At 63.9% G+C, this 47,408-nt stretch carries 47 protein-coding genes, 4 tRNA genes and 1 pseudogene; 20 read left to right on the top strand and 32 right to left on the bottom strand.

Translation table 11 applies throughout. The annotated features are described in order from the left end of the window. Positions 1-12: 12 nt before the first annotated feature. From rplA to GORHZ_RS05210, 11 genes are all read right to left on the bottom strand, one after another. Positions 13-729 carry a 50S ribosomal protein L1 gene (gene rplA / locus GORHZ_RS05260; protein WP_006331041.1) on the bottom strand — a complete coding sequence of 239 codons (717 nt, stop codon included), beginning with the start codon at positions 727-729 and terminating at the stop codon, positions 13-15. Positions 730-974: 245 nt separating this feature from the next. Next, positions 975-1,409, bottom strand: coding sequence for a 50S ribosomal protein L11 (rplK, locus tag GORHZ_RS05255; RefSeq protein WP_006331040.1), 435 nt, complete (start codon positions 1,407-1,409; stop codon positions 975-977). Between the two features lie 107 nt (positions 1,410-1,516). Then, complete coding sequence (gene nusG, locus GORHZ_RS05250) at positions 1,517-2,443, bottom strand: transcription termination/antitermination protein NusG (protein WP_006331039.1); 927 nt, start codon at positions 2,441-2,443, stop codon at positions 1,517-1,519. A 71-nt stretch (positions 2,444-2,514) separates the two neighbouring features. Continuing rightward, positions 2,515-2,961 carry a preprotein translocase subunit SecE gene (gene secE / locus GORHZ_RS05245; protein ID WP_006331038.1) on the bottom strand — a complete coding sequence of 149 codons (447 nt, stop codon included), beginning with the start codon at positions 2,959-2,961 and terminating at the stop codon, positions 2,515-2,517. A 39-nt stretch (positions 2,962-3,000) separates the two neighbouring features. After that, positions 3,001-3,073: transfer RNA gene (locus GORHZ_RS05240), tRNA-Trp, on the bottom strand. A 367-nt stretch (positions 3,074-3,440) separates the two neighbouring features. Next, on the bottom strand, positions 3,441-4,526 hold the full coding sequence (locus tag GORHZ_RS05235) for a fused (3R)-hydroxyacyl-ACP dehydratase subunits HadA/HadB (RefSeq protein ID WP_006331037.1): 1,086 nt from the start codon (positions 4,524-4,526) through the stop codon (positions 3,441-3,443). Between the two features lie 155 nt (positions 4,527-4,681). Continuing rightward, positions 4,682-4,849 carry a 50S ribosomal protein L33 gene (rpmG, locus tag GORHZ_RS05230; protein ID WP_003929651.1) on the bottom strand — a complete coding sequence of 56 codons (168 nt, stop codon included), beginning with the start codon at positions 4,847-4,849 and terminating at the stop codon, positions 4,682-4,684. A gap of 81 nt (positions 4,850-4,930) precedes the next feature. Then, positions 4,931-5,004: transfer RNA gene (locus tag GORHZ_RS05225), tRNA-Met, on the bottom strand. Positions 5,005-5,024: 20 nt separating this feature from the next. Beyond that, positions 5,025-5,097 (bottom strand) — tRNA-Thr (locus GORHZ_RS05220). Positions 5,098-5,229: 132 nt separating this feature from the next. Continuing rightward, positions 5,230-5,310, bottom strand: a tRNA-Tyr gene (locus GORHZ_RS05215). 86 nt (positions 5,311-5,396) lie between these two features. Next, positions 5,397-6,116: a hypothetical protein gene (locus GORHZ_RS05210; protein WP_006331036.1), complete on the bottom strand. Its 720-nt coding sequence runs from the start codon at positions 6,114-6,116 to the stop codon at positions 5,397-5,399. 202 nt (positions 6,117-6,318) lie between these two features. Here GORHZ_RS05210 and GORHZ_RS05205 point away from each other — a divergent pair, with 202 nt between their 5' ends. Further along, positions 6,319-6,810, top strand: coding sequence for a YajQ family cyclic di-GMP-binding protein (locus tag GORHZ_RS05205; RefSeq protein WP_006331035.1), 492 nt, complete (start codon positions 6,319-6,321; stop codon positions 6,808-6,810). A gap of 138 nt (positions 6,811-6,948) precedes the next feature. Here GORHZ_RS05205 and GORHZ_RS05200 read toward each other — a convergent pair whose 3' ends face one another. The 4 genes from GORHZ_RS05200 to GORHZ_RS05185 all read right to left on the bottom strand — a co-directional run bounded on the left by GORHZ_RS05200 (position 6,949) and on the right by GORHZ_RS05185 (position 10,361). Continuing rightward, positions 6,949-7,176: a hypothetical protein gene (locus GORHZ_RS05200; protein ID WP_006331034.1), complete on the bottom strand. Its 228-nt coding sequence runs from the start codon at positions 7,174-7,176 to the stop codon at positions 6,949-6,951. 50 nt (positions 7,177-7,226) lie between these two features. Then, the gene (gene htpX, locus GORHZ_RS05195) at positions 7,227-8,084 is read right to left on the bottom strand and encodes a zinc metalloprotease HtpX (protein ID WP_006331033.1); all 858 of its coding nucleotides are present in this window, start codon (positions 8,082-8,084) and stop codon (positions 7,227-7,229) included. 149 nt (positions 8,085-8,233) lie between these two features. Next, a complete protein-coding gene (locus GORHZ_RS05190) occupies positions 8,234-9,160 on the bottom strand; it encodes a type IV toxin-antitoxin system AbiEi family antitoxin domain-containing protein (RefSeq protein ID WP_006331032.1) in 927 nt (308 codons plus the stop codon). A gap of 181 nt (positions 9,161-9,341) precedes the next feature. Then, positions 9,342-10,361, bottom strand: coding sequence for a polyprenyl synthetase family protein (locus GORHZ_RS05185; protein ID WP_006331031.1), 1,020 nt, complete (start codon positions 10,359-10,361; stop codon positions 9,342-9,344). Positions 10,362-10,463: 102 nt separating this feature from the next. Here GORHZ_RS05185 and GORHZ_RS05180 point away from each other — a divergent pair, with 102 nt between their 5' ends. Together GORHZ_RS05180 and GORHZ_RS05175 are read left to right on the top strand one after the other, a co-directional pair. Further along, positions 10,464-11,726 carry a geranylgeranyl reductase family protein gene (locus tag GORHZ_RS05180; protein WP_006331030.1) on the top strand — a complete coding sequence of 421 codons (1,263 nt, stop codon included), beginning with the start codon at positions 10,464-10,466 and terminating at the stop codon, positions 11,724-11,726. 27 nt (positions 11,727-11,753) lie between these two features. Further along, positions 11,754-12,737, top strand: coding sequence for an oxygenase MpaB family protein (locus GORHZ_RS05175; protein WP_006331029.1), 984 nt, complete (start codon positions 11,754-11,756; stop codon positions 12,735-12,737). 9 nt (positions 12,738-12,746) lie between these two features. On the opposite strand, the gene GORHZ_RS05170 is transcribed toward GORHZ_RS05175, so the two are convergent. After that, complete coding sequence (locus GORHZ_RS05170; protein WP_040530263.1) at positions 12,747-13,445, bottom strand: demethylmenaquinone methyltransferase; 699 nt, start codon at positions 13,443-13,445, stop codon at positions 12,747-12,749. 69 nt (positions 13,446-13,514) lie between these two features. Beyond that, the gene (locus GORHZ_RS05165; RefSeq protein WP_006331027.1) at positions 13,515-14,657 is read right to left on the bottom strand and encodes a glycosyltransferase family 4 protein; all 1,143 of its coding nucleotides are present in this window, start codon (positions 14,655-14,657) and stop codon (positions 13,515-13,517) included. A gap of 91 nt (positions 14,658-14,748) precedes the next feature. Here GORHZ_RS05165 and GORHZ_RS05160 point away from each other — a divergent pair, with 91 nt between their 5' ends. Then, positions 14,749-15,363 (top strand): Type 1 glutamine amidotransferase-like domain-containing protein, encoded by a 615-nt coding sequence (locus GORHZ_RS05160; RefSeq protein ID WP_006331026.1) that lies wholly within the window; start codon positions 14,749-14,751, stop codon positions 15,361-15,363. Here GORHZ_RS05160 and GORHZ_RS05155 read toward each other — a convergent pair. The 3 genes from GORHZ_RS05155 to menD all read right to left on the bottom strand — a co-directional run bounded on the left by GORHZ_RS05155 (position 15,315) and on the right by menD (position 18,493). Then, positions 15,315-15,839, bottom strand: coding sequence for a DUF3592 domain-containing protein (locus tag GORHZ_RS05155; RefSeq protein WP_006331025.1), 525 nt, complete (start codon positions 15,837-15,839; stop codon positions 15,315-15,317). The genes GORHZ_RS05160 and GORHZ_RS05155 overlap by 49 nt on opposite strands. Positions 15,840-15,875: 36 nt before the next feature. Beyond that, positions 15,876-16,697 carry a methyltransferase gene (locus GORHZ_RS05150; RefSeq protein ID WP_006331023.1) on the bottom strand — a complete coding sequence of 274 codons (822 nt, stop codon included), beginning with the start codon at positions 16,695-16,697 and terminating at the stop codon, positions 15,876-15,878. A gap of 131 nt (positions 16,698-16,828) precedes the next feature. Next, complete coding sequence (gene menD / locus GORHZ_RS05145; RefSeq protein WP_006331022.1) at positions 16,829-18,493, bottom strand: 2-succinyl-5-enolpyruvyl-6-hydroxy-3-cyclohexene-1-carboxylic-acid synthase; 1,665 nt, start codon at positions 18,491-18,493, stop codon at positions 16,829-16,831. A gap of 88 nt (positions 18,494-18,581) precedes the next feature. Between menD and GORHZ_RS05140 the strand changes: the two genes are divergently transcribed. The 4 genes from GORHZ_RS05140 (at position 18,582) to GORHZ_RS05125 (ending at position 22,444) form a co-directional block, all read left to right on the top strand. Further along, a complete protein-coding gene (locus GORHZ_RS05140) occupies positions 18,582-19,199 on the top strand; it encodes a class I SAM-dependent methyltransferase (RefSeq protein ID WP_006331021.1) in 618 nt (205 codons plus the stop codon). Positions 19,200-19,260: 61 nt separating this feature from the next. Continuing rightward, positions 19,261-19,878: a class I SAM-dependent methyltransferase gene (locus tag GORHZ_RS05135; RefSeq protein ID WP_040530270.1), complete on the top strand. Its 618-nt coding sequence runs from the start codon at positions 19,261-19,263 to the stop codon at positions 19,876-19,878. Positions 19,879-19,935: 57 nt separating this feature from the next. Beyond that, positions 19,936-21,027 (top strand): AbrB family transcriptional regulator, encoded by a 1,092-nt coding sequence (locus tag GORHZ_RS05130; protein ID WP_006331019.1) that lies wholly within the window; start codon positions 19,936-19,938, stop codon positions 21,025-21,027. A gap of 145 nt (positions 21,028-21,172) precedes the next feature. Continuing rightward, a complete protein-coding gene (locus GORHZ_RS05125; protein ID WP_006331018.1) occupies positions 21,173-22,444 on the top strand; it encodes a saccharopine dehydrogenase family protein in 1,272 nt (423 codons plus the stop codon). Between the two features lie 212 nt (positions 22,445-22,656). On the opposite strand, the gene GORHZ_RS05120 is transcribed toward GORHZ_RS05125, so the two are convergent. From GORHZ_RS05120 to GORHZ_RS30745, 3 genes are all read right to left on the bottom strand, one after another. After that, the gene (locus GORHZ_RS05120; RefSeq protein ID WP_157205075.1) at positions 22,657-24,432 is read right to left on the bottom strand and encodes a hypothetical protein; all 1,776 of its coding nucleotides are present in this window, start codon (positions 24,430-24,432) and stop codon (positions 22,657-22,659) included. An 82-nt stretch (positions 24,433-24,514) separates the two neighbouring features. Beyond that, positions 24,515-25,165, bottom strand: coding sequence for a PaaI family thioesterase (locus GORHZ_RS05115; RefSeq protein WP_006331015.1), 651 nt, complete (start codon positions 25,163-25,165; stop codon positions 24,515-24,517). A gap of 72 nt (positions 25,166-25,237) precedes the next feature. Next, on the bottom strand, positions 25,238-25,390 hold the full coding sequence (locus tag GORHZ_RS30745) for a hypothetical protein (protein ID WP_157205074.1): 153 nt from the start codon (positions 25,388-25,390) through the stop codon (positions 25,238-25,240). Between the two features lie 123 nt (positions 25,391-25,513). On the opposite strand from GORHZ_RS30745, the gene GORHZ_RS05110 reads away from it, so the two are divergent. The 8 genes and pseudogenes from GORHZ_RS05110 (at position 25,514) to GORHZ_RS05085 (ending at position 32,705) form a co-directional block, all read left to right on the top strand. After that, complete coding sequence (locus GORHZ_RS05110) at positions 25,514-26,464, top strand: 1,4-dihydroxy-2-naphthoyl-CoA synthase (RefSeq protein WP_006331014.1); 951 nt, start codon at positions 25,514-25,516, stop codon at positions 26,462-26,464. Between the two features lie 127 nt (positions 26,465-26,591). Next, positions 26,592-27,656 carry a Gfo/Idh/MocA family protein gene (locus tag GORHZ_RS05105; protein WP_006331013.1) on the top strand — a complete coding sequence of 355 codons (1,065 nt, stop codon included), beginning with the start codon at positions 26,592-26,594 and terminating at the stop codon, positions 27,654-27,656. Beyond that, a complete protein-coding gene (locus tag GORHZ_RS05100; protein ID WP_006331012.1) occupies positions 27,653-28,648 on the top strand; it encodes an NAD-dependent epimerase/dehydratase family protein in 996 nt (331 codons plus the stop codon). The genes GORHZ_RS05105 and GORHZ_RS05100 overlap by 4 nt, the downstream gene beginning before the upstream one ends. Before the next feature lie 338 nt (positions 28,649-28,986). Beyond that, a pseudogene (locus GORHZ_RS32175) lies at positions 28,987-29,307 on the top strand (MBL fold metallo-hydrolase); the annotation flags it as partial. Between the two features lie 141 nt (positions 29,308-29,448). Continuing rightward, positions 29,449-30,630, top strand: coding sequence for a Rieske (2Fe-2S) protein (locus GORHZ_RS05095; RefSeq protein ID WP_245551352.1), 1,182 nt, complete (start codon positions 29,449-29,451; stop codon positions 30,628-30,630). Positions 30,631-30,772: 142 nt separating this feature from the next. After that, positions 30,773-30,943 carry a hypothetical protein gene (locus GORHZ_RS30740; protein WP_006331006.1) on the top strand — a complete coding sequence of 57 codons (171 nt, stop codon included), beginning with the start codon at positions 30,773-30,775 and terminating at the stop codon, positions 30,941-30,943. A 14-nt stretch (positions 30,944-30,957) separates the two neighbouring features. Then, positions 30,958-32,073: a DegT/DnrJ/EryC1/StrS family aminotransferase gene (locus GORHZ_RS05090; RefSeq protein WP_245551351.1), complete on the top strand. Its 1,116-nt coding sequence runs from the start codon at positions 30,958-30,960 to the stop codon at positions 32,071-32,073. Continuing rightward, a complete protein-coding gene (locus GORHZ_RS05085) occupies positions 32,070-32,705 on the top strand; it encodes a NeuD/PglB/VioB family sugar acetyltransferase (RefSeq protein WP_006331004.1) in 636 nt (211 codons plus the stop codon). Before GORHZ_RS05090 ends, GORHZ_RS05085 begins: the two co-directional genes overlap by 4 nt. A gap of 49 nt (positions 32,706-32,754) precedes the next feature. Here the strand turns inward: GORHZ_RS05085 and GORHZ_RS05080 are convergent, their stop codons facing one another. The 3 genes from GORHZ_RS05080 to GORHZ_RS05070 are packed head-to-tail and all read right to left on the bottom strand — an operon-like array spanning position 32,755 to position 36,565. Further along, positions 32,755-33,996 (bottom strand): glycosyltransferase family 4 protein, encoded by a 1,242-nt coding sequence (locus GORHZ_RS05080; protein ID WP_006331003.1) that lies wholly within the window; start codon positions 33,994-33,996, stop codon positions 32,755-32,757. Beyond that, positions 33,993-35,444 carry an oligosaccharide flippase family protein gene (locus GORHZ_RS05075; RefSeq protein ID WP_006331001.1) on the bottom strand — a complete coding sequence of 484 codons (1,452 nt, stop codon included), beginning with the start codon at positions 35,442-35,444 and terminating at the stop codon, positions 33,993-33,995. Before GORHZ_RS05075 ends, GORHZ_RS05080 begins: the two co-directional genes overlap by 4 nt. Then, positions 35,444-36,565, bottom strand: a complete 1,122-nt coding sequence (locus GORHZ_RS05070; protein ID WP_006331000.1) for a DegT/DnrJ/EryC1/StrS family aminotransferase — start codon at positions 36,563-36,565, stop codon at positions 35,444-35,446. Before GORHZ_RS05070 ends, GORHZ_RS05075 begins: the two co-directional genes overlap by 1 nt. Positions 36,566-36,813: 248 nt before the next feature. On the opposite strand from GORHZ_RS05070, the gene GORHZ_RS05065 reads away from it, so the two are divergent. After that, on the top strand, positions 36,814-37,395 hold the full coding sequence (locus tag GORHZ_RS05065; protein ID WP_006330999.1) for an acyltransferase: 582 nt from the start codon (positions 36,814-36,816) through the stop codon (positions 37,393-37,395). Between the two features lie 709 nt (positions 37,396-38,104). Continuing rightward, on the top strand, positions 38,105-38,941 hold the full coding sequence (locus tag GORHZ_RS29880) for a glycosyltransferase (protein ID WP_157205073.1): 837 nt from the start codon (positions 38,105-38,107) through the stop codon (positions 38,939-38,941). Here the strand turns inward: GORHZ_RS29880 and GORHZ_RS05055 are convergent. The 3 genes from GORHZ_RS05055 to GORHZ_RS30730 are packed head-to-tail and all read right to left on the bottom strand — an operon-like array spanning position 38,930 to position 42,589. After that, entirely contained in the window at positions 38,930-39,796 is an 867-nt protein-coding gene (locus tag GORHZ_RS05055) for a glycosyltransferase family 2 protein (protein WP_006330997.1), read from the bottom strand. The genes GORHZ_RS29880 and GORHZ_RS05055 overlap by 12 nt on opposite strands. A 25-nt stretch (positions 39,797-39,821) precedes the next feature. Next, positions 39,822-41,591, bottom strand: a complete 1,770-nt coding sequence (locus GORHZ_RS30735) for an asparagine synthase-related protein (RefSeq protein WP_169330659.1) — start codon at positions 41,589-41,591, stop codon at positions 39,822-39,824. Positions 41,592-41,629: 38 nt separating this feature from the next. Then, positions 41,630-42,589, bottom strand: a complete 960-nt coding sequence (locus tag GORHZ_RS30730) for a hypothetical protein (RefSeq protein WP_157205072.1) — start codon at positions 42,587-42,589, stop codon at positions 41,630-41,632. 128 nt (positions 42,590-42,717) lie between these two features. Here GORHZ_RS30730 and GORHZ_RS30725 point away from each other — a divergent pair, with 128 nt between their 5' ends. Beyond that, positions 42,718-42,870: a hypothetical protein gene (locus GORHZ_RS30725; RefSeq protein WP_157205071.1), complete on the top strand. Its 153-nt coding sequence runs from the start codon at positions 42,718-42,720 to the stop codon at positions 42,868-42,870. Between the two features lie 85 nt (positions 42,871-42,955). Here the strand turns inward: GORHZ_RS30725 and GORHZ_RS05040 are convergent, their stop codons facing one another. After that, on the bottom strand, positions 42,956-44,164 hold the full coding sequence (locus GORHZ_RS05040) for a glycosyltransferase (RefSeq protein ID WP_006330988.1): 1,209 nt from the start codon (positions 44,162-44,164) through the stop codon (positions 42,956-42,958). A gap of 133 nt (positions 44,165-44,297) precedes the next feature. Here GORHZ_RS05040 and GORHZ_RS05035 point away from each other — a divergent pair, with 133 nt between their 5' ends. Further along, entirely contained in the window at positions 44,298-45,194 is an 897-nt protein-coding gene (locus GORHZ_RS05035; RefSeq protein WP_006330986.1) for a glycosyltransferase family 2 protein, read from the top strand. Here GORHZ_RS05035 and GORHZ_RS29875 read toward each other — a convergent pair. Together GORHZ_RS29875 and GORHZ_RS30720 are read right to left on the bottom strand one after the other, a co-directional pair. Further along, positions 45,187-46,278 (bottom strand): O-antigen ligase family protein, encoded by a 1,092-nt coding sequence (locus tag GORHZ_RS29875; protein ID WP_157205070.1) that lies wholly within the window; start codon positions 46,276-46,278, stop codon positions 45,187-45,189. The genes GORHZ_RS05035 and GORHZ_RS29875 overlap by 8 nt on opposite strands. Positions 46,279-46,535: 257 nt before the next feature. Further along, positions 46,536-47,408: hypothetical protein (locus GORHZ_RS30720; RefSeq protein ID WP_006330984.1), on the bottom strand; the 873-nt coding region annotated here is incomplete at its 5' end.

The raw sequence follows: 47,408 nt of genomic DNA, 5'->3' as shown, positions 1-47,408 counted from the left end.
CGAGGTTCACGATCAGTCGGTCGCGGCCTCCGCGAAGTTGCGGGTGACCTGCGGGTCGACCGGGATGCCCGGGCCCGTGGTGGTCGTGACGGTCACCTTCTTGATGTAGCGACCCTTCGCCGCGGACGGCTTGGCGCGCATGATCTCGTCGAAGGCCGCGCCGTAGTTCTCCGCCAGCTTGGTGGCGTCGAACGATGCCTTGCCGATGACGAAGTGCAGGTTGGCGGCCTTGTCGACGCGGAAGTTGATCTTGCCGCCCTTGATGTCGTTGATGGCCTTGGTGACGTCCGGGGTCACGGTGCCGGTCTTCGGGTTCGGCATGAGGCCACGCGGGCCCAGCACACGCGCGATGCGACCGACCTTGGCCATCTGGTCCGGGGTGGCGATCGCGGCGTCGAACTCGAGCCAGCCACCCTGGATCTTCTCGATCAGGTCCTCGGCGCCCACCTCGTCGGCGCCCGCGGCGACGGCCTCGGCGGCCTTGTCACCGACGGCGAACACGATCACGCGGGCGGTCTTACCCGTGCCGTGGGGCAGGTTGACGGTGCCTCGAACCATCTGGTCTGCCTTACGGGGGTCGACGCCCAGCCGGATCGCGACCTCGACGGTCGCGTCGGTGTTCTTCGACGACGTTTCCTTGGCCAGCTCAGCAGCCTCCAGCGGGCTGTAGAGCTTGGACTTGTCGACCTTCTCGGCCGCGGCGGCGTATGCCTTGCTCTTCTTGCTCATTGCTCTGTTCTTTCTCCGTGTATGTCTTCGGGTTAGTGGTTAGTGGGCCGAGCCGGCCCTCCCACGGTGTTTCTGCCGATCGAGCTGTGTGCTCCACTGATCGAGTCGCGATCATTCCGCTGATCGAGTCGCGACCATCTCGCTGATCGAGTCGCGACCATTTTGCTGATCGAGTAGCTGCGAGCCGCCAGGCGAGCAGCGTATCGAGATCACTCCCCCGACCCCGACCAGCCAGATCGACGAGATCAGCCCTCGACGGTGATCCCCATCGACCGAGCGGTACCGGCGATGATCTTCGCGGCCTGGTCGATATCGGTGGCGTTGAGGTCCTCGGCCTTGGTCTTGGCGATCTCACGGACCTGGTCCATCGAGACCTTGCCGACCTTCTTGACGTGCGGCTCGCCGGAGCCCTTCTGCAGGCCGGCGGCCTTGAGGAGCAGCTTCGCAGCCGGCGGGGTCTTCAACTTGAAGTCGAAGGAGCGATCTTCGTACACGAAGATCTCGACCGGGATGACGTTGCCACGCTGCGACTCGGTCGCGGCGTTGTACGCCTTGCAGAACTCCATGATGTTCACGCCGTGCTGACCAAGCGCCGGACCCACGGGCGGTGCCGGGTTGGCCGCACCTGCCTGGATCTGGAGCTTGATGATGCCGGCGAGCTTCTTCTTCTTGGGAGGCATCCTTGTTCCTTGTTTGTTTCCTACAAATTCACGCCCGCTGGAGACGTGAAAGTCTTTGTTTCAGTGCTCTGCGCACGCTCTCGGAGGAGCGTGCTTCACGAGAGGTCCTAGATCTTCTCGACCTGGTTGAACCCGAGCTCCACAGGTGTCTCGCGACCAAAGATCGACACGAGCACCTTGACCTTGCGCTGTTCGGCGTTGACCTCGCTAATCGACGCGGGCAGCGTCGCGAACGGGCCGTCCATGACGGTGACCGACTCGCCGACCTCGAAGTCCACCTCGATGACCGAGGTGACCGCGGCGGCGGCCGCCTCGACACCCTCGGCGCCGGCCTTCGCGGCGGCGGGCTTCTTGGGCTCCACGCGCGGCGCGAGGAACTTCATCACCTCGTCGAGCGACAGCGGCGACGGATGCGACGTCAGGCCGACGAAACCGGTGACACCCGGGGTGTTACGCACCGCGCCCCACGACTCGTCGTTGAGGTCCATGCGCACGAGGATGTAGCCCGGCAGCACCTTGCGGTTGACCTTCTTGGGCTGACCGTTCTTGATTTCGGTGACCTCTTCGGTCGGCACTTCGACCTGGAAGATGTAGTCGCCGACATCGAGGTTCTGGACGCGGGTCTCGAGGTTGGCCTTCACCTTGTTCTCGTAGCCGGCGTAGCTGTGGATGACGTACCACTCGCCCGGCGCGCGACGCAGCTGCTTGCGCAGCGCCTCGACGGGGTCGGTCTCCTCGGCGGGTGCCTCAGCGACTTCGGCTTCCTCGACAGCGGTGTCGTCAGCGTTTTCGGTCGCGTCCTCGACGTCCGCGCTGTCCTCGGCGGCGACGATGTCCTCGTCCTCGTCGGCCTCGACGGCGACATCTTCGCCATCGAGGGCCTCAACCGCGGCCTCGCCACCGTCGACCGCTGCGGCATCATCCTCGGCGGCCTCGACCTGCGCCTCGACACCGAGATCCTCGGTCTCGTCGACAGCATCCATCACCGACGTGTCCACGTCGGTCGATTCGATCTCGTTCTCCGGGGTGCTCACTGCAGCCCACGCTCCTCTTTCGGTTTCGGTCCGACCGTGATGGCCTCACCGTCGCCCGCTGAACGGCCTCGTCAGCCGAAGACCAACAGGACGAGCTTGGCGAAGCCCAGGTCGATACCGGAGATGAAGGCCGTCATCACGATGACGAAGATCAGCACGACGATCGTGTACGTGATCATTTCCGACCGGGTCGGCCAGATGACCTTCTTCAGTTCTGCGACCACCTGCTTCAGGAACAGCCAGATCCGAACCAGCGGATTACGGCTCTCCGACGCAGGCTTCTTCTTGCGTTCCTTGACTGCGACCGCGGATCCGCCTTCGGAATCCGAGTCGCCGTCGGTGACCGGGGCAGACGTGGACGAACGGCGGCCTCGCGCCGAGCGCTTGCCCGACGGACGGAGTTCAGTCGACTCCTCGTCGGAGCTCGTGGCGTCCTCGCGACCTTCGAGCTCCTCCGCGGATTCCGTGGAGATGTCCTCCGCGGCGTCCTTGTCGCGGGCTCGATCTCGCTTGCTCACCTTCGAGGTTCCTCTCGTCTACGTATGCCCTCAGCGGGGCAGGGGCGACAGGACTTGAACCTGCAACCTGCGGTTTTGGAGACCGCTGCTCTGCCAGTTGAGCTACGCCCCTTTGCGGTCCCGGAGGACCGCGTATCCGATTGTTCCAGACAAAACCAACGCGCCACCCTAGTGGGTAGCGCGCAAGTCAAGAGTCAACCAGACAACTCAGTGTAGAACATCGTGGACGCCTAACCCAAAACGGCTCCCCACCGGCCCCTCGGTCCGACAGAGGTTGCTGTCCGCTGCGCGGATCGCAGCACACTGCAATGCCGCGCCTGGCGCCCGCATTCGGCGCGCCGGTGCAGCGACGACGGGCCAACGCCTGGCCACCCTCGTGTCCGGCGCACGGTCGGAGACCGAACGGTCCCCCGCATGCGTTGCTGATTGACACGCAGTGCGCAGCAAACCGCAACCCCCACGACGAGGGTCGGCGAAGGTCAGTTGAACTGCACGTGCGCCAGAGCGCGCCCGAAGATCTTGCGGTCCCCCTGCTTGGCGACCATCGCGATGACACCGCGACGGGTCTCGGGGTCCAGCGACTTGATCTTGCCGGTGAAGTCGACCTGCGCGTAGCTGTCCGGCGGCACGTAGACCGGGCTGGTGAAGCGAACGTTGTACTCGAAGATCGCCGCCGGATCGCCGACGAAGCTCGAGATGAAGCTCGCACCCAAGCCCATCGTCTGCATACCGTGCGCAACGGCGGTCTCCATACCGATGACGCGCGCCACCTCGTCGGAGAAGTGGATCGGGTTCGGATCACCGGCGACGCCCGCGTAGTTGACCAGGTTGCCTCGGGTCAGCGTCTTGGTGACCGGGGGCAGTTCCTGGCCGACGGTGAGGTCGTCGAAGTTGATCGCCGAGTACGGCTTGGGGTCGACGACCGGGTCCGGGTCGTCGTAGCGGGCGAACGGTCCGTGCACGGTGTGCGGGAGGTCGGGCTCACGGTCGACCTTCATCATCACGTGCTCGAGCTCGTCGAGGACGGCGGGGTCGGCCTCCACGGCCGGACGGGCGACAAGGCTGGTCCAGGTGGTCATGACCGGCTCGTCGTGCTGGTTCCAGATGATGTTCTTGGTCACCATCACGTCGGTGCCGGCCATCTGGCGGAAGGAGTCCAGCGAGACGTCGCAGATGAGGCGGTCGCCGACCTTGATCGGGCGATGGAACACGAGCCGCTGGTCGGTCTGCATGATCTGCCACAGGTCATAGCCGGTGACGACGTCCTCGAAGAGGCGACGCTGGGCGATGATGCCGAGCACCGAGACGAACGTGGGCGCCCCGATCAGGGTGTCGTGACCCATCTCGGCGGCGGCGGCCTCGTTCCAGTGGACCGGGTGGTCGTCCTGCACGGCACGCGCGTGCTTACGGACCTCCTCGCGACCGACCTCGTAGTAGTCGTCGACGGTGTACTTGAAACCCACCAACGCCTTGGTGTGCTCCGCGATCTCCTCGGGAGTGAGTTTCTCACCGTTCTTGAGGCCGTTGATCCGTTCCTGGATCTCTGCTTCGGTCGTCTGCGTCATGGATGCCGCTCCTCACTGACCATCTCGGGCGGAATGCCGTGGTGTCCGTTTCTGTGTGCCGCTGGCCGCAACGGGCCATCTACGACGAATGCGGGCCGCCTCCACGAGGCGGCCCGCTCTACGTCATTGTGCCGGAATCGCCGACAAAGCTCGTGTCAGCGCGATTCCTTGTGCGCCTGATGCTTGCCGCAGTTCGGGCAGAACTTCTTGATCTCGAGGCGGTCGGGATCGTTGCGGCGGTTCTTCTTGGTGATGTAGTTACGGTGCTTGCACACCTCGCACGCCAAGGTGATCTTGGGGCGAACATCTGTTGAGGAGGCCACTTCGTTGCCTTCTTTCGGTGGTACGTGGCGGGCTCGGCTGCCCTTTGCGTGTTCGGGTCCGAGCTGGTCGGCACCGATGTGTAGCGGTGGAGGGACTCGATCCCTCGACCTCACGATTATGAGTCGTGCGCTCTAACCAGCTGAGCTACACCGCCATGTGGACTGGGGTCCAGCGAGCCCCCTGACGGAATCGAACCGTCGACCTTTTCCTTACCATGGAAACGCTCTGCCGACTGAGCTAAGGGGGCGTGCCCCGAGGTCGTCTGGCGTGGTGCCGGACTGCTCGAGGGCCTTAACGAGATTACACACCACTCGGGGCGCTCACCAAATCGCCTGGACGACCGGTGGCGAGCGCCTGTGAGCAGCGATTCACCTCGTTGTGGCAGGTACAGGATTCGAACCTGTGTAGCTTTCGCGACGGATTTACAGTCCGCTCCCATTGGCCGCTCGGGCAACCTGCCGTGCGTTCCCTCGGCCGGGGTTCCGACCGCAAGAACAACGCCGTGAAGAATACAACGAACCATCCAGGTCCGCGCAAACCCGCTGGTCAGAGGACAGTCTTCGTGGCTTCGGCGACGCTCGGACGCGCCGGGGCATGCGCGGTCAACCGCCGCAGATTCCGGAACTGCCGCCGCTGCATGATCCAGTGGGCAGGTTCGAACACCACCGGTTCGAAGATCCGCGCCAGCCACCGCGGCCCGTACGTCGCGTAGCCGCTCACCACCAGACGCGTCTTCCCGCCGGGGAAGGGAGTCAGCTGGAAGCACCAGGTGGAGTCGGTGAAGTACCGGGGCCGTGGAACATCGTCGGGATCGAACTCCCTGCCGGCGCGCAGATCGAGCGAGGCGCGTAGGGCCAGAAAGCGCTTCGGTTCGATCGCGGCGACGACGAAGGCGGTCGATCCGTCGGTTGAGGTCGACAGCCTGCTCCCGACCTCGAGTTGCTGCCATTCGGGATGGATCTCCTCGGCGCTGACGTGACCCCAGTTGTCGAGGTGATCCCAGCTGTACCACCCGCCCCGGCCCAGTCCCATCTGCACCAGCCACGGCCACACTTGCTCCGGCGGGGCGTCGAGAGTGGTCGCCATCGTCGATATCCGGCGCCCGCCGGGCACGATGTCGCGGCCCGGGTAGTCGGCGGCCACCTCTTCCTCGAACGCACCCCAGCGCAGGATTCGGGGACGGACCAACGTCGCGTAGGCCGCGATCGCCCCTGCCACGACGACGAGGCGCCGAAAACTCCGGTGTTGTTTCGCTGTGGTCTTCATGTCGGATTCTCCTGGTCAGCTCGTCGGTGGATGGTGCTCCCGGGAGGGCGGGACGAGAGATCAAACTCACGCGCCAGAGGTCCGGTGACATTCACAACGAGGAGTCGCCCGATTCGTCCGCCTCAACAGAATTCTCGCGCCGCCGCGCCGAACCCGACAGAGCCCAACGACCCGCACTGTCGTCGGAGATAGGCTGTCGGTCATGGCTGATTCATCGTTCGACGTGGTGAGCAAGGTTGACCGCCAGGAGGTCGACAACGCCCTCAACCAGGCGGCCAAGGAGCTGTCCCAGCGCTACGACTTCCGTGGCACCAACACCGGTATCGAGTGGTCCGGTGAGGAGAACATCGTGATCACCTCCGATGCCGAGGAACGGGCCCAGGCCGGCCTCGAGGTGTTCAAGGAGAAGCTGATCCGCCGCGACATCTCGCTGAAGGCGTTCGACGCCGGGGAGCCGACCTCCTCGGGAAAGACCTTCAGGATCTCCGGCAGCCTCGTCCAGGGCATCGACTCCGAGCACGCCAAGAAGATCTCCAAGAAGATCCGGGACGAGGGCCCCAAGGGCGTCAAGGCGCAGATCCAGGGTGACGAGCTGCGCGTCTCGAGTAAGAAGCGCGACGACCTGCAGGCGGTCATCGCGCTGCTCAAGGGCGAGGACTTCGGGATCGCTCTGCAGTTCGTGAACTACCGCTGAGTTCCTGGGTCTGGCCTCGGTACCCCAAACCGCTGATCGAGTAGCGTCGGAGGCGCCAGCCGAGGCCGCATATCGAGATCACTCGCGAACGCCCTACTCGTATCGGCCCAACGGCAATCTGGCGAAGCGACCTTGAGATCACCGCCCGCAGAGAGCTTCGGCCACCATGTCGTCGGTCACCACGTGACCTGGCGACGATGGCAACAGCACCAGTCCGTTGGTGTCGGTGGTGACGGGACTTGTCGTGGCCAGGCCCGCGATGGCGAGCTCCGAGACCGCCTCGCCGATGCTTTTGTTCCGACCATCGTTGACCCGTGCTCGCGCGGCCGCGAGCACGCGCGGATCGATGTCCAGCGTAGTCCTCATGAGCTCGATGATCGCGCATCGCCGATCAATGCGCTAGCCGGATCAGCGCCCTACCGGAGCGGCCCCCGACGCGCCATCTCGTGCAGGCGTGCGATGCGGTCGGCGGTCGGCGGGTGGGTGGAGAAGAGCTTCGACATACCGCCACCGCGGAACGGGCTCTCGATCATCAGGTGCGACTGCGCCTCGATCCGCGGCTCCGGCGCGAGCGGGGCACGGTCGATCCCGCCGCTGATCTTGGCCAGCGCCGACGCCAACGCCAGCGGGTCACCGGTCAGCTGCGCACCAGACTCGTCGGCCTGATACTCCCGCGACCGGGACACCGACATCTTGATCACCGTCGCGGCCAGCGGACCCAGCAGGCTGATCAGCAGCACCCCGAGCAGGCCCGGACCCCCACCGTTGCGATTGCCGCCGAAGAAGAACGCGAAGTTCGCCAGACCGGTGATGACCGCCGCCATCGCACCGGCGACCGACGAGATCAGGATGTCGCGGTTGTAGACGTGGGACAGTTCGTGGCCGAGCACCGCACGCAGCTCCCGCTCGTCGAGCAGCCGCATGATGCCGGCGGTACAGCACACCGCCGCGTTCTTGGGGTTGCGGCCGGTCGCGAACGCGTTCGGCGACTCGGTGGGGCTGATGTAGAGCGCCGGCATCGGCTGGCGGGCGCTGGTCGCCAGCTCCCGGACGATGCGGTAGAGCACCGGCGCCTCAACCTCGGTCACCGGCTGCGCATGCATCGACCGCAGCGCCAGTTTGGCCGAGTTGAAGTAGACGTAGGCATTGGTACCGACCGCAAACAGAACCGCGAGCACCAGGATCGTGGGGCTGCGGAACATCGCCCCGATCCCGACGATGATCGCAGACATCAACCCCATCAGGGCCGCCGTCTTCAAGCCGTTGAAGTGCATCTGTTCCTCGCTGTCGCGCAGTGGCCGGGCGTAGGTCCCGGCGCTCTCACTCTGTCAAACGACACGGACGTCGGCAGAGTTTCCGACGCCGCTCGCCTTGGGGTTGCGGGATCTCTCGCTCACCGGAACATTCCGCAACCGCCCGCCAATCAGCTCGCCTTGGGGTTGCGCAATCTCTCACCCACCGAGAGATCCCGCAACCTCGCGTCTGCCGTCGCCGCTTGGACGTGCTCGCGAACGTGCTCGGGACGTCGATCGAGGTCATTCCACGTGAAGTTGAGCACCGTCCAGCCATCAGCGGTCCAGGCGTTGCGTTTGGTCCGATCGCGCTGGAAGGTCTCGGAGTCCCGATGAAAGGCGAACCCGTCGATCTCGACGATGACCCGGGCGTCGTCGAACACGAAGTCGGCGAGGTACCCACACACCGAGTGGTTCGCCTTCCACCCGGTGATTCCGCCGGCACCGAAGATGCCCACGGCCAGCCGCTCGGCCTCCGACCGCGCGCCCGATCGCAACGCCTCGATCAGTCGTCTGGTCCCCGTCGCGCCGGAGCGGCGCGGGTACCGCTCGAAGGCCGCCGCGAGTTGATCCACGGTGACCCGCCGCAGCAGCAGCGCGTTGTCCACCACCGATGCCCCCGTCACGACGGCGGTGTCGAGCACGGTCAGCGCGATGGAGGTGACGGCAAGTCCGTCGGAGTCCACGACATCGACATCGTCGAGTCTGCGGTAGGAGACCTGCATTCCCGCGATGGCGCCGCTGTGTCGCCCCTTCGTCCGGCAGATCACCGTGATCGACGACGGGAACCCGTCGGTCAATCCGAGCCACCAGGCCGCGGCCGGTCCGCACAGGACCGCCCGCTCACCACCGGACGCGACGGCGATGCGCATCCGTGCACGATTCGTCATCGCGTGATCCGCCGCCCGATAGACACCGTTCGCGACCCGCAGCCACTCCCCGGCCTTGACGCGCCGGTGGACAGCCGCGCGGCTCATCTTCTGGGCGAGTGCCTGCGACATCGTGATCACACCGTCGTGCCCGGCGAGATGTCGGCGCACGGCCTCGCGAGAATCCATGCTCGATTGGACGGCGTGCCGCGCGCGACGGTTCCCCGGTCGCAGGACGCGTGGACCTACCGAGCAGAAGTTGCGGGATCTCTCGCCCACCGATACATCGCGCAACCGCCAGCCGATCAGCTCACAGCAAATTGCGCAATCTCTCGCCGACCGAGAGATGCCGCAACCTCGATGGACGGAACTACCCCGTGCGATCGATGGTGTAGCTCACCAACGACGACAACGCGCCGTGCGCCGGCCCCTCGGGCAGCTCGGCCAGCACTGCGTTGGCTTCCGCCGCGTACGCGTGCAGCCGCTCGTGCGCCGCGGCCATGCCGGCCGACGCGTTGAGCACCTCGATGGCCTCCGCCACCTCTGCGTCGTCGGAAAGCGGCTTCGCGGCGCCCGTCTGCGGGTCGACCAGCAGCTCTCGTAGTCGTGCAGAGGCCGGGTCGTCGGCGCGCAGCGCGTATAGCACCGGCAGCGTGTGCACGCCCTCCCGCAGGTCGGTGCCGGGTGTCTTGCCCGAGTCACCGCTGACGGAGCTGATGTCGATGATGTCGTCGGAGACCTGGAACGCGGTGCCGATGATGTCGCCGAGCTTCGACAGCCGCTCGATGTCCTCGACGGTGGCGTCGGCGGACATCGCCCCAAACCGTCCGGCGGCGGCGATGAGTGAACCGGTCTTCTCCCACACGACCTTGAGGTAGTGGTCGATCGGGTCCACACCCTCGCGGGGCCCGATCGTCTCGCGCATCTGGCCGGTGACCAGTTCGGCGAACGTCTCGGCAATGATCCGCACGGCCTCGGGCCCCAGCGTCGACACCAGACGCGAGGCCCGGGCGAACAGGAAGTCACCGGACAGGATCGCCACGCTGTTGGTCCAGCGAGCGTTGGCGCTCGGCGCACCGCGGCGCATCGGCGCCTCGTCCATCACGTCGTCGTGGTAGAGCGTGGCCAGGTGGATCATCTCGACCACGGTGGCCGAGGTGATCACCTCGGGTGCATCCGGTCGTGCGCCGAACTGCGCGGCGAGGATCGCGAACATCGGCCGGAACCGTTTGCCGCCGGCCTTCGCGAGGTGGGTCGCCGCCTCGGTCATGATCTCGTCGCCCGACGACAGCTCTGTCAGCAGCAGGTCCTCGACCTGCGCCAACGAGGTGCGCACCGTGCCGGCGAACTCATCGGTACCGAGGTCCAGCCCGGCGAATGTGGATTTCACGTGCAAGCCGCTCCATCTGCGTCGTCGGTCGCAGCCGGCCCGGGACGGGCGGCTGCCATGCTGCCGAGCCTATCCGCTGTGGCGTCCCGACATACTGGTCGGGTGACTAGCGAGAGACCGCAACGCGCGGACGTCCTCGTCGTCGGGGCGGGCCCGGGGGGATCGGCCGCTGCCGCGTACGCCGCCGCGGCCGGACACGACGTCGTGTTGCTCGATGCCGCGACGTTCCCACGCGACAAGACCTGCGGCGACGGCCTGACCCCCCGCGCCGTCGCCGAACTCGACCGACTCGGCCTCGGCCGCTACCTCCAGAACCGGCCGCGGATCGTCGGCCTCGCGCTGCACGGCTGGGGTGCGCAGCAGCGTGTGCACTGGCCGTCGGGCCGGTTCCCGAGCTACGGCAGCGCGGTGGCCCGCACCGAGCTCGACGACGCGATCCGCGACTTCGCGGTCGCGCGCGGGGCCCGCATGGTCGAGGGCGCCAAGGCCGTCGACGTCACGATGGACGGCGGCCGCATCGCCGAGGTGATCGTGCAGACCGATCAGGGCCGCACGGCGATCGCCGCGCGCGACGTCATCGTCGCCGACGGGGTGCGGTCGGCGCTCGGCAAGGCGCTCGGCCGGCAGTGGCATCGGGACACCGCCTACGGGGTGGCTGCGCGGGCGTACGTGCCGTCGGGGCGCGCCGACGACGAGTGGATGGGTTCGCATCTGGAACTCCGCGGCCCCGACGACGCTCTTCTGCCCGGCTACGGCTGGGTGTTCCCACTCGGCGGGCCGGACGGCGAAGGTCTGCTCAACGTCGGCGTCGGGGCCCTGGCCACGGCGAAACGTCCCGCGCACATGGCGCTGCGGCCGATCCTGGAGCACTACGCGCGGATGGTCGGCGACGAGTGGGCCATCGACGGCCCGCCGCAACGTCTCACCTCGGCACTGCTGCCCATGGGCGGCGCGGTGAGCGGCGTGGCCGGCCCGAACTGGATGCTCATCGGCGACGCCGCCGCCTGCGTGAACCCGCTCAACGGCGAGGGCATCGACTACGCGCTCGAAACCGGACGCCTCGCCGTCGAACTGCTCGACGACACGCGCCGTTGCCCCGACCACACCACCCGCTGGCGCGACCTCCTCGTCGAGCACTACGGCCTCGCGTTCTCCGCCGCCCGACGACTCGCCGGAGTGCTCACCGTCCCGCAGGCCGTCCCCACACTCGGGCGGCCGGGCATCCGGTCCGCGCGGCTGATGTCGCTGGTGGTGCGCGTCATGGGCAACCTCATCACCCCCGACGACGCCGACCTCGTCGCGCGCGCCTGGCGTACCGCGGGACGTCTGTCGACCAGGATCGACGACCGTCCACCATTCCAATGACACAAAATCAGTGATATGTTTCATAGCATGTCCGCCGTCTCCAACGCCGCAGCCCGGGCCCGCACCGCCCTGCAGAACCGGATCGCCACCCGCTATCACCTGCGCGGCGAGATCGACCACATCGACGCGACCGCCGACGCGACGCAGATCGCGCAGCAGCTCAGCACCCGTGAGTTCCCTTGGGGCTTCACCCAGTCGCTGAGCTTCGCGTTGTTCCGCACTTACGCGTCGCCGTCGATCGGCAACCTGCTCTACGACACGAAACAATTCACCGAGCACACCCAGAAGCGCTACGACGACACGGTGTTGCTGCTCGACGCGCCGATCGAGCACGGCTTCGACAGCACCGAAGGCCGCGCCGGCGTTCGCCGCATCAACCAGATGCACGCGATGTACGACATCTCCAACGAGGACATGCTGTACGTGCTGTCGACGTTCGTGGTGTGCCCGGTCGAGTGGATCAATGCCTACGAGTGGCGCAAACTCACCCGCCACGAGATCGTCGGGCTGACCAACCACTACCGCAGCCTCGGCAAGCACATGGCGATCAAGGACATCCCGCAGACCTACGAGGAGTTCAAGCAGTACTACGACTCCTACGAGAACGCCCACTTCGCCTACAGCGCCCAGGCGCTCGCCGTGGCCGACGCCACGCTCGACCTGCTGGGCACCTTCATGCCGTACCGGCTGCTGCCGCGTCCCGTCGTGCGCCGGATGTCGTTCGCGCTCATGGACGATCGCCTGCTCAACGCGTACGGCTATCCGAAGCCGACCGGCGTCGAGCGGGTGCTGGTGCGCGGCGGCCTCAAGGCCCGCGGCCTGGCGATCCGGTTCTTCTCGTCACCGCGCACCGAGCCGCTGTTCGGCCGCGAGACGAAGATGGTACGCGGCTACCCGAACGGCTACCGCCTCGAGGATCTCGGTACTTTCACGCCGGGCACCGGCTGCCCGGTCCCGCATGCAGAGCGCACGCCGTCGGAGGACACGCACCCCGCCGCCAGCAACTCCTGAGACCCCCGCTCAGCGCACCGCCGAATGAATCGCCGCGATCCCGCCGGTGAGGTTCTGCCAGCGCACCTGTGAGAACCCGGCCTCGCGGATGAGATCCCCGAGCGCGAACTGGTCGGGCCAGGCGCGGATCGACTCGGCGAGGTAAACGTAGGCGACCGGATTGCTCGCCACCTTGGTCGCGACCGCGGGCAGCGCCTTCATCAGGTACTCCATGTACACCGTCCGGAAGGGACCCACCGTGGGCGTGGAGAACTCGCAGATCACCAGGCGCCCACCGGGTTTCAGCACCCGCCGCAATTCGGCCAAGGCCTTCGGCACGTCCTGGACGTTGCGCAGCCCGAACGAGATCGTTGCGGCGTCGAAGGACTGGTCGGCGAACGGCAACGCGAGCGCATCGGCAGCGACCTTGGGCACGTCCCGATGTGCGCCGGCCTTCAGCATGCCGAGCGAGAAGTCGGCGGCGATACAGTGTGCCCCCGACGATGCCAACTCCACCGTCGACACCGCGGTCCCGGCCGCGAGATCGAGCACGATATCCCCGGGCTTCAGCGCGAGCGCCTTGCGCGTCTTGCGCCGCCAGCCCCGGTCCTGACCGAACGACAGCACCGTGTTGGTGATGTCGTAACGCTTGGCCACCCCGTCGAACATGGCCGCGACCTCGGCCGGATCCTTCTCCAAGCTCGCGCGGTCCTGCGCGCCCGTACCCATGCCGACCACGCTACCGGCCGCCCCAGAGAGCGGAATCAACCGGCCAGCAAGATCAACCGGCCAGCGAGATCAACCGGCCAGCGGCATCTCCTGCTCACCGTCGATCACCGCGCGATAGTGCCCGAGCAGCTGATCGCAGATCACCGGCCAGGTCCGCGCCCGCACCGCGGTCAGGCCCGCGCGACCGAACTCGGCGCGCAGCGCGTCGTCGCGCAGCACGTCGATCACCGACGGCAACCGGGCAGCGAAATCCGACGGCGGCAGCAGGTATCCGGTCCGGCAGTGCGCGACCAGATCACGCGGCCCACCCGCATCCGGCCCGATGACGGGCAGCCCGGACGCCATCGCCTCCTGGACCGTCTGGCAGAACGTCTCGTGCTCGCCGGCGTGCGCGAACACGTCGAAGCTCGCGTAGGCCTTCGCCAGCTCGGCGCCACGCAGCACCCCGGTGAACTCAGCGTGCGGCATCAGTGTCTCGAGTCGTCGTCGTTCCGGCCCGTCCCCGACGATGACCACCCGCACCGACGGATCACCGTCGAGTCCCGCGAGCCGCTCCACATGCTTTTCCGGAGCCAGGCGCCCGACGAATCCGACGACGAGCCGCCCCGTCGCGTCCCACCGCGCCCGCAGGTCGTCGTCACGATGCGACGGGTCGAACAGCTCCACGTCGACGCCCCGACCCCAGTGATGCAGCCGCGGCACACCATGTCCGGCCAGCGTCTTCAGCGTCTCGGTCGAGGGGGCAAGCGTGCGGTCGCACATCTCGTGCAGCCGTCGGGTGTAGCGCCACGCCAGCCGTGACGTCGCGGACAGCCCGTAGCTGGCGGCGAACCCGGCCACGTCGGTCTGGAAGATCGCCACCGACGGCAGGTCCAGCTTCCGTGCCGCCAGCGCCCCGGCCAGCCCGACGACGAACGGCGACGCCAGGTGCACCACGTCGGGGTCCACGTCGCGCAGCGTGCGATACAGCGACGGCATCGGCACCCCGATGGGCAGCGACGTCACCTTGGGGAAGTTCACCGACGGCAGCAGGTGGACGGGGGTGCGACGACCCACCATCCGTGGTGCCGGTGCCTCCCCGCGTGGGGTGTCCGGTGCGATGACGACGACCTCGTGCCCGGTGCGCTCGAGATGGTCGACCACCCGCAGTACCGAGTTGACCACTCCGTTGCACTGCGGCAGGAAACTCTCTGCGACGATCGCTACCCGCATGGCGACAGTGTCACGACGACGGTTGTCGCGCACACAGGTTTGACGTGACCGTGTGCGGAAGTTCCGGTGAACTCGCGGGCAGAATGGGTCCATGGCCGAACTCCTTCTGGTCAGCCGGTGGCTCGATGCGGTGCCCGAGTTCGTGGAGAAACGGGTCTCCGGGCGGGTACGCGTCGCCTTCGTGCCGACCGCGTCGTCGATCTACCGGGACCGTTCCTGGGTGGACTACGACCGCCGCACGCTGCGCGGATTCGGCTATTCGGTCGGCGACCTCGACATCGAGCGCCTCGATCACGCCGGCATGGTCCGCGGCCTCGACGACGCCGACGTCGTGTTCGTCTCCGGCGGCAACGTCTTCTATCTGCTGGCGGTGATGCGGTCACGGGGGTTCGCCGATCTGCTCACCGAACGCGTCGAGGCCGGTCTGCCCTATGTCGGGGTCAGCGCGGGGGCGTGCGTCGTCGGCGCCGACATCGAACCGCTGAGCCTCCTCGACGACCCGGAGGAAGGGGCCGGCCTTGCATCCACGAAGGGTCTGGGCTGGATCGACGAGGTGGTGATCCCGCACGCCGACGGCATCGTGTGCGGCAGCGAGGTGATCGACGAGATCCGGACCCGCTACGGCACCCGATACCCGCTGCGGTTCCTCACCGACGATCAGGCGTTGCTGGTCTCCGGCGATTCACGTTCGGTAGTCACCGTCTGATCGGCAGTCGCTGCGGCGTCTGTGCCACCCCACTCGTCGTTTTCGGTGCGGGACGCCCCGGGGAGCCGACGATTGATCTCGGCGAGCAGCAACATCACCGCGCCGACGACGATCCAGCCCACCACGGCCACCGACAGAGCCGGGATGATTGCCAGCGTCCAGTCACGTCCTGCGGGCCGCGCGAGGTCGGGGTTGGTGGCGTCGTACTCGACGCTGATCCGCTGGCCCTGGGTCAGCTCGGTCGGATACAGCAGCCCCAACCGCGGGCTATGGAACTGCCCGTCCGGGGTTTGGAAGTTGACCGCTGCGTGCAGTCGGCTCGCCGACACCACGTCGGCCATCACGGTCGCCTTGTGCGCATCGATCTGGGTGTCGTTGCGGTGACAACCCGCGACCATCACCACGGCCATCGTCGTCACGGTCAGCCCGACCAGCAGCAGCACGATCTGGGTGCGCCGCAGGATGGTCGGATTCATGACAGCAAGGGTAACCGCAGCCCTGAACAACAGACGTTAGGGCTTGACCGCGGCGAAGTAGGCATAATTGCGGTCAAGCCGGGTCCGTGGCACCAAGGTGATCAACTTCGGCGTCAGTCCGTTCTTCTCGAGCTCTGACCAGAACTCGTCGATACTGAAGACTGTCATGTTGGCGAGGTTTCGCCGATAAGCCCGCTTCACCGGGCCAACGAAGCGTGCGTTTGCCCGGTACTTGACCTGGAAGACCGCCATGCCCCCTGATTTCAGCATCTGCGTGGCGATTCTCACGATGCGCAGTGCTTCTGCAGGATCAGCGGTCAATTCGATGACATAGATGCAGATGAACGTGTCGCATTGATTCGCGTACGGCGCCGCTGCTTTCTCGGGGTTGGCGAGATTGACCTCAAGTTTGTCAAGTGGAGTGTCAGAGCCTGACCGTATCTGCGCTTCGCACTCCGCGAGGGTCTCCGGGACTACGTCCGCGATGAGCATCCGGTTGGACAACGGAGCAAGGGCAGCAGCAACCGCTCCACCGCCGCATCCCCAGTCGACGACAGTCCCGAAATCCGCGGCCGAACCCCCAAGAGCGGTCGCGAACATTCGAAGAATGCTCAAGTGCTCTTCGCCGACCTCACGCCAGGTCTGGTCCCCGAGCCCACTACGCCAGTGGGAGTTCGACTCCCAGTGTCCGCCCTCTCGTGAGGTCCAGTAGTCACTGGCGTCGCGCACCTTCTCATCCAGGCCTTGGTCCGGGCCCATGCGATCCGCCGCCGCGACCGCTGCGGCCCGGATCCGCCCAATCAACTTCCCAACCGACCGTGCTGAATTGTCGACGTTGTCGATGCTGTCAGCGGACACGAGAACCTCCGACCCCTGCGTTGGTCTCTATCAATCACGACATGAGGAGCGCGACCGAGCTTCAACCGGATACTACTGAGCACAGACCAAGGAAGACTATCCAACTGGGGCGAAATCGACTGGATGAAGGACTACCGACGCATCCGCGCCCCGATCGCCGCATGCACCGCGCGCAGGTGTTCGCGGTCGGTGACCACCTCGATCACCTCGACACCGCCCTCGGGGGCATCCTCGCCGAGCACGCCCGGCAGATCGCCGATCGCCACCCGACGATGCGGCAGATGGAAGCCTGCGCAGAGCGCCGCCAGATCGGTGCGGTGCGGGGTCCCGAAGACGCGTTCGTACGCCCCGGCATAGGGTCCGCGGTTGTAGCGCGGGTCGCCCTGTTCGAGGAGCCCGAAGATGCCGCCGCCGTCGTCGTTGGCGACGACGATGCGCAACGACTTCGGGCGCGGCTCCCCCGGCCCGACCAGCAGGCCGGTCGCGTCGTGCACGAAGGTCAGGTCCCCCATCAGCGCGACGGTCCGCGCCCCCGACGACACACTGTCCAGGGCCATCGCCGCCCCGATGGCCGTCGAATTGGTGCCGTCGATACCGGCCACCCCACGGTTGGACAGCACCCGCACGCCGTCGGTGGCCCGGCCGGCCAACGCGACGTCGCGGATCGGGTTGGAAGCGCCCACCACCAGCTGGTCGCCGGGCCGCATGGCCGCCGAGACCACCCTCGCCACGTGCAGCCCGGTGGTCGAGGCCGACTCGTCGAGTTCCGCGTCGACGGCCCCGAGCACCCGTTGTTGCACCTCCGCGCAATCCTTGAGCCACTCCTCGCGGGGCTCGCCCAGAGGCTCGACCCGGGTGCCGGTCGCGTACACGTTGCCCGACACATCGGGCCAGCGCGGTCCGGTGGTCAGCGCATAGACGCGGACCTTGGGGTCGGCCAGCAGCCGCGCGACCCCGCGATGCAGGGTCGGACGGCCGCAGATGATCGCCTGTTGCGGATGCAGTGAATCCAGCGCCAGCGGATGCAGCGGAGTCTGGGCGTGCGGCGCCGTCGGTTCGGCGACGGTCGGGATCCCGGCGAGCGCCGGATGCTCCCCCGCGCCGTGCCCGGAGACCACGACGGTGTCGAGCGACAGGTCGATGGGCAGCGGCACGTCGAGCTTGCCAACCGGGGCCTGCGTCCACGGCAGGCCGTCGGGCCGGCCGGCGAAGGTGCCGAGGTCGTCGTCGGGCAGCACCTCGGGGTCGGGGACCAGCGGTTCGCGGATCGGGATGTCGAACTGGACCGGGCCGGCGTTGCCGGTGCGGGCACCCCGCGCCGCCGCGAGGACACGTCCCACCGCCGAGCGCCACTGGCTATTGGTGTCGAGATCCTGCTCGGCCAGCCCGAGGCTGATCGCGGCGCGCACCTGCGTGCCGAAGATGCCGAACTGCTCGACGGTCTGGTTCGCGCCCGACCCCAGCAGTTCATACGGCCGGTTCGCGCTCACCACCACCAGCGGCACGCGGGCGTAGTTGGCCTCGAACACAGCGGGACTCATGTTGGCGACCGCGGTGCCGCTGGTCATCACGATCGGCACCGGCTGCCGCGACGAGATCGCCAGACCGAGCGCCAAGAATCCCGCCGACCGCTCGTCGATCCGCACGTGCAGACGCAACCGGCCCGCGACGTCGGCGGCGTGCAGCGCGAACGCGAGCGGCGCGTTGCGCGACCCGGGGCACAGCACGGCCTCGGTGACGCCGCCGCGGATCATCTCGTCAACGATGACCCGGGCCTGCAGTGTCGAGGGATTCATGCCTCCAATGTAGGGGCACTCCTGGCGAGTCGGTCACGCGCGTACGGTGGTGCACGTCACGTCACAACCGGGGGAAAGTGGACAGACGATGAACTTCTACGACGCGCACATCCTGCCGCGGGCGATCAACCTGGTCTGTGGGTTCGGCGCGCTCCGGCCGTCGCGCGACCGCGCGTGCGAGGGGCTGCACGGGCGGGTCCTCGAACTCGGCTTCGGCACCGGGCATAACGTCAAGTCCTACCCGGCGGCGGTGACCCGGGTGGACGCCGTCGAGCCGTCCGATGTCTGCTGGAAACTCGCGCACGACCGGGTGTCGGCGTCTCCTACCCACATCGAGCGGTCCGGGCTCGACGGCCAGCAGTTGCCCTTCGACGACGACACCTTCGACTGCGCATTGTCGACCTACACGCTGTGCACCATCCCGGACCTGTCCGCGGCGCTGGCCGAGGTGAAGCGCGTACTGAAGCCCGGTGGCGAACTGCACTTCCTCGAACACGGCCTTGCCCCCGACGAGAACGTCCGCCGCTGGCAACACCGCCTCGACCCGATCCAGCAGCGGATCGCCGGCGGCTGCCACCTCAACCGCGACATCCCCCAGGCGCTCACCGATGCGGGGTTCGTCATCGACAAACTGGACACCTTCTATCAACCGGGTGCCGCCAAGACCGCGAACGCGATGAGCCGCGGAGTCGCCTACCCCGCCTGAACTGGGATATCGGTCCGCCCAGGCTGTGGTGTCCGTCATCCAACCGGAGGACAATTCGGACATGGGCTTCTACGACGACCGCGTCCTGCCCCACATCCTCAACTTCATGTGCGGCATGGACGTCGACAAACCGTTCCGCGAGAAAGCCTGCGCCGACCTCACCGGTGACGTCGTCGAACTCGGTTTCGGGTCCGGAACCAACGTCGAGTTCTATCCCGACACCGTCACGCGGATCGCCGCGATCGAACCGAACGACGAGGCCTGGAAGATCGCCGCCAAACGGGTCGCCGGCTCGAGCGTGCCGATCGACCGCGCCGGCCTCGACGGCCAGCACCTGCCCTTCGACGACGACTCCTTCGACCACGCGCTGAGCACCTTCACCATGTGCACCATCCCCGACCTGCCCGCGGCGCTCGCCGAGGTCAAACGGGTCGTCCGCGACGGCGGCACGCTGCACTTCCTCGAACACGGCATCGCACCCGACGAGAAGGTCCGCACCTGGCAACACCGCCTCGAACCGATGCAGAAGCGCCTGGTCGGCGGCTGCCACCTGACCCGCGACATCCCCCGAGCCCTCGCCGACGCCGGACTCACCGTCGAGTCACTCGAGCAGTTCTACGAAAAGGGTGCGCCCAAGTCCCTCGCCGCGATGAGCCTCGGGGTGGCCCGTATCGGGTGAGCGGGATCTCATGAGCCCGGCGAGTGCGCCGGGTGCTGGGCGAATACATTCGAGTGAATGCGTCGCTGGATCCTGTTGGCCGTTCTCACCGCGACGGCGACGTACCTCCTCGACCTGATCGACGTCGACGCCGCCGCGCTGTTCGCGGGTCTCGTCGTCGCCGCCGTGCTGGCCATCGCCGGACGAGCGCCGCGCGCCCGGCCCACCGCCACCGTCGACCGTCCCGAGGACCGCGCCTCCGACGCGCCCGTCGTGCCACGCAAGTTCATGCTGGCCGCCCAGGGTGTGCTGGGGGTGTTCATCGGGACGATGGCCGACCCGGAGACACTGTCGGGGCTCGGGTCGTCGTGGTTCCCGGTGCTCATCATCGGTCTCGGGACGCTGGCGTTGTCGGTGGGCGGCGGCGCGCTGCTCGGTCTGCACCGACTGGTAGACCCGCTGACCGGGTCGTTGGCGCTGGTCGCCGGCGGCGCGTCCGGGCTGGTCGCCCTGACCCGCGAGTTGGGTGGCGACGTCCGGATGGTCGCGGTGATCCAGTATCTGCGGGTGGCGCTGGTGACCGTCACCATCCCGCTGGTGGCCACCGTCGTCTTCGACACCGACCCTGGCAGCGTGTCGACCGCATCGCCGTCCTGGTCCGATCAGGGCGGCGGCCTGATCCTGCTGGCCGTCTGTCTCGCCGTCGGAATCCCCCTCGGTCACCTGCTTCGCATGCCCGCCGCTGGTCTGCTCGGCCCGATGGCGCTGGCCACCATCGCCGAACTGACCGGACTGGCCGGCGACGCCGCGGTCACCCCCGCACTGCTGACCATCGCCTACGCGATCATCGGCTGGCAGGCAGGACTTGGCTTCACGTTGGAACGCCTGCGTGCCATCGGCCGGGTCCTGCCGCTGGCGACGCTGCTGATCGTCGCGATCGGTGTCGCGTGCGCAGGCATGGGTGTCGCACTGTCGCTGTGGACCGGCGAATCGATGTTCGACTGCTACCTCGCGACGACGCCGGGCGGTATCTATGCGGTGCTGGCCGCGGCGACCGCGGGCGGAGCCAACGTCGCGTTCGTGGTCGCCGCGCAGATTCTGCGGGTGCTGCTGATGCTGTTCGTCGCGCCCTTCGCCGCCCGGGCCGCTGCGAGGCGACTCGCCCGTTGACACCCCTCACCCATCCGCTGGTCGAGTAACGCCCCATCCGCTGGTCGAGTGCGACGCGCGAACGAAGTGAGCCCGACGCGTATCGAGGCCACCCCACCCGCACCGCTATCGACCGATCTCCGCACTCCTGATTAGAGTCGGGACCATGACTGGGGGACCCACACCACACACCGCCCGCGAGTTCGACATCATCGTCTTCGGCACCACCGGCTACGTCGGCGAACTCATCGCCCGCTACCTCGCCGAGCACGCTCCGCGCGGCACCAAGGTCGGCCTCGCCGGGCGGTCGGAGACCAAACTCGCCGCCACCCGCAAACGCCTTCCGGCTCGCGCCCACGACTGGCCGCTCGTCGTCGCGGACTCGTCGTCGCCGGCCTCGCTGGACGCGATGGTCGCCCGCACCCGGGTCATCTGCACCACGGTCGGCCCGTACCTGAAGTACGGCGAGTCGCTGGTCGTCGCCGCCGCGAACGCCGGCACCGACTACGTCGACCTCACCGGTGAGGTGCCGTTCGTGCACTACTCCATCGAGAAGGCACACGACTCGGCCGTCGCGAACGGCGCGCGCATCGTGCACTCCTGTGGATTCGATTCGGTGCCCTCGGATCTCGGCGCCTACCTGCTGTACCGCAAGATCTCCGACGACGACGCCGGCACGATGACCGACACGACGTTGATCCTGAAGTCCTTCCGCGGTGGCGCGTCGGGCGGCACTGTCGACTCGATGCGGGTGATCGCCGAGGAGGCCAAGGACGCCGAGACCCGCCGGCTGCTGCTGAATCCGCAGGCGCTGTCGGGCACCCCGGGCAACACCCCCCGGCCGAGCATGTCGTCGCAGCCCAGCGACATCGCCATCATGAGCGCAAAGAAGGTCGATCCGTCGCTGCGCGGCACTCTGGCCCCATTCTTCATGGCGAGCTACAACAGCCGCATCGTCCGACGCTCCGACGCCCTACTCGACCACGCCTACGGCCCGGATTTCCGCTACGCCGAGACGATGGCGGTCGGCAGCATCCCCGGACTCTCCACCCTGGCCGCCGGCGCGGTGGGCGTCGGAATAGGCACGTTCCTCGGGGCGATGAGCTTCGGTCCGACCCGCAAGCTCCTCGATCGGCTGCTGCCCAAGCCAGGTGAAGGGCCCAGCGAGAAGTCGCGGGAAAAGGGTTCCTTCGTCACCCAGACCTACACGACCACCACGACCGGTCGCCGCTACCGTTCTGAGATGCGCGCCCAGGGCGATCCCGGCTACAAGGCCACCGCGATGATGATCGCCGAGAGCGCGCTGGCGCTGGCGCTCGAACGCGACCGATTGCCGAACCTCACCGGCGTCCTCACCCCGGCCGCTGCGATGGGCGATGTACTGGTTGAGCGTCTCCGCGACGCGGGCTGCACGCTGGAGGCCGTCGAGCTGACCTGACGCGGTCCGCGCGGGGCGGCTCGGTGCTCGATGTGCGGTGTGGCCTCGATACGCGTCGGGCTCACTGCGTTCGCTCGGCGCAACTCAACCGGCGAGGGGTGCGTCGGCGCGACTCCTTGGATCGAGCCGCGAACGAAGTGACTACACCTGATGGTCGAGTAGCGACGCGCGAACGCAGTGAGCCCGACGCGTATCGAGGCCACTCCCGGGCGCTACGCGACCAGCATCGTCGGCCCCTGCGTGATCGTCCCGTACTGGTCTTCGGGCAGCAGGTCGATCTCGTTGACCGACGTGTCGTCGCCGGTGCCGAGCGCGACGAACCCGCCGTACAGGGTGGGCTTACCCGCGTCCGGCCCGTCGGCGACGCGTTGACCCTGCACCGACGTGAACGCATAGGAACCCTCGGTCAGCTCGATGGTGTGCGTGGTGCCGGCCTCGATGACATACATCTCGGTCTGCGGAATCAGCATCGAATCCTGCGTACCGCGGAACACGATGATCGCGATGTCGGAGTCGCCGTCGTTGTGGATGGTCACCCCGTCGGCGCCGGTCGTGTAGTAGACGCCGTCGGTGCCCGCGTTGGCACCCACTGCGTCGAACGGCCAGAGCAGCCCGGTCGCGAGCCCCTCGGTGGGGTCCCAGAAATTGTCCTCCGGGTCGATGATCGGCGCGTCGGCATCACGGATCGCGCCGCCGTACGGGTTGAAGTTCTGGCTGAGCGTCGCGTCGTCCTGCACCACGACCATGCCGTAGATGACCGCGTGCCCCTCCGAATCACGTTCGCCCTGAACGACGTAACCGGAGATGTCCTCGCCGGTGTCGATGGTCATGGATTCTCCGGCGGGGACGACGTAGATGCCGTCGCCGTGCGGGATGTTGTTCTGATCGACCGCGATCACCGCGACGTCCTGGTCGGTGGTGTTGGTGAATGTAATGGTGTTCGCGTCGGCGTCGTAGGTGTAGGTGATCCCGTCGGCGTCGGCGATGCGGTAGTTGTCGCCGATCAGCACCTGGAAATCGGACGGATCGTAGTAGCGGTCGTCGGCGTCGATGCCGTACCAGAGCAGCGGCGCGACAGCTGACCGGACCGCCTGCACCAGCAGCGAGTCGTCGATGGCGTCGGCCAGCGGTGAGTCGCCGACGCTCAGTTCGGCGACCGGCCGCACCGGCAGCGTCAGCTGTTCGCCGGGACTCAGAAGCCCGAAGTAGTCGGTGCCGTCGCCGCGGCTGCGGCGGTTGAGCACGCCGGCGACCGTCAGGTTCTGGTTGAGGAAGATCAGCCCGGCGCCACCCGAGTTGTGGGTCAGCCGGTAGAAGACACTCGAGTCGGCGACAATCGGTGCCATCGCCGCGGTCGTGCCGGGCTCGGCGACGAACTCGTCGATCACCAGGACGGGGTCGGGGACCTCGGGGACCGGCGCCGACTGCGAAGGACCGATGGCGTTCAGACCCGAGTCCAACGTAGAGTCCGCCCGGTGCCGACCGGTCGGCGCCTCATCGGCGCGGTGTCGGCCCATCGGGGCCGCATCGGATTCGCGGCCCGGAGGCGTGAAGTTCAAGTGCGGCATCCGTGGTGTCGGCGCTGTTGCGTCCCCGGCTGTCTCGGCCACGTCCTCGGACACGGATTCCGGCGGCGCATCGGCAGCGTCCGGAGATTCCGAGTCGCCAGATTCCGCGTCGCCAGATTCTGGTTCGTACGTACCGGTTTGAGCGGGCGGCTCGTCGGCAGGCGGCTCGTGGGCCGACTCCTCCTCCGCAGGCGATTCGGTCGGTTCGTCGGCCGCCTCATCGTCCGCGGGAGCCTCGTCCGCAGATTCCTGACCCGCAGATTCCCCAGCCTCCGACGACTCCGCAGACTCCGGCGAACTCGTTTCCGTCTCCTCGGTCACCGAGTTCGGCGACGACGTATCCGACCCGATCAGCTCATCCGCCACGGCCACGCCCGCAGGAGCCGCCATCAACAGCGCAGCGGCGATCCCCGACGACATGACAATCCGGCGTGTGACTCCCACCCCTTTGACACACATGTCTCCCCCATCGACCCGTTTGACCGAATCGTTACCGAAGTGATTACGGCTGACCGGGATTCAGCTTGATGAACAACGCGTCCATCTCCGCGCAGAGCCGGTCCCCGTCGTGAAGCGTCCCCTTGATGAACACCTTGCGCCCCTCGATCTTCTCAGCCCAGGTGCGGGCCCGCAGCGGTGTGTTCAGCGGCGTGATCGAGCGGTACTGAACCGTCAGGTAGGCCGTGCGGCTCACCCCCTCGATGGCGATTGCAGAGGCGAAACCGCCCAGGTCGTCGAAGGCCACCGCGATGTGACCGCCGTGCGCCGCGGCGTTGCCGCCGAGGTGGAAGTCGCGGAAGGTCAGCGTCGTGGTCACTCCGTCCGGCCCGAAATCGATGACCTCATACGGCGGCAACGTGATGTTGCCTCGCGAGGGCAGATCGATGCGGGTGCCGGCCGGCGAATGCCATTCGTCGATGCGGACGGTGGCGAGCTTGTCGTTGATCTTCTTGAGGTCCTCGATCAGTTCGTCGGCCATCTCCGGCGTCGGGCAGGCGTACCGGGCGTGATCCATCAAGGTACGGACCTGCTCGCTGAACTCGGCATACCGTGGTCCGCCGCGCGACGTCGTGATCGCGGTGTGGGCCCGGAACCCACCTTCGTGCGGATCCTCGTCGTCGGGGTTTTCGGAGATGTCAGGGCCGTCGATCATTTACCAAAGGTAACGACCAATACGGCGGTTCGCTGAACCGCCCTACAGAAAATGAGACCCGGTCGGACTCTCTCAGCGAGGGGGCTTCGACGAGGATTCCTCCGGGCGACGGGGGGTCTCGTGGCGATCCCGCAACACCACGGCACGACCGACGACCAGGGCACCGACGACGGCGATCATCACCCAGACGGTGACGATCAACGCTACGCCGATGTAAACGGACACGAAAATACTTTGACAAAGTAAGTAACGGGAAGCAATGGGATTTGCGCTACATATGCAGCGCCGATGTGCTGTAAATCGAGTGTGGCCGCCAGCGGGAAACCCGGCCATGGATACCCTGACCCCATGCCTGCCGATTCTCAGCCGTTCGATCCGGACTCATGGACCACTGTCGCGGGGTTCGACTTCACCGACATCACCTATCACCGTCACAGCGGGCCGGGACGGGCGAACGGGATCGTGCGGATCGCCTTCGACCGGCCGGAGGTGCGCAACGCCTTCCGCCCGCACACCGTCGACGAGCTCTACCGCGCCCTCGACCACGCGCGACGCTCCCCCGACGTCGGAACCGTCCTGCTCACCGGCAACGGACCGAGCCCCAAGGATGGCGGCTGGGCCTTCTGCAGCGGCGGCGATCAGCGCATCCGCGGGCGGTCCGGTTATCAGTACGCCACCAGTCACGATTCCGATGTCGCGGCGGCCGGGGTGGAGGGCGTCGACGAGGCGCGCGTGAAGGCCGAGGGCGGGCGGCTGCACATCCTCGAGGTACAGCGCCTCATCCGCACCATGCCCAAGGTGGTCATTGCGGTGGTCAACGGCTGGGCCGCCGGTGGCGGGCACTCGTTGCACGCGGTGTGCGATCTGACCCTGGCGTCGCGCGAACACGCCCGCTTCAAGCAGACCGACGCCGACGTGGGATCCTTCGATGCCGGCTACGGCAGCGCCTACTTGGCCAAGCAGGTCGGCCAGAAGTTCGCCCGGGAGATCTTCTTCCTCGGCGAGGCCTACGACGCCGAGACCATGCATCAGATGGGCGCGGTCAACCGCGTCGTCGACCATGCAGATCTGGAGACCACCGCCATCGAGTGGGGTCGGAAGATCAACGGCAAGTCGCCGACAGCGCAGCGCATGCTGAAGTTCGCGTTCAACCTCACCGACGACGGACTCATGGGCCAGCAGGTGTTCGCCGGGGAGGCGACGCGGTTGGCGTACATGACCGACGAGGCGGTCGAGGGTCGCGACGCGTTTCTGGAGAAGCGCAGCCCGGAGTGGGAGGCTTTCCCTTACTACTACTAACAAACGACCACGTTGGCGCTGATCAGTACCTTTCAGTTCCGTGTCCGGAGCAGGTCGGGCCTGAACCTGTCGTCACTGGTTGGACAATCGACTCCAGTCGGCCCCCGTCGTGGGAGATACTTTGCACGTGTCTGAACGACTGAAGGTGGCCGTGGTGGGGGCGGGCTATTGGGGCCCGAACGTCGCCCGTAACTTCCGCTCTTCCTCTAACTGGAAACTGGCCTACATCTGCGACCTCGACATTGAGCGCGCCCGTGGTCTTGCCGACCGCCTCGGTGATATCCCGTTAACGGGCAGTCTCGAGGAAGTCCTGGCGGACCCCACTGTGGACGCGGTTGCCGTGGCCACACCCGCCCGCACCCACAAGGCCATCGTGATGGCGGCACTCGAAGCCAGTAAGCACGTGCTGGTCGAGAAGCCTCTCGCAGACACCCGCGAGGGTGGCGCCGAGATGGTAGCCGAAGCACGGGAACGCGGCCTCGTCCTCATGGCCGACCACACCTACTGCTACACGCCGGCCGTGCTCAAGATCCATGAACTCATAGAGGACGGATTCATCGGAGAGGTGCTGTTCATCGACAGCGTCCGGATCAACCTGGGCCTTATTCAGCCCGACGTCGACGTGTTCTGGGATCTCGCTCCGCACGATCTCTCGATCATCGACTTCGTCCTGCCTGGCGGCCTCAATGTGGCATCGGTAGCCGCGCATGGAGCCGACCCCTTGCAAACAGGGAAGGCGTGCATCGGCTACCTCACGCTGCCGCTCGCCAACGGGGCGATCGCACACGTTCACGTCAACTGGTTGAGCCCTACCAAGATCCGCCGGATGGTCGTCGGCGGGACCAAGCGAACCCTGGTGTGGGACGACCTCAACCCACAGCAGCGCGTCAGCATCTACGACCGAGGCGTCGACCTCGAACTACAGTCCAAGGAGACCGCCGACGCCCGCGCGTCCAACATTTCTTACCGACTGGGCGACACCTGGGCCCCGGCACTCGAGGAGCGCGAGGCCCTGGCCAACGTGGTCGCCGAGTTCGCGGCTGCCATCCGAGACGGTCGCGCAGCCCGCACCGACGGAGCGGCCGGTCTCCGGGTACTGTCCGTGCTGGATGCAGTCGCCGGGAGTCTCCGCGCGGCCGGAGCACCGTGCCCGGTCAATTCCGACGACGTCACGGGGGTTGGCCGATCATGACCCGACTCGAAGGAAGCTCCGTCCTGGTCACCGGCGGCGCCGGCACCATCGCCTCGACCCTCGTCGACCAACTCGTCGATGCCGGGGCCGCGCACATCGACGTCCTCGACAACCTCGTCCGCGGCCGCCGGGCCAACCTCGACGATGCGCTTGGGTCGGGCAAGGTCACGCTCATCGAAGGCGACATCCGCGATCGGGACCTCGTCGATGAACTGACCGCAGGCAAGGATGTCGTGTTCCACCAAGCGGCCATTCGGATCACCCAATGCGCCGAGGAACCGCGCCTGGCGCTCGAGGTGCTCGTCGACGGAACGTTCAATGTTGTCGAAGCGGCTGCAAAACATCGAGTCAACAAGTTGATCGCGGCCTCCAGCGCATCGGTCTATGGCATGGCCGACGAGTTCCCGACCGACGAACGCCACCATCACGAGAACAACGACACCCTCTACGGCGCCTCCAAGTCCTTCAACGAGGGCCTGGTCCGCAGCTTCCGCGCTATGCAGGGGCTCGACTACGTCCTGCTCCGGTATTTCAACGTGTACGGGCCCCGGATGGATGTGCACGGCCTGTACACCGAGGTGCTGGTGCGGTGGATGGAACGCATCGCCGACGGCAAGCCCCCGCTGATCTTCGGCGATGGCAGCCAGACCATGGACTTCGTCTGTGTTCCGGACATCGCCCGCGCCAACGTGCTCGCCGCGCAGAGCGGCATCGTCGAGGGCACCTACAACATCGCCAGCGGCACGGAGACCAGCCTGCTGGAACTGGCCAAAGCACTGCTGAAGGTCATGAACGCCAAGGACCTCGGCGTCGAGCACGGGCCCGAACGCACAACGAACAACGTAGTCCGTCGACTCGCCGACACCAGCGCCGCGAAACGTGACCTCGGATTCGAGGCGACGATCGGCCTCGAAGAGGGTCTGAGGCAACTGGTCGAATGGTGGATGCCACTGCGCGACGAGATCGCCGCAGGCAAGGCGGCCACGACGTGACCGCCCACATCAACTTCGTGACGACCGAACCCGTCATCCAACAGCGGAAGCGTCGCGCGAGATCCACCCCCGCAATCCGCGACCATCAACCGCCCAACGAGCACGACACCCAGGCCAGGGGTGGACGGTCCGCGCCATCCGGTGCTATGAAACGACCGCCCGGCACCGGCCACTATGAGCCGGTCTATCGCTCTAGACCGTATGCAACCGAGACAATAAGCACACTAGGCTGAACTCAACTTATCCCTATAAGCCAACACAGCTAGTCTGCCGTAGCTAGCACGGACCATGCGACGCTGCACAACGAGAAGTTTAGACAAGGCGACCGGGAGGAAAACATGAACCACGATCATTCGACCGGATCCGAATCCCAGCACCCGAATACCAATAGGCGGCGCGAGGCAACCGAGCTTGGTCAGACTAATCGTGCAGGTGGAGCAACAGTCCACTATCTTGGCCACGCTGGGTTCATAGTTCATAATTCCCGTTGCCGAATTCTAATTGATCCATGGTTCTTCCCCGCATTTCTCAAGTCCTGGTTTCCATACCCAGACAATAGGTTCCTTCTCCCCGAAGTGTTGGGTCAGAAGTTCGACTACATTTACCTTTCGCACACTCACGAAGATCACTTCGACGCAGTGTTCTTAGAACAGCTACCACGCGACATAAGAGTCATCGCGGCAAAATATCGCTCCCGCTCACTCAGTCGACGAATGCGTCGACTCGGATTCCGAGATATTATTGAGTTGGATCACAAGCAAGCGGTTCCGTTGGACGCTGGCATAACGGCTACCATGTATATGGACACCAGCCACAAAGAGGACAGTGGCATCCTCCTTGATATTGACGGGTTCCGATTCCTTGATCTGAACGATTGCAACACCCAAATGTCAGAACTTCCATCGGATATCGACCTACTTGCCGCACAGTATTCGGGAGCGATGTGGTACCCGAATTGCTACGACTACCCGCCACGAGAGATGGCGAAGAGGGTTGCCACCGTGAGACGGGACTTGATGGATACCTTGATACAGAAGGTCAACCTCACCCAAGCGAAGGCCTATCTACCATCCGCTGGACCGGCATGCTTCCTCGATCCCGAACTCGATTGCCATAACGATCGCGACAGTACGATCTTCCCTATTTGGGAACAAGTAGCGGGCGACTTTGCTGTGTCCTGCGGTCGAACTGACGTGATTCGCTTAGCTCCCGGAGATCGGATCGAACTCGGCAGCTCACTCAAGGTGGTCCCGACAGCTAATCGAAAACTCGAAGAGGACATCCCGGCATACAGAGAACGTCGGAAATCTGAATGGGATTCCTACTATACAAAACCAGATCCACCCGTGTCCGCTACCGAAATTGAATCGTACTTCATAAAACTTCAGAGGAAGAACAGGAACTTCCTTGCAGACTACAGAAAGAACATCCGGGTAATATCGGACTCCGATTTCTGGGATGTCCAACTCGGAAGATTGGCCGAGGACTTCGAGATAGAAAGTGAGGAACCCTACGATCCCGAGTATACGGTCCTCGTCCCAACTCGGGTGCTCCACTCGATCTTGGACGGAGAGACCGGATGGGAAGAAGCCCTATTGTCAATGCGCCTCGGCCTTCATCGTGATCCAGACGTCTTTGACCTGACCCTGATGGGCCTCCTTCGGTATGGCAACCACCCCGTCCAGACAATGCAAATGCTACGCGAACGCCAGAACACGGAGAATATCGTTCGCGACGGCCTCAAGATTCAGCGATACTGCCCTCACGCAGGTGAAGATTTGTCATTCGCAAAGATCGAGAATGGACGAATCGAATGCCCGCGCCACCACTGGATCTGGGACGCGGAAACTGGGGAATGCTTAGAGAAGGCTTCGATTCCACTTCGCGTCAAGGTTCTTAATGATTCCGACGATGCAGCACATGCGATTGATCATATCCCCGCGGAACCTGATGAAGCGATTAACGAGAAGCTGGGCGAGTAGAGTGAGTAATGTCGACGGCGTACCGTATTTGATGGCACGAGACGCAGTCAGTGCCGACTCGACTATCGTCGACCGACGCCTATTGCGCCGGCGTTGGCGAGTTCTGCATGTTCGGCCACCACGACGTAAGAACCCTACGGTGATGCTCGACCGTCTCGTCACCGGCCTTACCGCGAACGACCTGCGCGACTGCGGTCTCAGCCGCACCGCGGATGTTCCACTCTTCAACACCACCCAGCGCCGCCCGGCCGAGTGGTCAATACCGCGGCGCGAGAAAGTCGCTGCCGGATTCGTCGCTGCGGGCATGGCATGACCCGGATCAACGTCATGAAGCCATGGCTAGGCGCGGAAGAAGTCGCAGCGGTCGCGGCGGTTATCGAATCCGGCTGGGTCGCCCAAGGACCGAAGGTGGCCGAGTTCGAGACTGCATTCGCCGCCCGAATGCAGGCGGAGCACGCCGTCGCGACCACGAGTTGCACCACTGCGCTGCACCTCGCGCTGATCGTCGCGGGCATCGGGCCCGGCGATGACGTCGTGGTCCCGTCGTTCTCCTTCATCGCGACCACCAATGTCGTCCGCTACGTCGGTGCCACGCCGGTCTTCGCGGACGTCGACGCGGCGACCGGCGACCTCACCGCCACGACCGTCAAGACCGCGCTCACCCCGGCCACGAAGGCCGTCATCGCCGTCGACCAGGGCGGTGCCCCGGTGGACCTTGGGGCCATCCGGGCGGTCACCGACCCGCTCGGCATCATCGTCGTCGAGGACGCGGCGTGTGGTGCCGGCTCGGCCTACCGCGGCCGGCCGGTCGGCGCCGGCGCCGACATCGCTGCGTGGTCCTTTCATCCTCGCAAACTGTTGACCACCGGTGAGGGCGGGATGATCACCACCTCGCGGCAGGACTGGGCAGACCACGCCCGCCACCTGCGCGAACATGCCATGAGCGTGTCCGCGGCCGACCGTCACCGATCGGTCCTGCCGCCGCCCGAGACCTACGACGAGGTCGGCTACAACTTCCGGATGACCGACCTGCAGGCGGCCGTCGGGCTTGTCCAGCTGGGCAAGCTGCCCGATCTGGTGGCCCGACGCCGCGACATCGCCAGCCGCTATCAGGCCGCAATCGCCGAGATCCCCGGCCTGCGGGCCGTCGCGGACCCCGAACACGGCACCTGCAACTTCCAGTCGTTCTGGGTCGAGGTCGGCGACGACTACCCCACCGACCGCGAGGGGCTCCTCGAGGCTCTGGCGAAGGCCGACATCTCCGCGCGACGCGGGATCATGGCCGCGCACCGGCAGCCGCCCTATCGTGACCTCGAACCGACCACGGGACTTCCGGTTACCGACCGACTCACCGACAACACGCTGATCCTTCCGGTGTTCCACGCGCTGAGCGAGTCAGATCAGCAGCGGGTGATCGCCGTACTGATCGGCGGCTGTCCGTGACCCCCAGACCGCTCATCCTAGTAGCCGCGAGTGGCCTTGCACGAGAAGCCCTTTCGGCAATTGATGCAGGCGGTGACCGAGTGGTCGAGGCAATCCTCGACGACGACGCCGCACTGCACGGAACGTCCGTTGGCGGCATCCCGGTCTTGGGTCCGGTCCCCCGTGCCAAAGGTTACCGTGACGCCGAGTTTGTTGTGTGCGCTGGGAAGGGGTCATCGCGGTCAAGCATTGTCTCAGCCTTGGCCGCCCAGGGAGTGTCACGAGATCGCTTTGCGTCCATCATCGATCCGACCGTGCGGATACCCGCGTCCTGCACGGTCGGCGTCGGTGCAATCCTGTTGGCGAACACGGTATTGACTGCTGACGTCACACTGGGCGATCACGTCGTGACCATGCCGGGCGCGGTGATCACCCACAACTGCGTACTCGAGGACTTTGCGACTTTGTGTGCCGGCGTAACGCTGGGCGGTGCCGTTTGTGTGGGCCAACGCGCATACCTGGGCACAAATTCCTCAGTCCGGCAAGGTGTTCGGGTGGGTTCCGATAGTGTGCTGGGTATGGGGGCGGCGCTGCTTACAGATCTGCCTGACGCTGAGTGCTGGGCCGGGGTGCCAGCGGAACGGCTTCGCTGACTTCGTAGGTCAACGCGACAAAGGGAACCTGAACAGCGCGCTCAGTTCATCACGATCCTGCATTCCATCGCGCTGCGACCGGGCGCGAGTTGAAGTCATCTGTTGCTTGGCGCCCCAGTGCTCGCCGAAGTCGCTTCGCCCCGTAGTACTGCACATATCGGCCGAAGGCCAGTCCCTCGGCGGTCAGTCGTCGACGTGCACCCGCCTCGACCGCGAGACGGTAAATGTCTTCTTGCCGTCGTGCAGCCTGGACGAGCGAGAACCTCTCGCGCACCAGGCGCAGGCCGAACTCGCCTGCCTCCTTCCGTCGACCGTGATCGACTAACACCGACAATTCGGATTGCAGTGCCGCCGCCCCCACCTCGGGCCCGGGCCCGATCCCGTACCACCCCGTCCATAGGAACTGATCGACGGTGTCCGCTCGCAAGGTCCGCCAGAACCCTTGTTCCCCTTGCACGATAAGTGGTTTCCCGTACGCGAGGGCGCGGAGCGCAGACCCACCCATGCCGAGCATGATATCGGCTGCGGCATAGGCTGCTCGGGGATCAGTCAATTCCCCGGTGAGAACGACAGTTCCGACACCGTGTCGTTCGTTAGCCCTGCGTGCAGCACGCTCCACGTCGGCGCGCGCAGGGCCGTCACCGACCAGTACCAGACGGATCGGCACGCTCTCGGATAGCTCGGCGATCACATCGATCGCCGTCAACGTACCCTCGAGCTTGAGTTCTCGAGCAAATCGCGCAACCGAGACAACCAGAATACGCTCGTCGTCCAACCCAAACCCTGAGCGGAACCCGGCCATATCTAGATGGCCGCTTATGTCGTTGTGAGACAGATCCACCGGCGGCTCGACGACGGACACGCGGCGGCGTCCGGCCGCACGCTCCGCATCAGCGATCTGCTCTGTTCCGACCACCAAGTCCACGTTGTGGGGAATGAAGGGCGGCACCGACATCGACATCACCGTGGACACCACCGCAGCGCGCGACCCCTGAAAGCGCGCGAGAACCGCGTCCAGTGTCGGTGGCCACTCGTAACCGTGGATGAGGTCGACCTGTCGGGTGCGAACGAGATCTGCCAACGCCTTCGCCGTTGCCGGCGATGGTCGCCGACCAAGTGGCGGCGCCTCGATGAACTCGAGGCCGAGCTCCTGGATGCGGCTCATGAGCTGACCCCGCCGACCGAAGATGGCCACCTCGTGCCCGAGGTTTCGCACACCAGCGGCAATTTCGATCGCATTCAATTGACTACCACCGATATTGAGGTCATGTGGATATACGAGAACCCTCACGCCGAACTCTCCATCCTTGTCGCCCCACGAAGGGTACGAATGCTGCTGCGGACCATCCAGACCGACATTCCCATGACCGCGAGTGAAAAGAACCCGGCAGTCAGGTCAGCAACCAGATCACTGTCGACCATCCTGGTGATGAGAATGCTGCCGGCTCCCGCCACGACTCCCGCGACCACGGGTAACAGCGAGGACCGCACAAGTGCCCACGCATCGACGCCGGCGCTCGACAATGCCCAACCGTAACCTACGATCAGGATGAGGGTCGCAACCACGAACTGTGCAGCCGCGACGCCACCGATCCCCGACAACTGAGCACCCACCAGCAACGCCGGCACCAACGCGGTCAACCACGCGATCTGGATAGCCATCAACACTGTTGACCGGCGCTTAACTGCGAGGAAGTCATACGACAACTCGAACAGGATTCGGACCACGGCGGCCAGCGCCAACCACTGAAGCGCCGCCGCCGCTGGCACCCATTCGGCGCCGAAGACGAGCGTAACGATGGGGTCAGCGGCGGCCGCAATGAATGCACAGACCGGCGCGGCAACGGCAAACACCACCGTGTACGCGGCCCGGTAGTTGACGCCCATCTGATCGCGATCCGTCTGGATGCGGGCGAAAGCCGCGGGCGCAACAGCACGAATGGGCTGCGACAGTAACGTCACCGGCCAACTGGAGAGATTGAAGGCCAGCAAGTAGAAACCGAGCGCCTTCGCACCGATGACCGAGCCGACCACGATCTGGTCGGCGTAGCCGACGGTGAACACGACGATACTGGCTCCCGCCAGCGGCAGCCCGAACCGCAGAAGCGGCCCCACGAGATCGCGATGCCACCCGAAACGCAGTGGCGCAGGAGAATATAGGATCAACATGATGGAGAACACTACGCTCGCCACCACGCGCCCAATCGCGAGACTCATAGCGCCCCAGCCGAGAATCACCAGGGCAATCGAAATGCCCGCACCGAGCCAGATGTTAACCTGGTCCGCGACGGTTCGCCTACCCTGCTGATACTCCCTTTGCAGCATCGCTGCCGGCGTGGCCACCAGACCGTTCAGTGGAACGCAGACAAGCATCAGCCTCACTACATCTGTCGCCCCAGGATCGCCCATCGCCTGGGCGAACTCCGGCGCAGCCACCAACCCAGCGGCGAAAAAGACTAAACTCGCGACCACCGAGATGGTGGTCACGGTCGGGCCTATGCTGCGCGGATCGCCCTCCCAACGAACGATAGCCAGGCTGACACCAAGTTCGTTGAAACTGAGCACTGCCGCAAGTGCCACCATGGCAACCGCAAACGTCGCGAACTCGTCAGGACCGAGCAGTCGAGCGATGATGACCGAGATCAGGACCGTGCCGAATTTCCCGATCGCGGTATTGGCAAAACTCCACACCAATGCCCGTTGCGCGTTTGGCGATCGCGTCGTCTTGCTACGAACCATCAGGTGCCGCGCACCGCCAACGCATCCACCGCACGCGCCAGAGCGTCGGCCACCCGGACCTGTCGAGCCTCATCCAGATGCGGAAACATCGGGAGGGACAAGATTCGGGTGGCTGCGGTCTCGGCAGTCGGGAACTCACCTTGGCGGTAGCCAAGGTGTTCGTAGGCTGGTGTGAGGTGCAGTGGGTAAGGGTAGTGGATGGCCGCACCGATCCCAGATTCGTTTAGCTCTTTCAAAACCCCGTCGCGATGGTCCACCTGGACGACATACAGGTGCCACACGTCGCTGTTCCCGGGCCGGGTGACCGGCAGTTGGACGCCAGACAGGTCCCCGAGCAACGCAGAGTACCGTACCGCGGCCTCGCGGCGCGCCTCGTTCCAGCCTTCGAGACGGCGTAGCTTTGCGCGCAGCATTGATGCCTGGATGGCGTCGAGGCGCGAGTTTGTACCCGCCCGATTGTGAACGTACTTCACTGTGCTGCCGTGCGAGGCGTAACTGCGAACGAACTCAGCGGCCGCTGGATCATCAGTCAAGACCGCACCACCGTCCCCGGCGGCCCCCAAATTCTTGCCCGGATAGAAGCTCGTGGCGGCGATCCGAGCCAATGTGCCAGCACCACCCGCTGTCGACGACGCACCCTGAGATTGTGCGGCATCCTCGATGATGACCAGTCCGTGCTTCTCGGCGATCGGTGCGAGATCCTCGACGGCTGCGGTCTGCCCATACAAATGCACTGGAACAATCGCTCGACTACGAGGAGTGATCGCTGCTTCCACCGACGGCACGTCAATCAACAGGTGTTCGTCGACGTCCACGAACACGGGGACGGCACCGATTCGCGTGGCGGGCTCAGCGGTAGCGATGAACGTGTTGACGGGCATGATCACCTCGTCGCCCGGTCCCAGTCCGGCCGCGCGATAGGCGAGTTCAAGCGCATCGGTGCCGTTCGCCACCCCGACTACGTGATCGACGCCAATGTACTCAGCATAGTCGCGCTCGAAGGCGCTAACCTCCAGACCGCCGATGAACCCTGCCGACATGAACTGCGCCTGCCAAACAGGCAGTACCTCGTCGGCGATTTCTGCGCTCTGCGCGGCAAGGTCTAGGAACGGAACATCCACGCGGACTCCCCAACACTCAGATCGTCGCGTCGCGTCCACGCCCGCCTTCGGACAGGTCGCGCGGCGCCCCCCACGAGAAGAAATATGCAGCTACAGGGAGTGCGCAGGACACGAACGCTGTACTTTAACATGGTCGAGTTCAGTTTCCATCGCCCATCAACAGACTCCTGCCGTAAACGGCAGGCACGCACCAACGATTCCCAGCAACGGCACATCCAGTTCGGCTCGATCGACCAATGGAGAGGGCGATGCCCGACCACTTCGTCCATGATCATGCGCTGTGCGAGAGCTCAGACATCGGCCCACGCACCCGGATCTGGGCCTTCGCGCACGTACTCGACGGCGCATCGATCGGAGCCGACTGCAACATCTGCGATCACGCATACGTCGAGTTCGGTGTGACGCTTGGCGATCGGGTGACGGTCAAGAACCGGGTACTCCTTTTCGAGGGCGTAACGGTGGAGGACGACGTTTTCCTGGGTCCCGGGGTCATCTTCACCAACGACATTCGTCCGCGCGCTGAGGTCAAGAAGTCCGGTGACGCCCTGGCCACGACGCTGGTTCGCCGGGGTGCAACGCTCGGAGCGGGAGCGACCGTTGTCTGCGGTCACGTCGTCGGCACCTATGCATTTGTTGGTGCCGGAGCAGTGGTGATCACGGATCTCGCACCGCACGGCCTTTACGTGGGGAATCCTGCGGTACGCCGTGGGTGGGTTTGTCTGTGCGGCGAGAAGCTGGATTCAGATCTGTGCTGCGCATGCGGAAAGACGTACGCTGCGGCGGGCGGTGACCTTGAGAAGGCAGGGTTGCAGCGGATCACGACCGGTTGACGCCACATCTTTGGCTGACCAGGCCACGATAGTCCCGGGTGGTTGGAGGTGGTTGGACTCCGCATCGCGCACGGCACAGGCGGTTGCCATGCGCTCCTATTCGCACTGGGGTGGTTGCGGTCGAACGCGAGCGGTAATTTGTGAAATACACTCGGCACCCGTCGAGTGCTCAGTCGGCGTTGTCCCGCGCGTGAGCTGCCGCAACTCGGACGACACCGAAAGGAGGCACGATTGGCCGTCTCCATCGGGTTAGGTGGTCGAGGCTCTCTCCTGGAAGCCTCGTCCTGTTCTGGAAATGCACTCCGTGGGGGTACTTTGGCGTTCCATAAGCGAGAACCCCAATCGGAGGCAGACACACGTCCTCAATTCGCATCAACCACACCACAAAGTGCCAGATATGACTCGTAGGTCTGTGATCGTATTTATCGCGGGCAGTCCGTGGGATGGCGTCCCCGGAACCGACGTGAATCTCGCGAGAGCCCTGTCCCAACACATCGATGTCCTCTGGGTAGAACCTCCCAGACCGTTGACCGAGTTTGTCAGATCGCGGCGACCTCCACCCAAACGAGTTCGCTTGCTCGGGGACCGACTGTGGCAACTCAATACGGTTAGCCCACCGGGGGTCTCTCGACCGGTGATCAGATCAGTTGCCGCAGCACAGGCAAGTTTTCAAGTTCGACGTACCGTCGCGAGGTTAGACTTCGACGTCGTGGCAGCGATCCTGGCCTCGCCGGAGGCTGTGTTTCCGCGAGGACTCGCGGGGGAGCGCATCTATTACGTGACCGACGATTGGATCGCAGGCTCCAAGCTGATGGGAATCGGGGAAGCGAGGATAGCTGCCCTACAGACAAAGAATCTCAGCGCCGCCACCTCGGTGTTCGCCGTCTCGCCGGTATTAGTCGAAACCCTGTCGGCAAAGGCGCCCAATAGAACGGTCAGACTGCTGCCAAACGGCTGCAACACGGGGCTTTACAAGTATACTTCCGGTTTCTTACCAGCCGACGCCCCTCGCGAGCCCTACGCGGTGTTTGCCGGGAAAATCAATGAGCGAATCGACATCGACGTTTTGTCCAGAATCGTTGAAATCGGAGTTCCATTGGTGCTTGTGGGCCCCCGCAGGGACCGCGATCCTCGGATACGAGACCAGATTAACAACCTAGTATCTGATCCTTCAGTCACCTGGGTTGGCCAGAAGAGCGCCGAAGATACCGCTCTGTATATTGCCAATGCCGCAGTTGGCCTGACTCCATATCGAATCGATGAATTTAACGTGGCGAGCTTTCCACTAAAGACCCTTGACTATCTTGCCGCAGGGATTCCAGCGATTTCGACAGCACTCCCTGCCGCACGATTGATGGCGACTGATCTGATCACCATTGCCGAGAACTCCAGCGATTTCGTCTCTCGTACAGTCGAATTCTGCCAGCTGGGACACAACAGTTCACAGCTAGCGCCTGAAAGGAGAAGGTTCGCACAGACACACGATTGGGATGCACGCGCGGTCCAGCTTCTAGGAGTCATTCGAGGAATCCACTCAAAGCCGTGATGTCTCATCCCGCTGCCAAGTGACGAAGTCTCGTCGTCTGATAACCGATCTTGCCCGTATCCGTGCAGCAACAGTGACAGCGGCAAACACTGGCACAGACAACGCCGCAGACGGCGACTGGCGAGCAATGCGAACGAGATCTCGCACCGAGGTCTTTGACTCGGTCGCGTTTGTGACCCCAAGCATCTCCGCCTGCACTATTCCAGTTATGACCCGAACGCGCCGGCGCAATAGAGCCGCCGTTGTCCTCGGCGGATGAATCACGACTGTCGAATCAGCGACGATCACGCGCTCTCGCTCGCTGAAAAGGTCGGAGATCGCCAGATCATCCGACATCACCTCAGGTATCGCGACGAAGCGATCGATCGCCTCATTTGCCAAAGCAATCACACCTCGCCCGAATAGCCCCGATTCCACCCGTGGAAGCCTTTCCCACACCTTGTAGTAGCTACGGACGATCCAGTTGGCTTCCCCGAGAGGAATTACTCGTAGTGGCGCGGACGCCAGCACGGACCCAGCCTCCAACGGACCAATCAGATGAGCGATATCGTCTACGCCGATCTCGACGTCCGCATCGATGAAGACCAAAGGTAAGACCGTCGCGGAAGCGCTCCCTACTTGCATGGCGTTGAACTTGGATGGCCGATCTAGTTCGATGACGTTGACACCCGGTTGCGCACGTGCGATGTCTGCAGTTCTGTCAGTACAGCCATTGCATACAACAATTACCTCATATGGATTGGCACCGACGTTTGGATTTAACGCAGCAAGTAACCGGCTGATCGCGCGTTCTTCATTATGGGCAGGTATCACGATCCTTGCTCTTGGCACGTGCGGATCCTTTCCCTCGACCATGGCCTTGAATCCTCTACCGTTTAAGTTAGTCCCGCATCTGTGATATTGGCATTCCTCGGGCGGCGATCAAGTTGACAATGAATGCTGTGGCGGCCACACTGATTGACTCCTCCTGCTGGAGCATTCGTTCGATCCACCCGCCATCTAATAACCCGCAATCTACTATGCCTCCAAGGGCTTCGGGTTCTCGACGCCAATACTCAACCACTTTTGCAGCGAGGACCGCGCCACCGTCTGGGGGCCTGTTAGCACGGCTGAAGCGTTGGATTACCTTACCGCTTACCTTTGCCGACGTCACTCTCGCGAGTTCAATGCGGTGACGAAGTGTTGGTTCTGCGTACGTTTCTGGGCTCGGGCGAGACTCAAGCGGAATCCGAGCAAGCTCATCATCGAGTTCGACCAGAATACCGCTCAGAAAACGGGCACGCGCTTTATATTGGGGTGGTACCGAATTGACGATGTCAAGAAATTCTGAATCCAGCATCGGATTTACGATTGTTCGTTCCATCGCACTAGCTGACGCAAGAGTGCCAGCCCATCGGTGCACCCGTTGGTGCAGGTAGAAGGAATCCATCGCATCAAACCATCCACGCTCTGTCTTGAGGAAGGCTTCGTAGACCGCCTCGAGCGCAAAGTTGAATCGTGAAAAGCGGAAATCCTCGGTGAACATTTCCGCGGGCGCCGACTCGTTCGTGAACATCCGCCATTTCGCGAGTCGATCGACACGTCGACGTGTCACAGGTACGTCCCTGGGCCGGCTAAGGTAATAGAAACCTCGGGCAACCTCGCCGCCTAGACCTGCGATGCGTGGCCGACCGCCCGAATGGAGTTCCGCAAAATCCACGGCTGCGGCCGCGATCGGGTCAACGGAAGATTCGAGTCTCCGCGCTGCGGTCAAGCAGAGCCGGAATGCCGCAGCGGGATCCAGAGCGTGAAGTCCATCCATCGATCGGACCTCATGGCGCATGTCGTACTTGGCAGCCAACTTCGCCGCGATTGCAGCATCGGCGCTTCCGGTCGTGGCGAGCGTCATGGTGTCGGTCTGTGCGCGCATTTCTCGTGGCATTGCCGCAAGCAACAGTCTTGAGTCGAGCCCACCAGTCAACTGCAGAACGCTCTCGGGGTGCTCTGTGACGTAAGCAACGACGATGTCGCGCAACAGCGCAGCCGCCCTGCGCGTTGCGTCATCGAGGTCTACGAACTCGTGATGCACGCGTGTACCCGTAGGTCGATGGTATTTGAGTGCGCCATCGGCAACGGTGACGAACTCACCCGGCCCGCATTTCTCGACTCCTTGGAACCACGTCTGCGCAGATACCTGCCAGCCGAGCAGACTGTTGGTCGCAATCGACGCCAGATCGAATTCAGTCTCCTCGATCAGCGCAAGTGATCGAGCTGATGTCGAGATACCGCACCAACCATCTCCAGCACGACGGTATAGGTGGCGGAAGCCCAACTCATCACATACTGCTGATGCACCGCCACGAGTGGCCACGAAGGCAGCGAATGGCGGTAGTATCTTCGCATCCACACTCGAATGCGAGTCTGTCGCCGCTGCGCGTACCGCATCGTCTGAAAGGTCCCCACTCGCCGTACGAGGGCCGACCACGAGGTTCAGCCAGCCGTCACGACTCGTCGAGGGGATGCAGTTCCAGCAGATCAGCTGACATCCCGTTGAAAACTTCTCATTCAAATCTACTGATCCGCTGAACAAGTCGAGCGCAGATCGCCATTCGCTGGCTCCGAGGACGCCGCCTGGTTTTTCGAAACTCGCCAGAATTGCGCCACGCTCCATATACTCACCAAGCAATTCCTGAGTATCAGATCGCCAATTCACGGGGTCACCGTTTCGCCATTGTCGTCCCAGTAGTTTCCAACAAACAAATTTCCTGGATCGTCGATCGAAAATGAAGCTATTGGACCAAAGACACCGCAGTTTGGAAAAAAGTGTCGAGTCAACCGATTGTTAACAAATCTAATGTTGGAAGTTCGGCCACGCGACCCGGTTCCACCGTAGAAACAATAGCTCCCACCCGAGACGAAATTGTCTTCAACCAGATTGTCCGACTGAGCCGAAAAATCTTGATAGAACGCGATCGCGGCCGTCTGTGAAAACTGATTGAAGACAGTATTTCTCCGTATCGTCATTCCGCCCCCACCGTTTGATGCAATACCCACATTGTGAGACAGACCGGCCACTTGCGACATGTCGTGGAAATAGGAATCCTCAACGCTTCCTCCGCCCGATGAAACACCGGCACTGCATCCATGAATGTTCACTCGTCGAATGACTGGCTTCGCATCGCCGATATTGAGGATACAAGCGATATCCTGGGCTGTCCCCGGCGGAGTCAATATTTCCGAATCAGCAACTGTAAGGTTCTTTACACCCGGCCGAATAACAATCACCCAGTCCGCTGATCCCGCTCCACGGCCACCCGTCACGCGAGAGTTCTTGATCGTCACATTCGAGGCCGTGACGACGACCTCTCCTGTGACATTCATCCCGTCGATGACCTGCCCCTCTCTAGAAGCCGTTATCGAGCCCGAGGAGATCAACCTGATGTTGGCGGGAACGCCTGTGTTGGTTTGATCGGGATAGCCGCATGCACTTGGAATGGCAACGCAGTTTCTCATGTCGCGATTCACGACGGCGGGCGTGACGTCGCTTGTGGGCCGCACCGTTTCCCGCCTGGACGAATCCGCGCGTTTCGTCCCACCGGCATCACACGCCATACTCAGGACCGACACGAGTAGCAAGCAGACACCCAACGCGATGACGTTGGTTCGCACCGCACGATGGGAATCACGGAGGGCCATCAGCCAACCATGCACCACGTGCCGTCGTCCAGCAATCGAACCACGAAACATCGCGTGAGAATCATGAATCGCCTCGGGTTTGGTGCAAACCTGGTAGCCAGGTGTGCACCAAACCCGGAGCGATTCACCACCCGACCCAGGACGGTCTGCCGGCGGTGGCGGCGGTGACCCGGTCGTGCTTCGGTGGCTCGATCAGAAGCCTGCCCGACTCGTTGCAGCGGGTCATTGCCCGCAACCGGATTGCGGCCAAGTGACTTTTCGGGCCGTCGCCACCTTGTCGATGGTGAATCACCCATCGTCATGAACCGCAACGCCACACAGGTCTGGGGAGACCCATCGTCAACGCGCACTCGCGAGGACGTGTTCGAAGATCTCCGACAACTCATCCACTTTGCTGTCCCACATCAAGTACGTTTGGGCACGTTTCCTGGCTATCATTCCCATCTTATGGCGCAACGCGGAGTCGTTGACAAGAGTTCGGACAGCATTCGCGACATCCTGTGACAGGGCCTCAGGCGACTCGACGGCCAACCGAATTGCACAGTCGTCCGTGGTTGCGAGGCCGGGACCCCCGCGGTTACAGACGACGACAGGCAACCCGAAGCTCATGGCCTCGGGCACGACGTTCCCTCCTGGTTCCTGGTAGCTAGGGAAGACAAACACGTCCGCAGCCCGATATCGTTCAGATACCGCAGAGCGTGGTTGTGCGCCATGAAACACGACACGTTCACCGAGCCCGAGCTCGCGTGCTTCGGATTCACATGCGTCCCTGTCAGGTCCATCACCAACGATGTCGAACATCACCTCCAGATCCCGAATCAGGCTTAATGCCCGTATGGCGTCGCGAGCCCCCTTCGTCCGCACGAGCCGTCCAACGTAGAGGAGCCTCACAGGACCTGTGCGGTCTGATCTATCTACCGGCGGAGGTATTTCGGAGAGACCCGTCTCGCTCATCACCCTGAAGGCCTGTATCTCAATATCTTCGAGTTGGGTTCGAACATACTCTCCGATTCCCAGCACACAGGCGGCGTCCTCATAAGTGCGACGCAATAGCCAGTCGTGATGCAGCCGCCATCCATCGAGGGCGCGCAGTCGGACAAACCAAGGAGACGTATCTTCGTCAGCGCCGAATGCTGGCGGTGACGACAAGCCTCCGCCAACAGGCCCGAAAACAAAAGGGATGCCGAGTCCGGTCATGGGCGACGGATATCGCATCGCGACAGGAACCGGCTGAAATGCCAGGTCGAAGTGCTCCCCGCCCGCGATTGCGCGGCGCACCCAACGCCGCGCCTTGCCGCAGAATGGAACGTAGCCTGGTTTCATCATGCTGTTCAGCCGCTCATATCGCCCAACCAGTGGGGGATCACGCCACTCAACAACCCGCAAACCTGGAAGTTGCGGCGTCGCCAGGGGGCGATCTCTCTTGTGGTAGGTGAGCAGCGTGGTGTCATACCGCTCCCCCAAACGACTCGCCCAGTTGTACGCAACCCAGGACTCGCCCACGTCCGTTCCATCACAGGTCGGAGCAATCAGCAGGAGCCGCGTCACAACGCCAAACGGTAACAGTTTGGAGGTTTGGAAGGCGACGTTCTGGCCATGGTCGGTCGCGGCGTTCGGCGTTAGCCTCGAGACAGAACGATTACGCAGACGCGATCTGCAGTTGCGGGGCTAGAGTTCAGTCATGGTTTCGGTGAGCGTCGCCGTCGTGTCGTATAACAGTGCAGCGGTCATCACAGGACTCTTGGACTCTCTCATCGCCGGCCTGTCGGGCTATTCGTTCGAGATCGTCGTCGTCGACAACGGATCTCAAGATTCCACACCCGAAATCGTGGAGGCCCGAGCGGACTGCCTGCTCGTCCGCTCGAACAACATCGGTTATGCGGCTGGGATCAATCTCGCAGAGCAACATTGCCGACTCGATGGGCCACTACTCATCCTTAACCCCGACGCGACAGTGGCGGAAGGCTTCCTCGCGCCGTTGTTAGATACGCTCGCTGCGCCGGCCGTTGGCATTGCCGCTCCTCGAATACTCAACGCTGACGGTTCTCTCGCCAAGTCACTACGACGTGAGCCATCGCTCGGACGCGCGACAGGATTGGGATTCACGGGCCTCAAGGCGTTTAGTGAGTACGTGAACGACCCAGCGGAGTACGAGTATTCACACTCCGTAGATTGGGCACTCGGTGCCGCCATGCTCATTGACCGTCGGTGCTTCCGCGAGCTCGGAGGGTGGGATCCAACCTACTTTCTGTACTCCGAGGAGACAGACTTCTGTCTACAGGCTCGCGACGCCGGTTGGCTGACTGTGTACAACCCGCATTCGACGGTAACTCACGTGGGAGGTCAATCGGGGCAGTCCCCCCGGACTCATGCGATGCAGATTGTCAACCGCGTGCGCCTTTACCGCCGGAGGCACAGCGCAGCTGGCGCGTACGCATACTTATTCTTGACGGTTCTAAGCGAACTGTCGTGGCTTGCGCGGGGACACCGAGAGAGCGCGGCATCTACCGTATCTCTTCTGATGCCCTCAAGGCGTCCCCCGGAAATCCAGTGTTCGGACACCCTGCTTCCTAGGTGAGGTGACCGGCATCTACCCGGTTGCCGCCTCCGGGTCCATTTGCTTGAACGGATCCGGTCTCGCTTTCGCGCTGCAAACGCCAGATTGCTCCAGAAAGACCAACGATGAGAAAGAGTAGTCCCGCCGACATCGGGAACGCCAGCAGGTCGTACAGGGCCATGCAGCACCCACCCGCGCCGACCGACGCGGCAAGCGCGTAACCGAAGTGACGCACACGCTCATCATCGCTGCGCCGCGCGGCGCGGCGGGCAACAAGCAATGCAGTCATGATAAGAGCAATCATCGCCAGCGTGCCGAATATCCCCGTCTCGACCATTAGATTCACGTACTGGTTATCAAAGATCCAATACGCTGGCAAGAATGTTCCAAACCCTCGACCAACAAAAGGCGAAGTCTGGATAAAGTCCCACGCAATTGCATAACTGTCTGTCCGCGACCTGGCGCTTGGGTCACCCGAAATACTCGTGAATAGCCCGCTGATCGTTCCAAGTATTCCCGGTACGGAAAGAAATAGTCCGACCACGAATACCAGTCCAACCGGAATTGCCCAGCGCCGAGTTCGTGAAGTCCAACTCGGCAACAGTATCAGCATAGCCACGGCACTGCCAACGATTGCAGTACGCGAGATGGAAAGCGGAATCGCAGCGCCAATCGCCAAGGCCGGCAACCAACGGAGCAACCAGTACTTATCTTTTAGCACGATTCCACAAGTCACTGCGATCGGAAGAATAACCGACATAACCACGCCAAATTCTATTGGATGGACCGCGGTCGACGCCGGCCTGGTAAAACCTTCCCGAACGGAGACGGCTGCGTACACCTGGTTCTCGCTAAGCCCCGGTATTTGAAGGAGGTTAACCACGGGTTGTTTTGTCACAAACTGGATAATTCCAATAACCGCGACAATTCCACCCAATAACGAAACCCGCCAAAGCAACTTCCAAAGCTTCTCAAACGTCGGAATTCCGTCGTTTGCCAAGAGAATGATCCCAGACCAGGCGAAGAGGGATAGCAGTCCGAGATCTGCAACACTAATTTCAAATGGTTTGATCGGCCGGATCATTGCGGCCACATAACTGACCATGGCCGCGACCACAAATATTCCCCAGGCAACACGAACGGGTTGGCGCCGAGTTTGAGCTGTCTCACTCCTATGCAGCAGGTTCCATAGCCACCAAAGCGCGCCAAGCAACGCGACCAATCGAGACGGGTGTCCTGCGCCTCCGAGGGCGGCAATACTCTGTTTCGACGGTATGAGCAAAGCTAACACGGCGTAGATGCTCAGAAAGGCCGTCGCGTCGAGCCTCGCCTTCGTTTGAGAGCGCCGCCGAACGACATCGGTCACTGCTTCGAAACCCCACTGTCATTGCTCGACATGAGTCCGCCGTGGTCCTCGCCAGGAGAAGCCTCCGATTCGTAGCCATCGTCATCAGATTCTGAAAGTACGTCCGTCGATTCGTAGCCATCGTCATCAGATTCTGAAAGTACGTCCGTCGATTCGTAGCCATCGTCATCAGATTCTGAAAGTACGTCCGTCGATTCGTAGCCATCGTCATCAGATTCTGAAAGTACGTCCGTCGATTCGTAGCCATCGTCATCAGATTTCGACGGTACGTCCGTCGATTCGAATCCGCCATCATCTGATTCACTGCCAGCCAGAGTCTTTCGGCGAGATCGACGCGCCGCAAGCACTGCATCCACGACGGCCACAACACCTGCAGTGCCAACCAATCCAATGCCAGCAGCAAAAATCACCGCGCGCAACTGCTGCTTACCCACGCGCACCGCCGTTGCATCCGAAGTCAGGATGGACGACGTAATGTAGTAGCGAGGCTCGATTCGTTCGTTCTCCTGAAGGCTTACCAGTACAGATTGCACTCGGTTCTCGGCCGCTGAAAGGGTTGCGAGTGCGCCCGCGGGCGTATCGGATGTCGCAGTAATATTCAGAATCGGACCTGTGGTTGCCACGTCTCGTGCGGTGACATAGGAACCATCCGGCGCTTCATTTGCGACTTCCCCCGCAACCTTCTGCGAGTTCATTGTCCTCGACAGGACGTCTACCGCCTGTTCAAGTCCCGCAAGTTGCAGATACGGATTGCTAACCGGTTGCTGGCCTCCCGCGTCCGGCTGCGCCTCAACCAACGGAGGGAACAGAACGACAGCCGCGCTTGCTTGGTAAGTGGGACTCACCGTGTTTGCCGCGACAAGACACAA

The sequence above is a fragment of the Gordonia rhizosphera NBRC 16068 genome, from assembly GCF_000298195.1.
In the GTDB taxonomy this organism is placed as follows: Bacteria; Actinomycetota; Actinomycetes; order Mycobacteriales; family Mycobacteriaceae; genus Gordonia; species Gordonia rhizosphera.
The sequence above is the reverse complement of the archived record's forward strand: the minus strand, read 5'-3'. Positions and strand labels throughout refer to the sequence as shown.

Coding starts and splice junctions, on each gene's coding strand:
- GORHZ_RS05200 (WP_006331034.1), bottom strand. CDS start 7,176: ATGAGGACTACGCTGGACATCGATCCGCGCGTGCTCGCGGCCGCGCGA.
- GORHZ_RS05100 (WP_006331012.1), top strand. CDS start 27,653: ATGACCCGACTCGAAGGAAGCTCCGTCCTGGTCACCGGCGGCGCCGGC.
- GORHZ_RS30735 (WP_169330659.1), bottom strand. CDS start 41,591: ATGGAGCGTGGCGCAATTCTGGCGAGTTTCGAAAAACCAGGCGGCGTC.
- GORHZ_RS05125 (WP_006331018.1), top strand. CDS start 21,173: ATGACTGGGGGACCCACACCACACACCGCCCGCGAGTTCGACATCATC.
- menD (WP_006331022.1), bottom strand. CDS start 18,493: ATGAATCCCTCGACACTGCAGGCCCGGGTCATCGTTGACGAGATGATC.
- GORHZ_RS05135 (WP_040530270.1), top strand. CDS start 19,261: ATGGGCTTCTACGACGACCGCGTCCTGCCCCACATCCTCAACTTCATG.
- GORHZ_RS05235 (WP_006331037.1), bottom strand. CDS start 4,526: ATGACGCAGACGACCGAAGCAGAGATCCAGGAACGGATCAACGGCCTC.
- GORHZ_RS05095 (WP_245551352.1), top strand. CDS start 29,449: ATGGACACCAGCCACAAAGAGGACAGTGGCATCCTCCTTGATATTGAC.
- GORHZ_RS05160 (WP_006331026.1), top strand. CDS start 14,749: ATGGCCGAACTCCTTCTGGTCAGCCGGTGGCTCGATGCGGTGCCCGAG.
- GORHZ_RS05130 (WP_006331019.1), top strand. CDS start 19,936: ATGCGTCGCTGGATCCTGTTGGCCGTTCTCACCGCGACGGCGACGTAC.
- GORHZ_RS29875 (WP_157205070.1), bottom strand. CDS start 46,278: ATGGTCAGTTATGTGGCCGCAATGATCCGGCCGATCAAACCATTTGAA.
- rplA (WP_006331041.1), bottom strand. CDS start 729: ATGAGCAAGAAGAGCAAGGCATACGCCGCCGCGGCCGAGAAGGTCGAC.
- GORHZ_RS05190 (WP_006331032.1), bottom strand. CDS start 9,160: ATGGATTCTCGCGAGGCCGTGCGCCGACATCTCGCCGGGCACGACGGT.
- GORHZ_RS05120 (WP_157205075.1), bottom strand. CDS start 24,432: ATGTCGTCGGGGATCGCCGCTGCGCTGTTGATGGCGGCTCCTGCGGGC.
- GORHZ_RS05165 (WP_006331027.1), bottom strand. CDS start 14,657: ATGCGGGTAGCGATCGTCGCAGAGAGTTTCCTGCCGCAGTGCAACGGA.
- GORHZ_RS05065 (WP_006330999.1), top strand. CDS start 36,814: ATGCCCGACCACTTCGTCCATGATCATGCGCTGTGCGAGAGCTCAGAC.
- GORHZ_RS05205 (WP_006331035.1), top strand. CDS start 6,319: ATGGCTGATTCATCGTTCGACGTGGTGAGCAAGGTTGACCGCCAGGAG.
- GORHZ_RS05175 (WP_006331029.1), top strand. CDS start 11,754: ATGTCCGCCGTCTCCAACGCCGCAGCCCGGGCCCGCACCGCCCTGCAG.
- GORHZ_RS05090 (WP_245551351.1), top strand. CDS start 30,958: ATGAAGCCATGGCTAGGCGCGGAAGAAGTCGCAGCGGTCGCGGCGGTT.
- rplK (WP_006331040.1), bottom strand. CDS start 1,409: ATGCCTCCCAAGAAGAAGAAGCTCGCCGGCATCATCAAGCTCCAGATC.
- GORHZ_RS05075 (WP_006331001.1), bottom strand. CDS start 35,444: ATGGTTCGTAGCAAGACGACGCGATCGCCAAACGCGCAACGGGCATTG.
- GORHZ_RS05110 (WP_006331014.1), top strand. CDS start 25,514: ATGCCTGCCGATTCTCAGCCGTTCGATCCGGACTCATGGACCACTGTC.
- GORHZ_RS05055 (WP_006330997.1), bottom strand. CDS start 39,796: ATGGTCGAGGGAAAGGATCCGCACGTGCCAAGAGCAAGGATCGTGATA.
- GORHZ_RS05035 (WP_006330986.1), top strand. CDS start 44,298: ATGGTTTCGGTGAGCGTCGCCGTCGTGTCGTATAACAGTGCAGCGGTC.
- GORHZ_RS30740 (WP_006331006.1), top strand. CDS start 30,773: ATGCTCGACCGTCTCGTCACCGGCCTTACCGCGAACGACCTGCGCGAC.
- htpX (WP_006331033.1), bottom strand. CDS start 8,084: ATGCACTTCAACGGCTTGAAGACGGCGGCCCTGATGGGGTTGATGTCT.
- GORHZ_RS05115 (WP_006331015.1), bottom strand. CDS start 25,165: ATGATCGACGGCCCTGACATCTCCGAAAACCCCGACGACGAGGATCCG.
- GORHZ_RS05155 (WP_006331025.1), bottom strand. CDS start 15,839: ATGAATCCGACCATCCTGCGGCGCACCCAGATCGTGCTGCTGCTGGTC.
- GORHZ_RS05140 (WP_006331021.1), top strand. CDS start 18,582: ATGAACTTCTACGACGCGCACATCCTGCCGCGGGCGATCAACCTGGTC.
- GORHZ_RS05170 (WP_040530263.1), bottom strand. CDS start 13,445: ATGGGTACGGGCGCGCAGGACCGCGCGAGCTTGGAGAAGGATCCGGCC.
- GORHZ_RS05210 (WP_006331036.1), bottom strand. CDS start 6,116: ATGAAGACCACAGCGAAACAACACCGGAGTTTTCGGCGCCTCGTCGTC.